We start from the raw sequence: 57,671 nt of genomic DNA, 5'->3' as shown, positions 1-57,671 counted from the left end.
AGATACAAACTTGTGTGCCCTGACCAAGATTTGATTCTATTTTAAGATCTCTACCAATCCTTTCGGCACGGTTACGCATATTACCTAAGCCATTTCCAATAACTTTTTGATCTATGCCTTTGCCATTATCTTCGATGCAAACACGGACGAGCTCATTTTGCTTAGAAAAAACAATTTTAATCTGACTAGCTCCGGAGTGCTTGATTGCATTATTCAGCGCTTCTTGAGCTACTCTATAGTAATTCATGCCTTCCATAGAATTGAGCAACCGGTCTTCTTCCAAGCCATCTTCGATTTCAAGCTCAAAATCAATCTGAGGACAAGCTGTTTTTGCTTTTGCTATCAATCCCGCCAAACGGGTCTTCAAATCGCCCAAACTGATATTATCCTTGTTCATCGCCCAAATAGTATCTCTCAGTTCATTCACGGTTTCCACCGTAAAGGCAGATATTTGGTCAATTTTCCCGGCCATTTTATCTTTATTCAAATCAAAAAATTTCAAGTTGTCCAAAGAAGAAACAATGAATGTTAATTGGGCGCCGATATTATCGTGGAGGTCAGAAGAAATCCTGTTTCTCTGCTCATTAAGCTGCTTTTGAGTTTCCTGCTCGGCATAGATTTGCTGCAATTTCGCCTCCTGCTCTAAGTGCCTATTTTTGGTTTTCTGTCTGTAATAAATGAAAAATGCTACGCCCAATAAAATGAGTAGAAAGACCACCAAAAGCAAAATCTGGTTGTTACGGCTTTTGACCAATAGCTCATTTTCTACCAAGGCTGCACGTGATTCAGCCAGCTCTCGCTCCTTCGTTTGTACCTGATACTTTGCTTCCAATTCACCTAGCATTTTCACTCGATCTTCCTTAAAGATGGAATCTTTCAACGTGGAGTATTGCTCTAGGTAATCCATTGCAGTTGCAAGCTCGCCTTTAGCTTTATGAAAGCGATACTGCTCTTCCAGATAATCCCTTTTTTTCTCTGTAGACTGGCTTTCCTGCACATATTTGTAGGCAGAATCCATCATTATTTCCGCTTTCGAAAAGTCACGTAGTTTATAGGCAATCGTTGCCAAGTTGGTGTAGTTGGCAGCCAAACTGTATTGGTCCTGATCTTTCTTGTTTAAACTCACCGCGGTCTGAATCCAAGTTGCTGCTTCAGCGTATTTTTCCTGCTTTAGAAGTGTATTGCCGATATTGTTAAAGGTGAATGTAATCCTAGCGCTGTCAAGTTTATCTATGTTTTCAAAGATTTTGTAGTGGTAAAAAAGTGCTGAGTCTGGCTTGTCCCAGTCATCAAAATTGATCCCAATCGCGTTAAGTGCAAATGCAATAAAAGTAGGATTTGATTTAGTGAAATGAGTAAGTAATTCATGTGCTTTCTTACCATATTCCACACCTTTGGCATAATCCTCCATGTCATGATAGACCACAGAAATATCCAGCAGTGCATAACCCATGTAGTTGCTGTCTAGTCCTGCGATGGCATTTTCCAACCCCTTTTGAGAGTAGAACAGCGCTTGATCCCAGTTGCCAGAATTCGCCTCCAGTCGATTTAGCCGAATGTAACATAAGCTGATTAAATCATTGCTTTTCTTCGGATCAAGCAGGGAGGCAGATTTCAAAAAAGTCTCGTGAGCAAGTGCGTTCTCAAAAGCTCTATTATACTTTTCTGCTACAAAAAAATAATATATGCCACTGTCGTTTGCAGTATGCAAATTCTTTTTTTCGAGTTCTAAAATGATATCTACGGAGTCGGGATTGCTATAAGTTCTCCCTAGTCTATTCCTCAGATCTTGAGAAAAAGAAATGGTACTAAAAAGCGAGAAAATTAGACTTAGGGTAAGGGTTTTACTCATTCACAAGAATTTACGGATAGTAAAATATAAAAAATGCCGTTGGTCGTCAATAGACCAACGGCATTTTTTAAGTTTTTCTTTTTTAACCGTAAATCTCCTCTAAAATCTGAGTTAAACGAACGCTTGCGGCAATTAATCTTTCCTCTATGGTACTTCTGGTATCATATCCATAATTGTACGACAACTTCTTATTTTCGGGAAGATTGTAAATCAATGGTCTTGCTGCCACTGCCTCTGCAAGCCAAGTATCTATTCCTCCGGCGCGATATCCTGCAATTAGGTCCTTATTTAATCTACGAGAAAGCTCATTACCAATTTCTGTATAGCTCATATTCCAACCTTCTATGACACTCGTATCCCAGACAGCATGGAGGTTGGTAGCTCTACCGAAATAGTCCACTTTAATGTCGTTTCCACCTCGATCTTCACCAGTTCCGACATGCAATGGCTGATGAATATCCTCTACCATGTGAATGAGCATTTTAAGCATTTCAGCTTCCTTATTCGGGTCAAGACCGCCAGCCTTCAGTTCGCTTTTGATCCGATTGATTTCAGCATAGACATTACCACCTTTCTCTTGGATCTCTTCGTTATATTCTCCGGCTACACTAGTCATGTAGTGCCAGGAATTAGCATAATCAAAGGATCTGTCAGACTTGATCTCATCCATCCATGTTCCACTTCTTCCAATAGACATGGGATAAAGTACTTTTTCTACTTTTCTTCTCACCGACTTTTTCATCTGCTTTTCAGCCATGTAGCCAATCAAATAGTGGCCTAATTGACCCCAAGCAAAGCTTTGGGTGGCAATAAGAAAAACAAATACTGTAGTTGTAAGGAGTTTTTTCATGTTAGAAATGGCTAAGAAGGTGGAAAGTTACATCAAAAAACCTGAGCAAAAGTTATCGAAAAATTAAGCTTTTTCGAGTTCAGATATAGCAAGGAAAGCCATCAAACCTGACCCGATTTCTAAGGCATCTTCATCAATATCAAATGTAGGGGTGTGCACTCCAGAGGTAATTCCTTTGGCTTCATTTCTAGTTCCCAATCTGTAGAAACAACCTTCTACTTCCTGTGAATAGAAAGCAAAATCTTCTGCTGCCATCCAAATATCCAGGTCAAGGACATTCTCTTCGCCCAGATATGCAATTGCTGCCTGATGTGATCTATGTGTCAGCTCAGGATCATTTTTCAAAAATGGGTATCCTTTTTTGATTTCAAAATCCACTTCTCCACCCATTCCTTCTACTATTCCTTTAGCAATAGATAGCATTTTCTCATGGGCTTTTGCTCTCCAATCCTCGTCTAACGTACGGAAAGTACCTTGAATCTTCACCTCATTTGGAATCACATTCGTAGCTCCCAATGCCTCCACTCTACCAAAAGAAAGGACGGAAGGAATCTTTGGGCTAGCGGCTCTACTTACTACTTGCTGCAATGCAACAATCATATGAGAAGCAATCAATACGGGATCGATCAAGGTCTCAGGCATGGCAGCATGACCGCCTTTTCCCTTCACTGTTACATAGATTTCATCAGCGCTTGCCATGTAGATGCCTGGTCGGAATCCAACTTTTCCCACCTCAATGAATGGCATGACGTGCTGACCGATGATACCATTTGGTCTTGGGTTCTCAAGCACTTTATCAGCAATCATCAAAGAAGCTCCGCCTGGAGCAACTTCTTCGCCGGGTTGAAAAATCAATTTGATAGTACCTTCAAAGTCATCTTTGACTTCATTAAGGATTTTGGCAGCACCGAGTAAAGATGCTGTGTGTGCATCATGTCCACAGGCATGCATTACACCTGGGTTTTGAGATTTGTAGGAAACTTCATTGGCTTCAATAATCGGCAAAGCATCCATATCAGCACGAAGAGCAACAACTTTCTTGCTCGGATTTTTACCTTCAATCAAAGCGGCCCAGCCTGTGTCAGCTTTGGATTCTATGGTGGTGATTCCTATTTCCTGAAGCTTTTCCTTTACAAATTTTGCAGTATTAAACTCTTGGTAGGATAGCTCAGGATTGGCATGAAGATGACGACGATTTGCAATTACTTCTTCTTTATAGGCCTTAGCCAGAAATTTAATTTTGTCCTTCAGCATCTTCTTGATTGAGTTCATTTAGCGTTTTGAATTCTTCACGCTGGAAGCGATCTTGAATAATTCTCGCTGTTGGGAATTCTGTTTTTACTTCAGCGAAACTCTTTTGAGCTTCTATTTTGTGTGCATATTTTCCAACTTTCACCAAATATCTAGGCTGCTCATATTGCATTTGGGGAGTAAGGTCTGGAAAATTCATGGCTAAATCATCCCGGGTTTTGAACGCTTTTTCACGATCGATTCCCGAATAAACCAAAACTGAATACCCATTAAAATAAGGCTCAGATTTATTCTTACTGACTAAACTTGCCTGAATCTGGTCTAATTGATCATCAATTGCCTCTGTAGATACCGAGGTCTCAATGGATGATTTTGCATTCATTTGGGCACGGTAATCCGGATATACAGGAAGGGAAGAATTCAGATTCTCCTGATAGTTTGCATAGCTAGAAGCTGTGCTAGACGTTTTGCTAGTGGTTTTGCAACTTGCTATAATCAATACCAATCCTAAAATCCAGAAAATTCTCATGCTGCAGTTAATTATCAATGATTACACACTTTCCATCCTGCACATCCTGTTCCACACTTTTATATTTCACGTCAGATTTTGTAGTTCCGTTTGTGTATTGCACAGAAACTTTGTCATTTCTGCCATAAACCTTGTCAGATTTTCTTGGAGCAACTACCTGTGGGGCTGGTCTTCCTGCATTGGAAGCAGCTACTGCAGCACGGTTTGCACCAGGGTTAAGTGTGCTACCAGCCTCAGCCTTTGATGCTTGGACCTGAGGTTCTGAAGTATGTTGAGGTGCGGCTGCATGTACATGATTTGGATCTTGCTTTGGCAAATCTGCTCTAGTCAAGAAAGTCGTCATGTCCTCATTCAGTTTACCGATAAAACGCTTAAACATTTCAAACGCCTCAAACTTATAGATCAATAACGGATCTTTTTGCTCATAAACGGCATTTTGGACCGACTGCTTTAGATCATCCATATCTCGTAGATGCTCTTTCCAGTTTTGATCAATGATAGCAAGGGATACATTTTTCTCTATCGCTCGTACTAGTTCTCGTCCTTCAGTGTCGATCGTAGCCTCAAGATTAGCAACTACGCCGATTTGTTTGATCCCATCCGAAATAGGAACCATGATATCCTTAACTGTAGCTCCTCTTTCCACCTGAACTTTCTTAAAGATAGGAAGAGCAGTGTTCATCATCATCTCACTTTTCTTCTGATACGCCTCAAATGATGCTGTATAAAGTTCTTGAGTCATTTGACTCGCTTCTTTTGTCTTTAGATCATTTTCAGAAACATTATAATCTAAGCCTAACGTAGTAAACACATTCATTCTGAAATCCTCCGGATCTGTGGTTGATTTACCCATATCCACTAACCCTTCACAAACATCGTAAAGGATGTTTAATATATCCAGTTCTAGTCTTTCGCCTTTAAGTGCATTTCTTCTCCTTTTATAAACTACCTCACGTTGGGAGTTCATCACATCATCATATTCAAGAAGTCTCTTTCTTGTGCCAAAGTTGTTTTCCTCCACCTTTCGCTGAGCACGCTCAATAGACTTCGAGATCATGCTGTGCTGAATCACTTCTCCTTCTTCTAGACCCATTCTATCCATGAGCTTGGCTATACGATCAGATCCAAAAAGACGCATCAAACTATCCTCTAGTGACACGAAGAACTGGGAAGAACCCACATCTCCCTGACGACCAGATCTACCTCTAAGCTGTCTATCAACACGACGAGATTCGTGACGTTCGGTACCAATAATTGCCAAACCTCCAGCTTTTTTGGCTTCTGGAGAAAGCTTAATATCTGTACCACGTCCAGCCATGTTGGTTGCGATAGTTACTGTGCCTGCTTGACCCGCAATGGCAACCACGTCTGCTTCTCTAGCATGCTGTTTTGCATTCAAAACTTGGTGTGGAATTTTCTTCAGTGTCAGCATTCTACTGAGTACTTCAGAGATCTCTACCGAAGTAGTACCCACCAAAACTGGTCTTCCTGCTGCTACTAGCTCATTTATTTCGTCTCCTACAGCATTGAATTTCTCACGAACTGTCTTGTAAACTTTATCCTCACGATCTGCTCGGATAATTGGTTTATTGGTTGGGATAACTACCACATCCAATTTGTAGATTTCCCAGAATTCCCCAGCTTCTGTCTCCGCTGTACCAGTCATACCAGCCAGCTTATGATACATTCTGAAGTAGTTTTGAAGAGTAATCGTAGCGTAAGTTTGCGTAGCATCTTCCACCTTCACATTTTCTTTCGCCTCTATCGCTTGGTGTAGTCCATCAGAATAACGACGACCTTCCATCACACGACCCGTCTGCTCATCAACGATTTTCACTTTGCCATCCACCAAGATGTATTCAGTGTCCCGCTCAAACATACAATATGCCTTAAGCAGTTGATTTACTGTATGAATACGTTGTGCTTTTACGCTATAATCCTTGATTGCTTCTTCTTTACGCACAAGCTTTTCAGTGTCTGAAATTCCTTCTTCCTTCTCCAAGTCAGCGATAACAATTCCGATATCAGGAAGGATAAAGAATTCAGTATTTTCATTCTTGGTAGTCATTGTCTCGATACCACGATCGGTCAAATCGACTACGTTTGTTTTTTCATCTATGGTAAACAAAAGCGGCTCATCTGCCTCTGGCATTTGTCGCTTGTTATCCTGCAAGTAAAAATTCTCAGTCTTCTGAAGAATCACTCGAATTCCTGGCTCAGAAAGGTATTTAATCAATGGCTTGTATTTCGGCATTCCACGAAAAGCGCGGAAAAGAGCAAGACCACCTTCTTTATCATTGCCATCGGCAAGCATTTTCTTGGCTGATGTCAAGAAGCCCTGAACCAACTTACGCTGCTCTTCAACCAATGTTGAAACTCTAGGCTTCATATCGTCAAACTCATGAACATCGCCTTTTGGAACTGGTCCAGAAATAATCAATGGTGTTCTAGCATCATCAATCAGGACTGAATCGACTTCATCAATCATTGCAAAATGATGCTTCCCCTGAACCAAGTCTCCAGCTTCACGAGCCATATTATCTCGAAGGTAATCGAAGCCAAACTCATTGTTGGTTCCGTATACGATATCAGATTTATAGGCTTTCTTTCGTCCGGCAGAGTTCGGAGTAAATTTATCGATACAATCCACCGTCAATCCGTGGAACTCAAAAAGTGGCGCATTCCATTCGGAGTCACGCTTTGCCAAGTAGTCGTTCACCGTAACGATATGGACACCTCGTCCAGCAAGTGCATTAAGGTAAGCCGGTAGGGTAGAAACCAGCGTTTTACCTTCACCAGTTGCCATCTCTGCAATTTTACCTTTGTGAAGTACCATACCACCGATAAGCTGCACATCGTAGTGAACCATGTCCCATACGACTTCAGTGCCTGCAGCCATCCAGCGGTTGTGCCAGATTGCTTCTTCGCCTTGGATTTCTACATTCTGTTTGGAAGCTGAGAGCTCGCGATCCCGGTCGGAAGCTTTTACAACTAGCTTTCCGTTTTCTTTGAATCGTCTTGCAGTTTCTTTCACCACTGCGAAAGCTTTGGGCAATACTTTCTCCAAAATGACTTCCAATGCTTCATTTCGATCCTTTTCGATTTGATCGATCTGATTGAAAAGCTGGTCTTTTTCATGAATTGCCTTTACTGGCAACTCGTCTACCTTTGACCTGATACTAACAATCTTATCGTCAAAATCCTTCAGGTGCGCATTGATCTCAGTCCTGATTTCTTCTGTTTTAGCTCGCAATTCATCATCACTGAGGTTCTTTAATCCAGAAAAAACATCGTTGATCTTACTGACGATTGGGAGAAGTTCTTTAATATCTCTATCGGACTTGGTTCCAAATACTTTTGCAAGTCCTTTTGCTATTATATCTAACATGCTAGCTTGTTGTAATTCTACTTTGGGGCTCAAAATTAAGCCCTTTTTGTTATAATTGATAATAAAACGAGTTCATCTGAAAAGAACTCAAACATTGGTCAAACGCTTATTTTCCCTGCAAAAACTTGCTTCGCAGGGCCAATCAACCAGACTTCTCTGAAAGCTCCATTTTCAGAAGCTTTAAATTTCACTGATAATTGACCGCCAAGGGTTTTTATTTTGATGGTAGCTGCTGGAAGATTTTTGCCAAATGCTATTGCGGCGGCAGTTACTCCAGTTCCACAGGAAAGCGTCTCGTCTTCAACGCCTCTTTCGTAGGTGCGAACAAATATTTCATTCTCACCTAGTTTCTGCACGAAATTAACATTAGTTCCGGATGGCGCATACATCTGATCGTAGCGTACTTTTTTTCCTTCTGCGAAAATGGGATAATTCTGAACATCCTCAACAAATCGAACATGATGCGGAGAGCCTGTATTTACAAAGGAATCACTCCCCTTTTCATCGACCCCAGCTACATCGCCCATAAGTAATTGCACCAATCCATCTTTCAAAATCGCTTCATGGGCACCATCGATAGCTAAGAAATTCGTCTTTTCATCCAAAATACCAAGAAAGGCAGAAAAGGCTACCGCGCATCTCGCACCATTTCCACACATACTCTGACTTCCATCAGCATTGAAATAGATCATCTCAAAATCATATTTCACATGATTTCGAATCAAAATCAATCCATCAGCTCCTACGCCAAACTTTCTGTCGCATAGTTTCGAGACTAGATTCAAATCAGATCCGTCAAACTTCTGGTCACGATCATCGATCATGACGAAGTCATTGCCAGTTCCTTGATATTTATAAAATGAAATTTCCATGGAAAATAATTGTGTACATGGGGACAAAAACCCATCCAAGCCAGAGTCTAACCACAAACTTAAACATCTTGTCACAAAATCAGACTTATTGTCTGATTCTCAATTGAAAATTGATCGGATAATTCTGTTTTATCAAAATCATCAACCAATCGTAACACAAATAGTTCGTAGACCTAAGCCTTAGAAAAAACTTGGATTCTGACTTTTCATATTCAAATACCGCTCAGTTTTGCCCTCAAATGCAACACCCTGTTAAAAACTTCTACAATAATTTCGCGGCATAATCTTATGTAGCTATACCTCCATGCCGTAGGAAATTCATTCATTTGATAGCTGTAAGAACCAAGAATTGTCCTTACATAAAAAAGGCCTAAAAAGTAAAATCTAACCGCACTATTTGATCTATTATTCTTTTTATCAACCACTTATTCTTGCAAAATAAAACTCACAGAGATTTATTTTTTCCCCAAATAGGGCTCCCTTCTCCTTTTCTACTTGTATAAAAATGTTTTTTCAATCCTACTGAAACTATTTGGCTAGGCAGAAAAGTGTTGAAATGGCATCTGTGTTGAACTAGCAACCGGAACCAAAATTTTAAAGCTTATGAAATTGAATATTGCAAAAATAGCCTTTGCTGCTCTAGTATTACCAGCAAGTTTAGGTCTACTTTCTTGTGAATCAGAAGATGAAAACCCAACTTCTGAATCTGAAACTCAGGCTTCCTTAAAAGCCACCGCTACAACGTCTTCTTCAGGCACTTCCGAAAACGGAAGGTTTACCATCAGCGGATTTACTGTCAATGAATTTACGGTTGGTACGCAAGATGTAGCTATGAAATACTATGCTTCTGCAGACTTAGTTGGAGGAATTGATTTAGGCGGTATACAGCTTAAGACGACTTTAAATGCAGAATTACAAACCTCATCATCAGAGAGAAAATCCCTTAATTTGGTATCAAATGGAGAAACAAAGGTTTCTTTAGTAGGTCAAGGGAGTACTCCGGAAGGAAATTACAAACAAGTTTCTTTTTCACTCTATTCAAATGAAACAAGTAGTGATCCTATGTACCAAAAATCTTTGTTCATCACTGGGGAAATTAATGGCAAATCAACTCAGTTTTGGACTGAAACGGAAAAGGTAATAGAGGCTACATCAGAATCAGCTTCTGGTATTGAAGTACAAAACAATACTGAATTATTACTTTCTTTTGAGATGGAGAAGCTTTTTGCTGGAGTTGATTTTAGTAATGCTATAGATGCTAACAATGATGGTAAAATTGAAATCCGTCCAAACAGTCCAGATGGTAACGCTGAGCTTTTAGCAAAGATAGAAGCAAACTTAGAAAGCTCAGTAGTGCTGAAAAAACGATAAATCAGACTTTATTATTCAACAAAAAGACCGGATTTACCGGTCTTTTTCATTTATTTCAGTCTTTCATTTATTCTAAAATCATGCAAGATCCTAAATCACTTACATCAGTCTCCCTATTTCACGAAACGTTCAAACACCCTGTTTTGCCATCTCCTGCTATTCCTGAGAAAGTACGATGTGATTTACGTGTTTCTCTTTTGGCTGAGGAACTAAGAGAACTGGAAGAAGCTATCGCAAATAATGATCTGGTCGAAGTGGCTGACGCGCTATGTGATCTACAATACGTGCTTTCAGGGGCGATTTTGGAGTTTGGCTTGGGAGAAAAATTCAAAACACTCTTCGACGAAGTGCAGCGCTCCAACATGAGTAAAGCCTGTAAAACTGAAGACGAAGCCATAGCAACCGTCGCACACTACAATGCAAAAGGAACGGAATGCTTCTACGAAAAAGAAGGGGATTTATTCCTAGTCTTTAGAGAAGGTGACAGAAAAACACTAAAATCGGTAGCCTATTCGCCTGCAGACCTAGCTGGAATTTTAGGAAAGTAAATCAAGAAGTCTTCAAACTATCGCCCTTGTGCGTTTTGAGCTCAATGATTTTGGCAGGCAGATTGAAGCCTGCCTTTTCTAATGAAGTCAAGACGCTGAGAATCGCTGTGCTCTTAATATCCAAGTCGCCAATGGAGTCGTCCAAGGTATCCACCCAGAAGTTGATTTCTATATTCAGCGTACTTTCTGCCAACTCATTTACCCTGACGGTCACTTTTTTCTGTTCTTCCAAAATACCTGGAATTCCCCTGAGAGCGAGGTCAATCACCTGCATAGCGCCTTTGTAATCGGATCCATAATCCAGTCCCACTATAAAATCATACCTCAAATACCCATCAATTGTATAATTGACAAGTGGGTTTTTGATCAGGATAGAGTTGGGAATAAAAACATCCTTTCCATCCAACGTCTTGATCTGAGTATCGCGGAGGTTCAGGCTAAGCACTTGTCCACGGACTCCACCTATATCTACAATATCCCCAACTTTAAAAGGCCTTTTGAAGGCAAGTAGAATTCCCGCCAGGAAATTTTCACCGATGTCTTTGAGTGCAAAGCCTATGATGAATGCAGATATTCCAGCTCCAGCTAGCATCCCAGATACCACCCCGGTAAGTCCTATAATCCTGAGAATGATCATGATCCCTACGATAATCACCAGCGTAGCAAAGATCCCAGCTAGGAAGTTTGCCAGAAGATCATCGTCCATTCTTCGAGTCAGCCTTCTCCTGAGGAACGTTCTGGACTTACGAGAAAGAAATAAAAACAAGAGAAAGGTACCCAGCGCTATACCAAACAGAATCAGCCAGTTCTGAACCTCAGCCCAGTCTATTGTAAAATTTTCAAAATCAATCATGATGGGCAAAATACAAAAAAATGCACCGAGAGAAGGATTTGTAAAATTTTGATTACTGTGCAGAAAACAAAAAGCCCCGTATTTCTACGAGGCTTATGTACCAGGAGCGGGAATCGAACCCGCACGGCCTTACGGCCACAAGATTTTAAGTCTTGCGTGTCTACCTATTCCACCATCCCGGCTTCACTCCAGCTTATCGGAGCTACTGTTTTCTTTAAACAAGAAAGCCCTTGAATCAAGGGCTTTTTGAGCGGGAGACGAGATTCGAACTCGCGACCCCGACCTTGGCAAGGTCGTGCTCTACCAGCTGAGCTACTCTCGCGTTGTTAACTGAAACGTGATCCAGTTGAATTGTGGATGCAAAGGTAAGCGTCATTAATAAAATCGCAAGCATTCATTCGTTATTTTTTTCATGCAGTCTTTAAAAACCAGAGTTTATCGTTGGTTTTCAGACAACTATCAAAATGGATACGAGGATAAAATTTTTACCATTTCACCCAAATTTCGAGCATTGAGCTTTTTAAGGATGTTTTTTCGATGAGTGCCTACTGTATTCACTGAAATATTTAAGTGCGCTGCAACTTCCTTAGACTCTTTCCCATCCAGAATCAACTTTACAATCTCCTTTTCCTTTTTGGTGAGGGAAACCACACGACTATTTGGAGAGTTTTTACTTACAAAAACTCGAGATTCATCTACTTTTTGATAGGAATAATTCCAATCGTACCCTACAGATTTGGGAGGAGTATGCAATTGCACTATGATGTGCAGGTCCATGGCAAAATTACCCGCTGAGTCAATTAAATAAGGTCTTACTTTTCCAAGCATCCAAGAGATTTCATTCGTTTTACGATGAACCCAGCGCGTGGTATATGAAAATTCAAAGGTATGCTTCTCAGCCAAAGTGAGTTGGTGGAAGCTATCGAATACAATTTTCTGAAATCGAAAAAGCTCTTCTCTATCCTCAGGATGTATCATCGCAAAGGATGTTTCCATTCCCTGTGAGCGAAACATATCTGCTGGATAGCCTGTCAGCTCCTCTACATTGCCTGTAAAAAATGCCAAATTCAATTTTCTATAGTCAAAGCAGGCAATCGTAAGTCCTTCTTGCATACCAATATTCTGGCTCAACTGTTCAAGTTGCTCCATCTTTCGGTCTTCTTCAGGATGGTCTTGAAATTCCTGCTCCTTCCACTCCTGAAAAAATTGAGTGTATTTATTTTGCTTGCGTAAATCTTTTAGCAATACTTTATTCATAAAAAAATCATTTTATTTAAAGATAAGACACGAAAATAAATTTCTCATGCTTCAATTTTCTTTTTGATCTCATGCAATTTCAAAAGTGCCTCAATTGGAGAAATCGCGTTGATATCAATCCCTTCAATTAGTTCTTTTGCCTCTTGAAACTTAGGATCCATCTCGAACATACTCAACTGAAAATTATTCTTAGGAATTGATTTGATATTTTTTTTCTGCTCAGCTACGGCTTTATCCTTTTCCAGATGTGACATAATCTCTGCCGCTCTCAGGACAATAGGGTTTGGCATACCCGCCATCTGAGCGACGTGAATACCAAAGCTGTGCTCACTGCCCCCTGCTTTCAGTTTTCTCATGAATATGACTTTATTTCCCACCTCTTTCACTGACACATTAAAGTTCTTGATTTTAGGAAAATCAGAAGCCAATTGGTTCAATTCGTGGTAATGTGTAGCAAAAAGTGTTTTTGCTCGGAAAGTAGGATGATTATGCAAATACTCAACAATTGACCAGGCGATAGAAATTCCATCATAAGTGGAAGTTCCTCTGCCTATTTCATCCATCAACACCAAGCTTCTATCAGACAGATTATTTAAAATACTGGCGGTCTCAGTCATTTCCACCATAAAGGTAGATTCCCCTTTGGAGAGATTATCCGAAGCTCCTACACGGGTGAAAACTTTATCTATAATGCCTATTCTTGCAAATGATGCTGGCACAAAACTACCCATCTGAGCCATAAGTACCGTTAAGGCTGTTTGTCGAAGCAGGGCAGACTTACCTGCCATATTAGGACCCGTGATGATCATGATCTGTTGAGAATCGTGATCCAGATAGATATCATTTGGCACATAGTCTTCGCCAGGAGGCAGCTGTTTTTCAATCACCGGATGACGACCATCTTTGATTTCAAGCGTTTCTGTTTCGGAAATCTTCGGTCTACAATACCCGTTGGAAAGTGCAATCTGGGCAAAAGAAAGAAGAACATCCAAAGTACCAAGCACTCTTGCATTTTGCTGGATTTGTGTCACATACTGAGCCGTTTCCTGTACCAGTGCTAGAAAGAACCGTTGCTCAATCGCAATCATCTTGTCTTCAGCATTCAGGATTTTATCCTCGTATTCTTTGAGTTCTGGCGTGATGTATCGCTCTGCATTCACGAGTGTCTGCTTACGAATCCACTCCGCAGGTACTTTGTCTTTGTGTGAATGGGTAACTTCAAGATAGTAGCCAAAAACCTTGTTGAAGGCGATTTTTAGCGAAGTGATCCCAGTCTTCTGTACTTCCCGCTGCTGGATTTGCACCAAAAAATCCTTTCCAGTATTCGCTAGGCCCCGGTATTCATCTAACTCGGGATCGACTCCATCCATGATTATTCCACCTTGATGAGTGAGCATGGGTGCATCTTCCTTAAGCTCTTTATCAATTTTCTCCAATAGAAACTCACAGGGATGAAGCTGATCAGAAAGACGTTTCAATGTCGGATTCTTCTGATTCTTGAGAAGCTCTTTGATTGGTTGAATATTTATCAGCGCACGTTTGATTTGATTGATCTCGCGGGGATTTGCCCGACCTACTACTACCTTGGAAATCAACCGCTCTAAATCGCCGATATGCTTCAATGGATCAACCATCTCCTCAATCAACTCTTGGTTTTGGAAGAAAAAGTCAACCACATTCAATCGCTCCTCAATTGTTTTTTTCTCTTTCAGTGGAAGCACCATCCACTTTTTCATCATCCTGGAGCCCATAGGGGTCACCGTCTGGTCCAAGATATTGATCAAAGGCACTCCCCCTTCATGCTGTGGAAATACCAATTCAAGATTTCGGATAGTGAATTTGTCAAGCCAGACGTATTTCTCCTCCGCAATTCTCGAAACTGAAGAGATATGCTGTATTTCCTTATGCTCCGTCTCTTCCAAATAATACAAAATCGCTCCTGCAGCCACGATTCCGTACTCCAGGTCTTCTATTCCAAAGCCTTTGAGGTTTGCAGTGCCAAAATGTGTCTTGAGTTTTTCATAAGTAAAGTCATATTGATATACCCAATCTTCACAGTGAAAAGTGATGAAATCATTTTTGAGTAACTCGGCTGCGGACTTCTTCGCAGCTTTGGAGAAAATAATCTCAGCTGGTGCAAAGCTCTGAATCAACTTTTCAAGATAAGAAGCATTCCCCTCCGCGCACATAAATTCGCCCGTGGATAGGTCTAGGAAAGCTATTCCGTGCTTTTCCTTCCCAAAGTATATAGAAGCGAGGTAATTGTTTTTCTTCGTGTCTAAAACCTGATCGTTAAACGAAAGTCCAGGCGTCACCAATTCTGTCACACCACGCTTTACGATTCCTTTGACAGATTTAGGATCTTCCAGCTGATCACAAATCGCAACCCGATTTCCTGCACGCACCAATTTCGGCAAATAAGTATCTAAAGAATGATGTGGAAATCCTGCTAATTCAATGTGAGAGGCTGACCCATTGGCTCTTTTTGTCAGAACTATATCAAGAATTTTGCTCGCACGAACGGCATCCTCACCGAATGTCTCATAGAAATCCCCAACCCGAAAAAGCAACAATGCACCAGGATGCTTGGCTTTGATGGCATTGTATTGCTTCATTAAAGGCGTTTCTTTGCCGTCTTTAGACTTACTCATGGGGTGTGCTTACTTTTAATACTATTTTTGGAAACTGAATCGGGTAAGAAAGTCGAAAATAAGCCATTCACAAAGCAGAACAAAAAAGGATGAAAAAATTAAGTATGGAAGAGCTCGAAAGAGTATCGGTAGAGGAGTTCAAGGAAATGGATAAATCGCCGATTGTGCTCGTTCTGGATAATGTTCGCAGTTTAAATAACGTGGGATCTTCTTTCCGAACTGGAGATGCTTTTGGAATAGAAAAAATTTACCTATGCGGAATTACGGGCACCCCTCCTCATCGTGATATTCAGAAAACGGCTTTGGGCGCAACAGAATCTGTAGAATGGGAATATTGCCTGAATACCATGCAGGCGATGGAAAAACTGAAAGCTGAAGGCTATCAAATCTGTGCGCTAGAACAGGTAGATCGCTCGGTGATGCTCAATGAATTCAGGCCCGAAAAAGGTAAAAAGTATGCCCTAGTATTCGGGAATGAGGTCTTTGGTGTGGAAGAAGAAGTGCTCAATGCCTGTGACGCAGTGTTGGAAATCCCACAGCTAGGGACTAAGCACTCCTTGAATATCTCCGTATCGCTAGGAATAGCGGTTTGGGATCTGATGGTGAAAATGGAACAGTTTTAGTTTTTGGCAAAACGGTAGCGAATACCAAAGGAGCCTCGGAATAAGGAATCATCACTGAAACCTAAAATTGGCGCTCCTTCTATATGAAACCCAAAATCCTTTTGATCGAAAGGATAAATATTTAACCCTACAGGAATTACGATTCCGTCAAAACTCCCAACTCTTAGCCCTGCTCCTCCATAAAATTCAAAACTATCTGCCTTTTTAAAAATGTAGTTTGCTACAAGTTCTGCTGAAAGGTCTTCAATGTATTGATCAGTACCCAATCTAAATTCAGGGATAAACTTCTCTCCAAACTGGTAATTAACTCCTATAAAGGGAAGGTTACTTTGGTGGAAAGTAATGGTAGTTTGTGAAAATGCGAATAAAGAAAATAGGCTAAAACAAGCAATGAGTACTATTTTTTTCATTTGTATAAAATTAAGTTGGCTAAAATTTAAAATCCAAGATCACTAAGCGTTACGTGCGTTTTGATCATGTTAGAGCTGGCTTTAGCGACAATTCTACCTGATTCTTTAGTGATTACGGCGTCCCAATGATTTAGGTTTGCCCCAGATCGAACTAATTTTGCAGAAACCTCTATTTTTTCTCCATTGTGAGCAGATGACAAAAAATCCACATTCAGATTGATACTAGTCATCAGGTATTCTGAACCTGTCGCAAAATTGCCCATTCCGATCACATCGTCCATCATCAGCGAAGCAACTCCTCCGTGCAAGATTTTGGCAGGATTGCACATTTCTGATGAGACGGTATAAGATACTTTGATCCTATCTTCTTCAATTTCAAGCAAGGTTCCAGCCAGCCAATTACCAGCTTTGGATGGCATTTTATCGAGCTTTTTCCCCTCTAATTGTTTAAATTGATCTAAGGCTTTATTCATCTTTTCCATGGTTATTCTCGTTCATTTATCAATCTAAAATAATCGCCCAAGATAGCTTGTAGCGCCTCCCGTTCCTTAGGATCTTCCCAAATACTCACCCAAGCTGAGCCCACTTTCACCTCAAAGTCAGCATCTGCCTTTATCCATGGCTCAAGTTGCCTCACTTGCGCTAGAAATTGAGTGTTATTCCCGTTTTCAAGCAAGATGTTTTGGGTCTCACCCTCATTTGTAACCCTCAGCTCGAGTGGCCAATCCACATTCACCGGCTCTAAATAAAGGTAAGCCTCATCCTTTCGGCTATTGAGAATTAGTACCAGATTCAGTAAAGGATCCGTCTTAGCAACTGTTCTGCTTCCATGCCTAAAGAGCAGCATTCCGGCATCAGACCTTGTTTCTCTATCGTACCTGATTGCCCGCACGTTCAAAAAGTACAAGCGGCTAGAAGACGACATGCGAAAAGTGAGATCATCTCCTGTATTATTTGCTCTTTTAGTATTAAAAAATGAAAGTATGAACACCAAACCTATGGACACTAAGCCAAAGATTTTTAGAATTCTTATAAGCTCTGGTGATAAAATATCGTCGGTCTTTTGCCTATGTGGCATAGGTATGCGTAGTTAACAGTGAAAGAAGTGTCAATGCACATACGATCCTGCGTTGATATCTATACTTGCCCCTGTGGCATGATCAGCTAGCCCAGAGCAGAGAAGCGTCACCATAGGAGCAATATCTTCAGGCTTAGTCAGTTCTGGCAACGCAATATCATTAAGTGCAAAGTCCTCCCCATAGGCTGACAGGATTTCTTCGGCCATATCAGTACGAGTAAAACCTGGAGCTATAAGAAACGCCTTGATCCCTTGCTTTCCATAGTGCCTAGCAATGGATCTAGTCAAACTGACTACGGCGCCTTTAGAAGCAGCGTAGGCAATATAATCGGTAGTATCACCCCGAAAAGCAGCTCTCGAAGAGATATTGACTATTCTCCCACTTTGCTGTTCCAAGGCATGCTCCACAAACTCCTTGCAAATAATGCCAAGAGCAGTGGTATTCACTTGAATCGTTTCATGCCAAATCTTAACCCATTCTCCTGTCGGAAGGTTATCAGCGGCTGACTTGGAAATTCCAGCATTGTTAACAATTGCAGTAATAACCCCATACTCTTGGACTAACCTGGGGATATAACCCATGACTTCTTCCAATTTAGCAAGATCACAAGGCTCCACAAAAGCAGGGTTGGCCAACTCCCCTTTAAGCTTTTCTGCCTCAGGCACATTGCTATTACAATGAATGATCACTTCAGCACCCGATTCGGAAAGCTGCTTTGCGATAGCTCTTCCTATACCTCTAGAAGCGCCAGTAACTAGAATTCGTTGATTTTTTAGGGAGATATTCATGAAAGAAATTACAAGCTAAAACCTATTACTTCATTTAAAATACTTAGTCAGAAGAGGATAGTTACCACTTTTCCCTAAGCACCAAATGCTGGATATGTGCCAAATGATGCTGGGAATGCCACTGATACATCAGAGTAACATCGGAAAGAGGCACTGCAGATTGAGATTCCGGATGAAAATAGGTCTTTTCAAAATCTGATGAATCCATGCTTTCAAGTAAAACAGCCCACTTAAAATGTATTCCATCAATCAAATTAAGAGATGCTCCAATCGGCAAGGAATAATCAGGCATCTTTGCCCAAGCAGCTTCATCATAAGGCTTAATTATTGGATTTTCCTCAGTAAGAGCCAATTTGAAGCGTGTCAGTGCATTCATATGAGAATCTGCGAGATGATGGACAACTTGCCTTACAGTCCAACCACCCGGTCGATATGGGGTGTTTAACTGCCCCTCAGAAAAACTCTGTACTGTTTCTTTCAAATACTGAGGAAATGAACCTAGATATGCGCTAGCTTCTTGTAAGTGTTGATCTGAAACATCATTTGGTTTCAAAAATTTACCGATTGGGTACTTTAATAATTCTATATCTATCATACTATTTATCCTCCTGCTGCGATGGTAACCAAATCTACATTTTTTGCCCCATTCCCCAAAAGGACATTTGCACAGGCACACAAAGTAGCACCCGTAGTCATGACATCATCTACAAGCAAAATTGATTTGCCTGATAATGTAGAGTAATTAGATACTTCAAATACATCATCCATATTAAACATTCGCTCTAGACGGGATTTTTGAGTTTGAGTTTCTGTAAATTTTCTTCGCTGTAAGCTATTTTCTAACTTTAACGAAAGCGCCTCGCTTAGCCCAAGTCCAAAGTACTCACTCTGATTATAACCTCTTCTACTTTGCTTCAATGGGTGCAATGGCACTGGTACTATGACATCCCAGCATTTTGAATAGCCATTTTCGTTGAGAATTTTTCCATACAAACTTCCCAATTCCTTCGCCAACTGAGGCTTATTTCTATACTTGAGCTGATGAAGGAGCTTCTGACTATTCCCTCCTTTGGTAAATTTAAGGTAGGCCATAACCATTCCAACAGTACTTAATCCCTTCACCTTATCACATAAATCATTGTCAGTTGGCCTTAGATGGTAGCTAGTCACCGGAAGTGTGCCTTTACAAATACTACATAGATTATTTTCATGATCGTATAAAGACCTACCACATAGCAAACAATTGCGTGGGAAAACTAAATCCAAAAAATCTTTGACAAAAAATAAACGCATTGTGAAAAAGGCTTGTTCCTATCTGCCAAGGGCAAATAGTGGTATATTTGCTACTTAATTCTTTCCTAAACAGTTAAGTTAATGAATCTCATAGAAGAATTCAACGAGTATCGCAGCCAAATGAACAATAAGATTTTGGCTGAAGACAATAAAGTAATCAAGCGTATATTTAATCTTGATACAAATGCATATGCAGATGGCTCTGTAGATATTAAGTCTAAAGAAATGATTGGCCTGGCTTGTTCTATGGTATTGAGATGCGATGACTGTATAAAATACCATTTAGGAAAGTGCCACGAAGTTGGATTAAGAAAAGAGCAAATATTTGAAGTATTCTCAATTGCAACTTTAATAGGAGGGACCATAGTAATCCCACACTTAAGAAGAGCAGCAGAATATTGGGAAACACTTGAAAATCAATAACTTACAATGTTCAAACGCGATCTAGAATTAGAAAAACGTTGGTCAAAACTATTAGAAGGCCTAAAAGAAACCATAGGAAAAAAACCTGCGGACTTAAATGGCGTACTCTTTCTTATTGGCGTTCAAGAACTTGGTCAAGGCAACAGGATATTTAGTAAAGAGCAAAAGCAAGATTTAATGCACATAGCTGTCTGCAAGGTGTTGAGCTATGATGGGTTTTATGAACTTGATTATGTAGATCAAGAAGGTTGGCCTCATTGGAAATTAACAAAAGAACTTCCTCATTTTGATTTATTAGATCAGGAGAAGCTTTTAAAGATTCAAGTATTGGAATATTTTGAAAAAGAATACGAAATAATAATTGAATAAATCGTGAAGATAGTATCGTATAACGTAAATGGCATTCGTGCCGCAATGAACAAAGGTTTTATTGACTGGCTGAAAGAGGTAAACCCAGATATAATTGGTTTACAGGAGGTTAAGGCAAATTTAGACCAGATAGACGCTACTATTTTCGAAGATTTAGGTTACGAAATATTTTGGTATCCAGCTGTAAAAAAAGGATATAGTGGTGTTGCAATTTTGACGAAAATTAAGCCAAAATCAGTAAAACATGGAATGCAATACTCCAAATATGACGATGAGGGAAGGTTGCTCCAAGTTGATTTTGAAAACTTCTCTTTTTTGACTGCCTATTTCCCATCGGGAACAACTGGAGATATCCGACAAGCATTCAAATATGAATTTCTAGATGATATATATGGCTACACCCAAGATTTAAGAAAAAGCAATCCAAATTTTATCTTGAGTGGGGATTATAACATCTGTCACAAAGCAATTGATATACATAACCCAAAGTCCAATAAGAACACTTCAGGGTTTTTACCAGAGGAGAGAGCTTGGATGGATAAATTTACAGAATCTGGTTTTATTGATAGTTTCAGAAAATTTAATGAGCAACCAGACAATTATACCTGGTGGAGCTACAGAGCAAACTCCAGAGCAAAGAATTTAGGGTGGAGAATTGATTACCATATGGCAACAGCGCCGATGAATGATCGACTTAAAAGCTCAATCATTTTAGCCGATGCAAAGCATTCAGATCATTGTCCAATACTAATTGAAATAGAATAAAACAGTAGATACTACTCATTGAAAACAATTATGATGAAAAGCATAAAAATTTCTATTCCTTCTCTAATTGAGAACATAAAAATAATTGAAAGTTTCATCGACAATGCGCGAGAAAATTTTGAAATCAATGATGATATCTACGGTAATATTATGATATCAGTGACTGAATGCATCAGTAATGCAATAATCCATGGGAATCAAGGTGATAAAAACAAGCTTGTTCATTTGGAGCTAACGCTAGAAGACGAATTGCTTTTATTCACTATTCAGGATGAAGGAAATGGTTTTGACTATAATGAGTTAAAAGATCCCACGGAACCGGAAAACATCGAGAAAATCGGGGGAAGAGGTATTTTTCTTATAAAACACCTTTCAGATGATGTTAAGTTTGAAGAAAATGGCACTAAAACGGTTTTATCATTTTACATGAATTAAACTATGCCTATTAATTTCTTTACTGAAGAAGTCCCTTTTTCACTGAAAGAAAAGAGAAAAAGAAAAGCTTGGCTAAAAAAAATTGCAGAATCAGAAAACCATAAAATTGAAGATCTCAATTATGTTTTTTGCTCTGACGAGTATTTACACAGCATGAATGTAGAATATCTAGATCATGATACCTACACAGATATTATCACTTTTGACAATTCAGAAGATGAAGGAATCATAGAGGGAGATATTTTCATAAGCATAGAAAGAGTAAAAGAAAACTCAGAAACGCTTAATGTAACAGAAGAAAAAGAGTTGAGCAGAGTGATAAGCCATGGGCTATTTCATCTCCTAGGTTACAAGGATAAAACAAAAGCAGAAGCTAGCTTGATGAGAAGTAAAGAGGAATTTGCAATAAATTTATTCGAAGAGATTTAAACGTTCCACGTGAAACAGCATTTTCTTAAAGAAGGATAATACAACAGTTCCACGTGAAACAGTACACAAAAAAGGATACAATGTTTCCAATATACGATGTGATAGTAGTAGGGGCAGGGCACGCTGGATGCGAAGCGGCACATGCAGCAGCTAGCATGGGCTCCAAAGTTTTACTATGTACAATGAACATGAATACAATTGCTCAAATGTCATGTAACCCAGCAATGGGTGGAGTGGCTAAAGGGCAGATAGTACGTGAAATTGATGCACTGGGTGGAAAGTCAGGTATTATATCTGATAAATCCATGATCCAGTTTAGGATGCTAAATAGATCAAAAGGTCCAGCAATGTGGTCGCCAAGATCTCAGAACGATCGAATGAAATTCGCTGAAGAATGGAGATTGGCATTGGAAAACACTCCCAATGTGGATTTCTGGCAAGAAATGATCACAGGCCTTCTAGTGAAGAACGGAGAGCTAAAAGGAGTAAGAACTAGTATAGGATTGGAAATCCAAGGAAAAAGTGTCGTTTTAACTAACGGAACATTCCTAAACGGTTTAATTCATATTGGCGAAAAACAATTTGGCGGCGGAAGAACTGGGGAAGCCGCAGCTCGAGGTATAACCGAGCAACTAGTAGAATTAGGATTCGAGTCTGGGAGAATGAAAACCGGAACTCCACCAAGAGTCGACGGAAGAAGTCTAGACTATTCAAAAATGGAGGTGCAACATGGCGACGAAAACCCTGAGAAATTCAGCTATTCTGATACAACAACAACTCTAAAAGATCAAAAAACTTGTTGGATTACCTATACTAACAAAGAAGTACACTCAAGTCTAGAAGAAGGCTTTGATAGATCTCCTATGTTTAATGGTAGAATTCAAGGCTTGGGGCCAAGATATTGCCCATCTATTGAGGATAAGATAAATCGATTTGCAGAAAGAGATAGGCATCAAATATTCGTAGAACCTGAAGGATGGAACACGGTGGAAATGTATATAAACGGCTTTTCTACTTCACTTCCTGAAGACGTACAATTCAAAGCACTTAGAAAAATAGCTGGTTTTGAAAATGCCAAAATGTTCCGACCTGGGTATGCCATTGAATACGATTATTTTCCGCCTACTCAATTGAAATTAACCTTAGAAACGCAGTTAATAGAAAATCTGTATTTCGCAGGTCAAATAAATGGCACTACGGGATATGAAGAAGCCGCTTCTCAAGGATTAGTAGCAGGTATAAATGCTAGCTTGAAAGTTCAGGAAAGAGACCCTTTCTTGCTAAAAAGATCAGATGCATACATAGGAGTATTAATTGATGATCTTATAAATAAAGGTACTGAAGAGCCATATAGAATGTTTACTTCAAGAGCTGAGTTCAGACTCTTATTACGTCAGGATAATGCAGATCTAAGGTTAACTCAAAAAGGACATAATATTGGGTTGGCATCAGATGAGCGTCTAGCAAAAATGAACCATAAGCGGGAGGAAACTGCTAAGCTCATTAACGATCTCAAGCAAAAGAAATTCTCTCCAGAAAGTATAAATGATGGTCTCGAAGAAATTGGTTCTGCTGTGATCAAGGAAAAAATATCTGCTGAAAAACTATTAAAACGTCCTCAAATAGGTCTTCAAAATCTAAAAACATTTAATTCTGAAATCGAAGCTTACCTTTCTAAATATCCTACGGAAGTATTAGAACAAGCAGAGATCCAGATCAAATATGACAGCTATATTGAAAAGGAACAGCAGATGGTAGAGAAGCTAAGCAATATGGAAAACTTCAAAATTCCATTGAAATTTGACTATATAGGAATTCCAGCACTCTCTGCAGAAGGAAAACAGAAACTGAATAAAATAAGACCTGAAACTATGGGTCAAGCTTCTAGGATAAGCGGAGTCACACCAGCAGATTTATCTATAATCACTGTTTACCTTGGAAGATAGAATGTTAGAAAGACTTACTAAATGTCCACTTTGCAAAAGTGGACATTTTCTTAATTCTGAACTGATCAAAGATTTCGCAGTTAGCCAAGAGTCTTTTATTATTTGTAATTGCATCAAATGTGGTCTAAAATTCACTAACCCTAGACCAAAAGTTGAAGCTATAGCTCCATATTACGATTTCCCGGAATATTTCTCACATGAGGATAAAGCAAAAAATCTAACCCAATTTGTTTACCAAAAAGTAAGGAAATACGCTGTCTCAAAAAAAGTAAAACATTTGAATAGTCTAAAACCCTCGAAAGGAAAATACTTAGACTATGGCTGTGGTACGGCAGAACTTCTTTCCAAAGCCAAAGAAACCGGATGGAAGGTAAAAGGTATTGAACCAAATGAAAAAGCTAGAAATCAAGCAAAGTCTAAAGTAAACGGAAAAGTATATGAATCCATTGATGAACTACCTGAAGGAAGTTCATTTGACATCATTACACTTTACCATGTACTGGAGCATATTCATTCACTTAGAAAAACAGTAAAAAAACTCTTAAACATCTTAAAATCAGATGGTTATATAGTAATAGCTGTCCCAAATCCAGAAAGCTATGATGCTATAAAGTATAAAGATCGCTGGGCTGGATGGGACGTTCCGAGACACCTTTACCACTTTAATCATAAGTCTATTGAAAGCTTCTCAGAGCTCTTTGATTTACAACTAGTGAATGAAATGCCAATGAGTTTTGATAGCTATTACGTTTCATTATTGTCTGAAGGCTATACAAATCCTAATCAATCCATAGTACAAAGATATTGGAAGGCTATCATGACAGGCAAAAAGTCTAACAGTGAAGCGCGGAAGACCGCAGGAAATTATTCTAGTAACTTATTTGTGTTCAAAAAGAAGTGAAACAATCAAATTTAATCATACTATTAGTTATAAGCATATTCGCTTTTTCCTGTGCCAAGCAAAGCACGCCTATGGGAGGACCTCCAGACGAAGATCCACCGATCGTCCTAGAAATGATTCCGCAGGACCAAAGCCTAAATACAAAACCAAAAGAAATCATCTTAACATTTAATGAATACATTAAACTGGATAATGCCAACAAAAACATCCTGATCACTCCAAGAATAAATAAGGATGAGGTGATCATTACGGCATTAAAAAACACGCTTATAATAGAACTTAATCAGGAACTGGAAGACAGTACCACCTACGTATTCAACTTCCAAAAATCAATTCAAGATTTATCAGAGGGGAATCCAGCTGAGAACCTAAAATTGGTTTTTTCAACTGGCGCAAGTATAGATAGCCTTAAAGTATCAGGATCAGTGAATAGATATTTTCCAGGCAGAAATGACAAAATAGAAGATGCCATAGTGGGTTTATATCCAATTGATGACACAACTAATGTATTTATCGCTCCTCCATATTACTTAAGTCAAGTAGATACAGCCGGTAATTTTAACATTTCAAATATTAAAGCTGGAAAATACTTAGCCTATGCGTGGCAGGATGACAATAATAGCCTAAAAGCAGAATATAAATCCGAAGCATTTGATTTCATAAAGGATACAATTACCATTGATCAAAACATAGCAGGCTTACATTTCAATCTTTCAAAAGGAGATCAAAACCCCATAAACTTACTGAGGTCTTCAACACTTGGATCGAATTATACTATTGTATTGAACAAGACTCCAAATGAAGTAGTCCTAGAAAATGAAAAAATGGGAAGTGAAATATTTTACACATTAGGAGACAAAAGAGTAAATCTTTATTCACAATCAGTATTTGCTGATAGCATACCGATCAATGTTAACCTTAAGGATTCAGTTGGACATGAAATTGATTCCTTAATATGGGCAAAATTTGAAGAATCGGATCGAAAACCAGAAAAACTAACCATTTCCGCTAATTCAGGTAAAAGTTTTTACCAAGATCTACCCATAGAACTAACCTTTAATAAACCAATCTCAAACATCAATTTTGATTCTCTATACCTATCGTACGACACAGCTTCTATTATTAATATTTCTCCAGAAATGTTAAGCTTCAAGGATTCACTACGAAGGGATGTTTTAGAAATTAATCTTCTTGTGCCTGACTCTATACCGTTTGAGATATTTTCCGTAAAAGCCGCAGATTCTACCTTCAGAGATATAGAAGGCCAATACAATGAAGTGGCCTTATCAGCGAATTATAAAAAGTTGAAAAAAGAAACCCTAACTGATGAAATTTCAGGGAGAATAGAAGGCTCTGAAGGGCCATTTATAGTACAGCTGTTAGATAGTAAAGGAGAACTGAAAAGGGAGTCTTATTTAGAAAATAGCAACCAATTTTCATTCAGGCTAATCGAAGCCGCAAGCTATCAAATCAGGGTAATAGAAGATACAAATATGAATCACCGTTGGGATCCAGCAAACTTCGAAGAAAGAAGATATGCAGAGCGCACTTTCAATTTCATAGATCCTGAAACAGGAAATGGTAACATTCTGGTTAGAGGAGGCTGGATAGTTGAAGACCTTGTGATAACTACAACACCAAAAACAGGTATAAAAAGTAGCGAAAATTAACAGTGGATAAGTGTCAATTTAACTGTGGATAAAAAAGGATAACCGATAGATAACTCAACGCTTATCAACTTAACATTTACTACCTTTTCTACCAACCACCTATATTGGGGAAAAGCCGACACTTATCCACCAACCAAAATCATTCTATCCACAAGCTTTTTCCCAACAGTGAATAAGTAAAGCCTAATCCACAAAAATTGGAATATTCAATTAGTCCAATAAGTTTCAAAGACTTACATGTGGACAAAAAGAGGATAACCCGTGGGAAACTCAAATCTTCACTGTCCTAGAAAGTGGAGAAGAATAAAACAGATTCTTTTCAACAAATCCACAGTCCTAATAACCTTAGTAAAGAATTTTTTTAAAAATCTATTTTACAACTATTATAAAAAGAGAGCGTGGATAACTCTTTGTAATGGCCGCACATTTTGGTAATATTATACAAACCCAAAATGAGATACTATGGAGCCTTCGAGACTTTTTGATTTGATTCCCTATCAGATCGCTACTTATGATAAAGAGATTGCACTTTCCAAAAAAGAAGCTGGTCAATGGAAATCATTTTCATCCAGAGATATAAAAGAAATAGTTGATAATTTGAGCTTGGCTTTTTTAAAAGCTGGACTAAAGCAAGGAGAGAAAGTCGCTATCATTTCCGAAAACTGTCCAGAATGGAATTTCATTGATTTAGCACTGCAGCAGATCGGTGGAATATCCGTACCCATTTATCCTACTATAACCTCCTCAGATTTCGAGTATATTTTTGACCATGCCGAAGTCAAAATGATTTTCGTTGGTGATCAGGTGATTTTTGATAAAGCCAAAGAGGTATGTGGAGATCGATTTATTTACAGTTTTTCAACAATTGAAGGTGCGATTTTCTGGGAGGATTTCTTGGCGATTGGAGTAAATGAAAGTATAGAGCCACTTGAACTGTTAAAAGAGACTGTAAAGCCTGATGACATGTTTACCATTATTTATACTTCCGGAACTACTGGTCGGCCAAAGGGGGTGATGCTTTCACATACAAATGTTCTTTCGAATGTTCTTTCTATTGCCGCTATTATGACTCCAGAAAGAGGGACTTCACGGGTACTTAGTTTTCTTCCACTTTGTCATATTTATGAGCGAACCGGTTCTTTTTGCTTTATGTACTTGGGTTTTTCCATTTACTATGCAGAGAGCTTGGAAACTTTGGGGGAAAATATGAAAGAAGTCAAACCGCATGCTTTTAACACAGTTCCTCGACTTCTTGAGAAAATTTATGATAAAATTGTAGCCAAAGGATATGAGCTTACAGGAATAAAAAAAGGGCTTTTCTTTTGGGCTTTAAATCTTGGTTTGGATTATGATCCAGGTGGCCATATGGGATTTTGGTATGATTTTCAGTTGAAATTGGCCAATAAACTTATTTTCAGTAAATGGAGAGAAGCTTTAGGAGGTGAAGTACTTCAAATTAATTCGGGTGCATCTGCTTTACAACCAAGGCTAGCTCGGGTTTTTTGGGCTGCAGGGATCAAAGTATGTGAAGGCTATGGATTGACCGAGACTTCCCCGGTAATCTCAGCATCTATCTGTACAAATGAAGAAATGAGGATAGGTTGGGTTGGAAAATTAGTGAAAGATGTAAAAGTAAAAATCGCCGAAGATGGTGAAATCCTCGTTCAAGGACCCAATGTGATGCTAGGTTACTACAAGCAACCTGATATGACTGATGAGGTACTTCAAAACGGCTGGTTTCATACTGGAGATATAGGAGAGCTAGATGGAGAATTCCTGAAAATTACCGATCGCAAGAAGGAGATGTTCAAAACCTCTGGAGGCAAATACATAGCTCCTCAGCTAATGGAAAATAAATTCAAGGAATCCACGCTGATAGACCAGTTGATGGTGGTCGGTGAAAATAAAAATTATCCAAGTGCCTTGATCGTGCCTGGTTTTGAAGGATTGAAGGATTATTGCAAGCATAAAGGCATTCCATACACCACAGATGAGGAAATGATCCAAAAACCTGAAATCATTGAAAAGTATGATAGAGAGATCGAGCAAATCAATAAATACTTTGGTAAATGGGAGCAAATCAAGCGTTTCAAGCTTTTGGCAGAACCTTGGGGAATAGAATCAGGAGAATTGACCCCAACAATGAAATTAAAGAGAAAAGTGATTTTTCAGAAATTCGGAAAAGAGATTGAGGCTATCTACCAAGATTGAAGCCAATGATTTTTTTATTTCTGATTATTCGAGATTGCCTTTTCAGTGATTGAAATTGGTTTGTTGTGTGCAAAACACTTGTAAAGTGACTATTTCGATCACCAATTACAGGTCTGTCTACTTCTATTAACATTAGTAGATCGTTTTACAAAAAAAGGCTTTTTATCTCAATAATTCGGAATATCTGGAAATAGCGCACTTTTTCATTTATAATATTCTGTGATACTTGAATATTTGCTTAAATAATTTGTGATGCATGCATAACTTTTTTCCAATATAGTATGCATGCATACAATATTTTTTGTAGATTAGTATTCCTCATTAATTGAAGAATTCTGTAGAGATGAAAAGAGAAGAAACAGTTGATTACCATATTAAAAGTGCCTGGCATGCGATCTCAAGAATGTACAATCAGCAAGCTGCAGAGGAGGGATTTACCACAGCCATTGGCTTTGTACTCATCAATATCAATTCTACAGAGGGTACGCCTGCCACCAAAATTGCCCCAAAACTAGGTCTTGAGACTAGAAGTTTGACTAGAATGCTTAAAACAATGGAGGAAAAAGGTATGATTTATAAAATGCCTGATCCAGTTGATAAGCGTTCTGTGCGGATTTTTCTTACAGACGAAGGGAAAAGGAAGAAGCAAATTTCAGTTAATACTATTCGGGAATTTAACGAACAGGTCAGAGAAATCGTAAGCGAAGAAGAGCTTCAGGATTTCTTCAAAGTATTTGAGAAAATTCAGCTGGTGATCGATCAAGTTCAGACCGCCAAAGGAATAGATGTCAACAAACCAATATTTGAACTATAAACCATATAAGACCACAAGGTAGCCACTACCAAAAGCCCAAAATTATGAAGAGAACCATTAAGAAAATTGCCATTTTAGGTTCGGGTGTTATGGGATCCAGAATTGCTTGTCACTTTGCCAATATAGGCGTGCAGGTGCTTTTATTGGACATAGTACCCTTTGAACTTACCGAGCAAGAACAGAAAAAAGGACTGACCAAAGAAGATCCTATGGTCAGGAATAGAATTGTTACGGAGGCCTTAGCTTCCACATTGAAATCTAATCCTTCTGCGATTTACGATAAGTCATTTGCTTCCAGAATTACTACTGGAAATTTTGATGATGACCTGCCGAAAATCAAAGATTACGATTGGGTGATGGAAGTCATCGTCGAGAGACTGGATATCAAGCAGTCACTTTTTGAGAAAGTAGAGAAACATAGAAAGCCAGGCACACTAATTACTTCAAATACCTCAGGAATTCCAATGCACATGATGTGCGAAGGCAGATCAGAAGACTTTCAGGAGAATTTTGCCGGGACACACTTTTTCAATCCTCCGCGCTATTTACGCTTATTAGAAATCATTCCTGGTCCAAAATCCAAGCAGGAAAACATTGATTTCCTCATGGAATATGGAGACAAGTTCCTTGGGAAAGAAACAGTGCTATGTAAGGATACACCCGCCTTTATTGCCAATAGAATAGGCGTATACGCGATTATTTCCGGTATGCATACCATTGAAAAAATGGGCCTAGGTGTATCAGAAGTCGATAAATTGACTGGTACGCTAATAGGTAGAGCGAAATCTGCCACATTCCGAACCATGGACGTCGTTGGTTTGGATACGACGGTAAATGTGGCTAATAACTTATACAAAGCCTTACCTAATGATGAGTCTCGGGAGAAGTTCAAGCTTCCGAAAATCATGCAGGTTCTTTATGAGAAAAAATGGCTGGGTGACAAGACTGGATCTGGATACTTCAATATGATCCGTCACAAAGATGGATCGAAGGAACTGAAGGAAATCGATTTTGAAACCTTTGAGTACAAGGATTTAGAAAAACCAAAATTCAAAGCATTAGAAGCAGCGAAGGAGTTTGAAGACTTGAAAAAGCGTATCAAATTCTTGGTGAATTTTGAGGATAAAGCTGGTGAGTTCTATAGAGCTACTTTTTATGATTTGTTCAGATACTGCTCAAATCGAATTCCAGAAATAGCAGATGAATTATTCAGAATTGACCAAGCCGTTTGTGCTGGTTTCGGATGGGAGCTTGGACCTTTCGAAAACTGGGATTTACTCGGTGTCAAGGAAACTGTAGAGAAAATGGAAGCTGCTGGGGAAAAGCCGGCTGCTTGGGTTTATGAAATGCTTGAAGCTGGAAATGAAACCTTCTACAAAGTAGAAAACGGCAAGAAGCACTACTACGACATTCCGAGCAAGTCCTATAAGGAAGTGCCAGGCATGGACGATTTCATTATCCTTGACACACTCAAATCTGCTGGAAAAGTAATTTGGAATAATGCAGGAGCTTCTGTTTATGACTTGGGTGATGATGTAATTGGCTTGGAATTCCATACCAAAATGAATTCCATGGGACAAGAGGTCATTGAAGGAATTAACACAGCAATAGGAATGGCTGAGAAATCTCACAAAGGTCTCGTCGTAGGAAATGAAGGCGCAAATTTCTCTGCAGGAGCAAACCTAGCTATGCTATTTATGTTCGCTGGAGATCAGGATTTCGATGAGATCAATTTGATGATTGCGCAATTCCAAAACACGATGATGCGGGCGAGGTATTCCTCAGTTCCTGTTGTAGTTGCGCCACACAATATGGCTTTGGGAGGTGGTTGTGAACTTTCACTCCACTCAGATCACATTCAGGCGCATGCAGAATTGTACATGGGATTGGTGGAAGTAGGAGTAGGATTGATTCCTGCTGGTGGCGGTACCAAAGAGATGACATTGAGATTTTCCAATGCCGTGAAATCCGGAGATGTTGAGTTGAATCGCTTGCAGGATGCATTTATGAATATCGCGATGGCGAAAGTCTCTACCTCAGCTGAGGAAGCTAGGAGTTTGGGTTATTTGAGAAAAGACGACGGGATTACTTTGAATCGTATGCGTCAATTAGCAGAAGCAAAAACTAAGGTTCTTTCCTTGCACGAAGCGGGCTACACTCAGCCAATTGAGCAGACAGATATTCGAGTTCTCGGAAAAGAGTCGCTGGCACTTTTCGAAGCAGGTATCACAGGAATGAGGTATGGTGCATATATCTCGGAGCATGATGCCTTAATTGCTAAAAAACTAGCATACGTAATGTCTGGAGGAGATTTATCCTCACCAACTGAGGTATCAGAGCGATACTTATTGGATTTGGAGCGTGAAGCATTCTTGAGTCTTACCGGTGAAAAGAAAACACTAGAGAGAATCCATAGCATATTGTTCAAAGGCAAACCGCTTAGGAATTAAGTAGCAAGAGTTAAGTATCAAGTAGCAAGACATAAGTAGCAAGATTGTAGAATCAAGACTTTAGATATAAACAAAGAAACTATGCACAATTTCAAAGAGCTCAAAGTATGGCAGAAGTCAGTTGATTTTGCTGTAAAAATCTACTCGGTCACAAAGGCATATCCGACTGAAGAAAAGTTTGGCTTGGTTTCTCAAATGAGGAGGGCTGGTGTATCCATACCTTCAAATATTGCCGAAGGCTGCGCAAAGACTTCAGGGAAATCGTTCGTCAACTCTTTGGAAATCAGTCTTGGTGAAAGTTTTGAATTGGAAACTCAAATGATCATTTCACAGCGTGTCGGAATTCTTGATGCAGAGACTGCAAAGGAAATGGAAAATGATCTTACAGAAGTTCAAAGAATGATTATGGGTCTTAAAACTTCAATCGAAGCAAAATCTTGATACTAACTACTTGATACTTGATACTCTTTATTCCCAAATAACTAATTAATACAAAAAAACATGGAAGCATATATAGTAAATGGATATAGATCAGCGGTTGGAAAAGCCAAAAAAGGTGGCTTTAGATTCTACCGACCGGATGATCTCGCTGCAGATGTAATCAAGCATTTGGTAGCTAACACGCCAGGTCTGGAAACCAAAATGGTGGATGACCTCATTGTCGGAAACGCTGTTCCCGAGGCAGAACAAGGAATGCAAATGGGCAGAATGATTTCTCTTCTTGCTTTGGGAGTACAAAACCCAGGTTTTATCGTCAACCGTTATTGCGGGTCGGGGATCGAAGCTATAGCCTTGGCAGTAGGAAAAGTGAAAGCTGGAATGGCAGATTGCATCATTGCCGGTGGGACAGAATCTATGTCCATGGTGCCGATGATGGGATATAAGACCGTATTGAATTACAAAATAGCGACTGAGCATCCTTCGTATTACATCAGCATGGGATTAACAGCTGAAGAACTTGCAGCTGAGTATAGCATTACCCGTGAGGATTCGGATGCCTTTTCTGTAAAGTCTCATGAGAAAGCTATTGAAGCTATCAAATCAGGCAAATTCAAGGATGAAATCGTGCCTGTGGAAGTCGAGGAAACTTACCTGGATGAAAAAGGCAAAAAGAAAACCAGAAAGCAAGTAATCGATACGGATGAAGGCCCAAGACCTGGGACGACTATGGATGTGCTTTCGGGATTGAAACCAGCATTTAAAAATAAAGGACAAGTGACCGCGGGAAATTCTTCCCAGACTTCGGATGGAGCAGCTTTCGTGGTTGTGATGTCTGAGCGATTAATGAAGTCTTTGAATCTTGACCCAATTGCACGGTTGATGTCATACAGTGCGGCTGGAGTTGATCCGAGAATCATGGGAATAGGCCCAAAACTAGCCGTTCCAAAAGCATTGGATCAAGCGGGACTAAGTCTGAATGATATTGATTTGATCGAGCTGAACGAGGCTTTTGCTGCGCAAAGCTTGGCAGTGATCAAAGCGTTGGATCTCAATCCAGACATCGTGAATGTGAACGGTGGAGCTGTAGCATTAGGTCACCCACTGGGATGTACCGGAGCAAAGCTTTCCGTGCAAATGTTCAACGAACTCAGACGCCAGAATAAAAAGTATGGCTTGGTCACAGCTTGTGTTGGCGGCGGCCAGGGTGTCGCTGGGGTGTACGAACTGCTTAAATAGAAAGTCCTACCCACTTCATCATTCAAAATTCAGCATTCGACATTCTGAATTTTTGAACTTTTCAATATCGAATGATGAATGAGAAATGATGAATAATGAAATCCGATGCTAAGTCTCATGTCTTACGTCTAAAATCTTAAGTCTTAAAAATAATGGCCACAAAATCAACCCAAGGAGGAGAATTCCTCATCAAGGAAACGGATGCACAAGACATCTTTATTCCTGCAGAATTTACCGAAGAACAACGAATGATGGCTCAAGCCTGTCAGGATTTCATTGACACAGAGATCACCCCGTTTGCGCAGGAGATCGATAGTATGAAAGATCCTAATTTGGTTCCTACTATTTTCAAAAAAGCAGGAGATCTTGGTCTTCTGGGAATTACTGTTCCAGAAGAATACGGAGGAATGGGTATGAGTTTCAATACCTCTATGCTGATCGCCGATATCATCGGTGCTGCAGGATCATTCTCTACGACTTATGGTGCACACACCGGAATCGGTACACTACCGATTTTGTACTATGGCACAGAAGAGCAAAAGAAAAAGTACCTTCCAAAGCTTGCTACTGGCGAATGGGCGGCTTGTTATTGCCTCACAGAGCCAGACGCCGGTTCAGATGCCAATAGCGGCAAGACTAAAGCTACACTTTCAGAAGATGGTAAAACCTATCTTTTGAATGGTCAGAAAATGTGGATCTCAAATGCAGGTTTTGCGGAATTGTTCATTGTTTTTGCAAAAATAGGAGACGATAAAAACTTGACTTGTTTTATCGTAGAGAAGTCTTTTGGTGGAATCACGATGAATGAGGAGGAGAAAAAACTGGGAATCAAAGGTTCATCTACTCGCCAGGTTTTCTTCAACGATTGTCCAGTTCCGGTTGAGAATATGCTTTCTGACCGTCAGAACGGTTTCAAAATCGCCGTGAATATCCTGAACATCGGTAGAGTAAAACTTGGAGCAGGAGTTCTTGGAGGAGTTCGAACCGTGACTACTAACGCGGTGAAGTACTCAACTGAGCGAAAACAATTTGGAGTAAGCATCAATTCATTCGGTGCCATCAAATCCAAACTTGCCGAGATGGCGACCAAATCCTATGTTTCCGAAGCACTTTGCTATAGAGCTGGTCAGGACATTGAAAACAAGATAGATGCGCTAATCGAAGAGGGCATTGATGTAAACGAAGCCAAACTGAAAGGCGTGGAAGCCTTTGCGATTGAATGTGCTATCGCAAAGGTGCAGTGCTCTGAAGTGTTGGATTACGTGGTTGATCAGGGGGTACAGATATACGGAGGTATGGGCTATTCTGCAGATGCGCCTATGGAGCGTGCATATCGGGATGCCAGAATTTCTAGGATTTATGAGGGTACCAACGAAATCAATCGCATGCTAATGGTTGGAATGCTGTTGAAGCGTGCGATGAAGGGGGAGATCAACATTTTCGATCCTGCGATGGCCGTTTCCAAAGAACTGACGTCTGTTCCATCCTTTGAGACTATTGATACTTCAGAGCTTTTCGCAGCGGAGAAAGAAGTGCTGAAAAAGCTGAAGAAAGTATTCCTGATGGTAGGAGGAAAAGCAGCAATGGCTTTACAGGATAAAATCGAAGATGAGCAGGAAATCATGATGAACCTTGCTGATGTGATGATCGAAATCTATGCGAGTGAATCAGCGATTCTTCGTACCGAGAAATTGGTTTCTATAAAAGGCGAAGAGGCTTGCAAGAATCAAATTGCGATGGCTCAGATCTATCTTTCAGAAGCCGTTGACAAAATAAATACTGCCGCGAAAGAGGCTATAGGTAGCTTCACCAAAGGCGATGAGCAAAAAGTGATGCTGATGGGATTGAAGCGATTTACAAAATCAGAACTGTATAATACCAAAGAGCTGAGAAGACAAATTGCTGATTATATGATCGATCAGGGGAAATATCCATTCTAAGTTGTGATAAGTTGAGTACCTAAGCCTCCGAATTGAAAGAGTTCGGAGGCTTTTTTTATACAAAAAAGTGTAACTTATAAATCTTCTAAACTATTGAAATTCAATAAATAAGACTTTAAACCCTAAAGAAATGAAAAGAGTCTATTTGGTGATTATCCTAGGATTTGTTGGACTGGTGGTTGCAATGCAGCTATTGAAACCTGATCCGGTAAAAGATTTATTAAATTCTTTAAGCCCTGAGCAAAAAGGGAAAGTGATCTATGACTTGGATGATCCCAAGAAACAAGAATGGCATTTTTTCCCAAGTACCATGTTCAATCGTGAGGGTTTGCCACTTAAAGAGATGAATGCTGCACAGAAAAAACTTGCTCATTCTGTATTGAAATCTATGCTTTCAAAATCTGGATATGAGAAAACGTTGGAAATAATGGAGTTGGAAAATGTCCTTAGAAGTATGGGTCAGGATACCGTTATGCGTGATCCAGGCAAATATTTTATGAGTTTTTACGGAGATCCTATTAATGAAGACCTTTGGTCAATGTCATTTGAAGGGCATCATCTTTCGTTGAATTTTACCGTCAGTGGCGATGAAGTGATTGCTTCACCTAGATTTTTTGGTGCCAATCCTGCGATGATTCCTGAAGGACCTAGAAAAGGCGACAGAACATTAGCAACTGAAGAAGATCTTGGGTTTGAATTGATCAACGCTCTTGATGCTTCTCAGCAACAAAAAGCGATTTTTCAAACTGAATCTTTCAAAGACATCGTGTCTGGAAATTTGCCGGAAATAGATCCAATGAAGCCTGTGGGAATCAACTATTCTGAGTTAAAACCAGACCAGCAAAAACAGTTGATTGGAATCATAGATCTGTATTTGTCGAATATGCCGAGTAAAATAGCTAGTGAAAGAAGGCAAAAAGTAATGGATGAGGACTTGTCAGATTTGTATTTTGGATGGGTTGGTGCTAAGGCTTTAGGATCAGCTCATTACTATAGAATCCAGGCGAAGACCTTTTTGATCGAATTTGATAATTCTCAGAACAATGCCAATCATATCCATACGGTTTGGCGGGATTTCGAAAGCGATTTTGGTAGAGACCTGATTCGGGAGCATATGGCTAAAGCACATTCACATTAATCTAAACCTTACAAAAGCCTCCGAATATACCATTTCGGAGGCTTTTTTCTATAATTTCAATCTTTAAGAACTAAGAACAGAATAGTGAATAAGGCAGAAAAGGATTTTATAGAGCCATTCAAAATTGTTGGAATTTGAGTAAGGAGATAGTTTTTGTATTGATATTTTTATCGCAATGAAATAGTTCTCCAAGCTGATTGAGAGATAAAAAATTCATCCTAACTTAACAGGAATCAGTTACAACATTTCTCCCATGAACTATGGCTAAGCAACCAGAAGGTAAACCAAAGAACGACAAGACTGCGGCTACCAAAACGTTAAAAGAAAAGCGTGCTGCAAAGGCCGCTAAAAAGGAAAGTAAGAAAAATAATTAATTACCAAACGGAGGCAACTAGCCTCCGTTTTTTTTTGATTTCGGGTAGTGGAACCAAACCATATATTTTTCTTGGCCATAGAATTAGCCTATATTTGAACCAATTGCACGGGGTGCCTTCCTTATGGTGAGGCTGAGAAAATACCCGAATTACCTGATTTGGATCATGCCAACGTAGGGATGCTAAAGCCAGAAAACGCCTTTGTTTTCTCTTGGTTGTCTGACCGCAGGAAATGCAGTTAACATTTTTGCAACCAAAACTTCCTATGGAATTAGAGAAAAAGAACTTCGAATTACTGCCTGATGCGCAGAAAAACTGGCAAAATCGACCTGAATGGTTTTTTAATCGTGCGCACACCGATACTTATGAGCTTTGGTATGAAGGGCGTTATAAGCGGGCCGAAGTCTGGCAAAAGAAAGTCATGGAGCAGCTGGTGTCCAAAGACAAGCGGGTAAAAACACTTTTGGAATTCGGCTGTGGAACTACTCGCTTTACGCGCTGGTGGAAGGAAATTGGCATCAAGGCAACTGGAGGAGATATTTCTCCACTGATGCTTTCGCAGGCTATTCATTTGTTTGACGGTGATTTGGTGATGGCAGATTCCCATCACATGCCATTTAAAGACCACACGTTCGATTCACTTGCCTTCATCACTACGTTCGAATATTACAAAGATCCTGTGAAAGTGATTCGGGAATCTGCCCGTGTTGCCAAGTATGGTATTGCGATGGGAATGATGAATCGTAATTCTCCGAAAGTTCTTAGAAGAAGAGTTCAGCAGGTTTTTGGCAAAAACCCGTTCTACGTCACCGCTACTTTTTACACCCCAGCGATGCTTATTAAGATTATTGAAGAAGCTTTGGTTGGAAGAGATTACACGATTGAATGGTCATGCACTGGTCTTCCAAAGTGGTTTCCAGTCCAGCAATGGAGTGTTCCCTATGGTGACTTTTTCGGATTATATGTCAAACTCAATGATGTAGAATAATGGCAGATCAACTTGGTAAAATCAACTTCCAGGGATATGAGGATTTGCTCTCGGGTAGGTTTGGCGCTGCGCGCAAAGAGGTAATACAAGGACCCGCATTTGGTGTGGACGTTGCTATTACTTCACTTCCTGGAGGCTTGGCTTTGGCGGCGACTAGTGACCCGCTATCGTTGATTCCTTCATTGGGTTTGCAGGAATCAGCTTGGTTAAGTGTACACCTGATGGCAAACGATATGGCTACAACCGGCTTTGCGCCGCAATATGGACAGTTTGTTTTGAACCTTCCAGATACACTTTCTAAGGATGATTTCAATACTTATTGGAGTTTTATAGATCAATACTGTAAGGAAATAGGCGTCGCAATCACAGGGGGACATACAGGTTTTGTGAAAGGTCAAAATTCCACCTTTGCAGGTGGAGGTACCTTGCTGACAATTGCTCCGGAGGAAGAAATCGTTTGTGCTACCGGTGCCCAAGTTGGCGATTCCATTCTTATAACCAAGTCATGTGGATTGACAGCAACTGCAATTTTGGGGATGAGTTTTCCTGAAACTATCAAGCAAAAACTTGGGGTTGAAATTTACCATTCAGCATTCGAACAGTTTTACCAAACATCCTCGCTTCAAGATGCACTTTGCGCAGCTGGAACGGATAAGAAATACCCGGAAATCCACGCCATGCATGATGTCACTGAAGGTGGCGTGCTAGGAGCTATCTATGAAATGCTAGTTGCTTCTGAAAAAGGCGGTGAAATTGACATTGATCAGATACCTATCGGAAATGTTGCGGCTGCCATTTCAGGATTGTTTGGGCTGGATCCAAGATACTGCGTCGGTGCTGGATCCATGATCATTGCTTGCGATCCCGAAAAAGCAACTGATGTAATTTGCAGGCTAGCTTCTACAGGGATTCTCTGCACCGAAGTGGGTAAAATCACTGATGCTAAAGCTGGTATTCAAATTCAAAAATCCGGAGTCACCTCTCCCTTAGTCTATTTGGAAACTGACCCCTATTGGGCTGCTTATTTTAATGCTCTAAAAGAGGGATGGAAATGATACATGGAGCTAAAATAAATTCCGGAATTTACTTGGTGATAGATCCTTCTATGGAAGAGGGCCAACTGATAGAATCATTAGAAAAAGCTGTATCAGCGAAGCCTTGTGCACTTCAGATTTGGGATAATTTCAGCTCGCCTGAGCAGGTCCTTCCACTTATTTGTAAAATTAAGGCGAGCTCAAAAGGATCAGAAATTCCTATTCTCATCAATAACCATCCGGAATGGGCAGAACTGCTTGATCTCGATGGAGTGCATTTTGATGAATTGCCTCCCGATTATAATAAATTATTTCCAAAGCTAAAGCAGCAGCGAAAACTCATTGGAATGACGATCAATAATGACTTAGAGCTGATCCAAGAGGCTATTCAGGCCAAAGTAGATTACCTCTCCTTTTGCTCCATGTTCCCATCATCCACTGCAAATAGCTGTGATTTGGTGGAGTTCGAAACGGTTCAAAAAACAAGGAAACTCACCTCCATCCCAATTTTCCTAGCAGGAGGTATCTCTACTCAAAGTATCGCGCACCTAAAGCCCTTAGAATTTGATGGCATTGCTGTGATCTCTGGGGTCATGAAAGCTGCAGATCCGGGGAAAGCCATTTCTCAATACCAACATTTACTTAATGACTTAAAAAAATGAAACTAGAAACGATAGAAAAGCTCTGCTGTCCATTTGATAAGCATGATTTAACCTTAAAAATAATTCTGAAAGATACCCACGAAAATATCTTGGAAGGTTGGCTAAACTGCCCTAGTTGCGAGAGAATTTATCCCATCATCAAAGGTATTCCTATCATGAATCCAGATGAATATCGAGAGGCTCATTTGGAGCAGCCAGTATTGGATAGATGGCAAAATCAATTGGAAGGTAGAGAAATAAAGAATTTTAGGCTGAAAGAAAGCCTGACGAATACTTGAAGTCATTGAAAAACAGTATGGATGGTTCTATTATTTATAAGGAAAAAAGTAGCTTAGGAATACTTTTAAAACTTATCCATATATGATAAAGAGATGGTTTAAAAATGCCAAAAACTGGATATTAGCTAAGTTATTACTTATCTCCCCGGGTTCTTACGCATTTAAAGGCGCAGCCTTTGGGTTAATAGCATTCACAGTTCTATTGATTATCCTTAATGCTGTTATCTTCTCTTTTCAGATAGGCGATCCGTACTATTTACTTTTTGGTCTTGTGACAATCATTGTTTTGGCACTTCTTGGCGCGCTGGGAGTTTGGATTATTAAGCTCTTGTACCAAATCCCAAAGTGGTTCAAATTTGCGCTTCTCATGTGTTTGCCTATTCTGGCGATGATAGTTTATTTCCAAGTGGTACTTGTAGTAGGCTTGGCAATCCTCTTTTCTATTCTAGGAGCGAGTTATTTTATTTTTGTGCGATCGAGTTTCAAGAGGCTGACTACACCAAAAAAAGTGGTTGCCGCATTGGCTTTATGTATTGCTCTTTTTGGAATTGGAGCTTTAGCCTATTACTATTCTCTTACGGGCTTGGACGTAGATCCCATTGAAAATGCAGCTTTACTTTCCACTGATAAAATACCGGCGATTTTGGGAAAATCACCAGGAGAGACTGGAGAGTATTTGGTCAAAACAATCACTTATGGCAGTGGAAAAGACAGACATAGGCCTGAGTTTGCCGAGAAAGTAACCTATAATTTCTTAACAGATTCAGTGAATGGAGTGGCTTTTCTAGATAACTGGAGTGGCTTTTCTGGCTGGTGGCGGGAAAAATACTGGGGCTTTGATGATAAATCACTTCCAATCAATGGTCGCGTGTGGTACCCGGAAGGAAAAGGCCCATTCCCATTAGTTTTAGTGGTACATGGAAACCACAGCATGCAGGATTATTCTGATCCAGGATATGATTATCTAGGCGAATTATTGGCCTCCAGAGGGATGATTTTGGTTTCTGTCGATGAGAATTTCATCAATGGCTCTTGGACAGACATTAGGGAGGGCTTAAGCGAAGAAAATGATGCCCGTGGTTGGTTGCTCTTGGAGCACCTCAAGGTTTGGCATGATTGGAATGCTAGTTCGGACCATCCTTTTTTCAATAAAATAGACACAACAAAAATAGCTTTGATAGGACATTCCAGAGGCGGAGAAGCTGTAGCACATGCTGCTATGCTCAATGAATTGGATTTTTATCCAGACGATGCTTCTGTCAAGTTGGATTATCATTTTAACATACAATCAATTGTAGCCATCGCTCCTGTAGACGGTCAATATGAGCCAGGAAGTTCCAGAACTAAACTGAATGACATTAGCTATTTCGTAATTCATGGAGCTCAAGATGCGGATGTTTCATCCTTCATGGGATCTATGCAATATGAGCGAATCAGCTTTCAGGATTCAAGCTATCATTTCAAATCTGGCCTTTACGTCTATGGCGCCAATCATGGGCAGTTCAATACCTCCTGGGGGAAAAACGATACCGGAAATCCCTTTGTTGGCCTCCTGAATCTCAAGCAGCAACTGGACGATTCTACTCAGCAGGTGATTGCTAAAGTTTATATTTCAGCATTTCTTGAAGCTACTTTGCGCGGTAAAAAGGAGTATCTACCACTTTTTCTTGATGCCAGAAAAGGGAAAAATTGGTTGCCTGAAACGATTTATCTGAACCAGTTTGAAGATTCAAATCTGAAAACCTTGGCAAATTTTGATGAGGACTTTGATGTGAAAACGACATCTCTGGACTCCGGAAGCATCCAATCTGAAAATTTGAGTGTTTGGAGAGAAGCCGAAATTCAATTGAAATGGGCAAAGAAAGGCTCTAGAGCAGCATTTTTGGGGTGGAATTATGATGTGGAGGATAGTTTGAAAGATGAAAGAGCGAAGGATTTTGTGAATGATTCATTGATCGCTAGCTATAGCTTGAACTTTGACCCATTGGATTTTCAGCTGGACTCTACTAGTGTTTTGCAGTTCTCCATGGCTGAATCCACAGAGAGCTCAAATCCTAAAACTTCTGGAAAATGGATTAATGATAATAAAGAGAATAACGAGGAAGAGGAAGAAGAAAACGAGGAGGAAACTAATGCTGAAGCCCCTGAAGAAGAAGAGGAAAGTGAAGATGAGCCTGAAGAAAAGAATGCTGAAAAACCCCTCGACTTCACAATTCAATTAGTTGATTCTACAGGCCAATCGATTCAATTTTTACTGAGTGAGTTTTCTCCACTTCAGCGAGAGATAGCCGTTACGATCTGGAAATCTGATTTTATCAAAGGCGATAGTCAATCTGAAAAAGTCTTCCAGACGTTTTCATTTAACTTGGAGAAGCTAGCTAAACAAAACCCGAGCTTTACTCCTACTCAGCTTCGGACCATCAAGTTTGTCTTCGATCAAAGTACTTCAGGTGTGGTGGTCGTCGATAATATTGGGTTTAGCAGGGAATTTTAGGACAAAAAATCTCACTTCTGGCAAGTGAATAGTGTCAGGTCGAGCGAAGTCGAGAGCTCTTGTAACAAAGGCTTCAACTTAGCTCTGTCCGACATTTCAATTGCTTATCCTATTTAGATTAATCCTTCTTAACGGTAGTCGTATCAGGCTTCGCAGGCGGAGTACTTTTCGGAAAAAAGCCTTTCAGCAATTTCTTGGCTTCATCTACCGCTTTGTCTTTTGCTACGTCTACTTGCTTCTCCAGTTCCTTTTTCGCACTATCTTGAGCTACTTCTGATTTGGCTTTCAGGGCTTGCTTCATGCTATCCTGGGCTGCCTTGAATTGATCCGTTGCTTGGGTTTGGAGCGTTTGTGCTTCCCCACTGACTCTTGCTTTCAGGGCATTAGCCAGCAATGTTTCCATACTATTTCCACCGGCAAGTGAAATTTTTGGGGAATTGTATGTTCCGGATAGATTCAGTGCCAAAGGAATGGTGGAGTTTTCATCCGTCTGTGTCCCAGATATGGAGGCGAGAAGAGCATTGGCTTGAGAACCAAATTTTCCTGCTGGCACCTGCATATTTATCAGGTAATTTAATGAGCCATCAAATCCCGCAGTTCCTTGAACCTTTGCTTGGTAATCCCATAATTTCACATCAAAAGGCTTCACATCCATCACTCCATTTTCAATAGAAATAGGAATTGAGATGTTTTTCAATTGTAGCGTATTGATATCCTTCAGTTTGGTAAGGCTGGTGATTCCTTCCAGGATTTTACTGTCTTTCAGTGCTGTTTCTACCACTTTTAGTATGCCTTCCCCATCCAAGCTAGAGAGCAGTGGCATCATATTCTGCCCTAGTTTTCCTGAAAAACTCAAGTTGGAATTGAATTTACCGGTAAGATTTTGAGCAATTGGTGCAAAGGCCTTGATGGTGTTGAATGACTTGAATGCTTCTGCAATACTAAGCTCAGCAATATTCAAGTTGAAATTAAAAGCAGGAGCAGTCAAATCACGAGGGTCATATTTCCCTGTTAATCCAATAGTACCTCCCATGGTCTTCATCGATGCATCTGAAAAACTCAATACGCCATCGCTTAGTGCCATAGTTCCTTTTACTTCCTTCAGATTCATATCATCGTAGAGCACTTCATTAGCCGCAACGACCATGGAAAAATTAATGTTTTTAGGAAGCTCAATTACGGAAAGTTCAGCACTTGCTGTGTCGGTGGAGGCATTTTCAGTCATCCATTCATTCACGTTAAATCTGCTACTATTCAGTGATAGCTGGCCTTTTAGGGTTCCATTTTCTCCAAGCAAATAATCCATGTAATTGGAAAGTGATCCTGTTGCCTGAAGTGGACTTTCTCCGATTTTAGAGTCGAATTCTGTTAGATTAATCCGCTCCGGGTTGAACTCGGCTTTAGCTTTCGTAATCTGAATTCCTTGTGGAACATCTGTCGATGAATAGGTGAAATTACTGACATCCATGCTGCCACGAGTTTCTAATTGGTTGTAATTTTTAGCTTCTAAGGCTGCATATGATCCTTTCGTATTTATATTCGCATTGATGTGACCTTCCATAGTCATATCTACCACAGGGAAAATGGCTAGAATCTTTTTCAAATCCACTCCTCCCACGATTTCACCGTCCCAGATCAGCTTATCAAAATCACGGATTTTCATATTTCCGTTGATGGCTTCTCCTTCTAGCTCAAATCCAAAACGGCTCAAATCAACGAGAAAGTCTGTCATGCTTCCACTTGAATTTTGGACTTTGGCATTTATATTCAATTTTTCAATCGGCGCTGGATAATCCACGCTTTTCACATAGCCATTTGCCAAAAGTAACCTAGCGTTGATCGCAGGAATTACCCCTGCTACAGAATCATATCTGCCTTTAGCTGTGGCATCCAGATCCAGATTGCCCTTCATAGCTAGCCCTTCAATTGGGAAAATGGAGGTCAATTCCTCCAAGTCTAGCTTGCCTTTCAGAGCAGCATCAATCGTGTAGCTAACCAGATCGGATAAAAACAACTTTCCGGAAATCGGATTGCTTCCGAAGTCCAAATTGAATGTGGGAATGGAGACGGAAGTATTATCGATGTTGTCTGTCTCATTTTTGACCTGAAGATCAATATTTACGTTTTTTACAGGTCGCGGTAGGTCTGGATATTGGAACATTCCATCGGCTACTTTCAGCGAAATGTCGAAAGAAGGAATCTTTACATCATTATAAACCCCCTTAATAGTTCCATTGAAATCCATTGTTCCTGAAGTATTTAGGCTCGAAAAACTCTCAGAGTAAATACCTGGAACTAATGACAAAATGCTCTTAAACTCATTGTCTTTTCCATCAATGGAGACATCTACTTCTATGTCATCGTTCGGCATGGCTAAAAATCCATTCAGGCCAAAAAGAAAGTCATTCAGTTGAAAATCACCCTCGCCTAGCGTGAACTTCATGTTATTCATGTCAATATTCAGTAGCGTTTCTCCCTTGAAAGACTTGTTGGTTAAATAACTTACGTCTTCATAGGTAATATCAGCGATCAAGGCTTCCATTTCGATCGGGAGATCATAGACATCCGCTGTGAATTCACCCGAACCTTTAGCGTTGATTGCTCCCAAAGCCATGAAATAATCAAGCTGTCTATCATCATATACCAAATTTAGATCGCGGACCTCCATAGCGTCTATTCCTATCTGGAAATTGCTTTCCTTGTCTTCTGATGCTACTTCCTCTGAGGGAAAGGTGATGTCATAATTTGCAGTTCCATCTTCCAAAACTTTGATGTAGACGTTTCCACCATTTAGGTGAACACCCGTCAGGGTTGGATAGTCATCAAAAAGCACAGATTTCAAGTTGAAATCAACGGCAAATTCACGTAAGGACGCTAAGGTGTCATTTTCAAATGGAGCGTTTCCGACAATATCTAAATTAGTGATGCTTGCTGATACACTAGGGAAACTTCTAAACAGGCTTAAGCTCACATTATCAATGTCATAAATAACTTTTGCATTCACAGATTGGGCAATTTCCCGGTCAATTCGGGCAGCGATTTTGTCCTTGAATAGAAAGGGCACAGCAACTGCTGCAGCGATTAAAAATGTAAATACACCTAAAATGATGATCAGTGTCTTTTTCATAAATGGTTTTATTAAGCGAATAGGTGGGTTTGCTGGAATAAGTAGATTCCAAACAGGCATTAGATACGTAATTATCAGCCTTCACAGCCTAAATAGTTGCAAAATTTAAGCCGGGTGGCTTTCCAATTACCTTTTGGACTTCCCTTTCTGGAAAGAAACTAGCTTCAGGAATTCTTTTTAGGAACCTGGGAAAGAAATTCCTTTCACCCTGCGATAGAGGTTCAGGGCATATTTGTCTGTCATTCCAGAAATGAAATCTACCAGAGCACGAAGTAAAGGGTAAGGATTAACCTCAGCCCCCCAGCCTTTCATTGGGAAATCTGCTGGCAAAAGACGAAGGATACTTTTGTCTTGACCGGAAAAGTTCTCCGGGGCGTAAAACTGGTGATAAAGCGCTTTGGAAAATACCTCTAACAATCCTTCTAGGACTTGAAATCCTGCTGCTTCTTTTTCTAAAACTACTTGAGATCTATAGATTTTCTGAATAGAAACTTCGGTGATTTTATGCAAAGCTTTCGCAGAAGGAATAATATCGGTTAATGCCTTATCAAAATTCCCTTTGCACATACTTTCCTCATAGTTGGCAAAGACCTCTACACATTCGTTGATTAACTCCCCAATTGCTAAGGCGCGAAGTGCTCCCAGGTTTTGGGCTTCAGTTCGAGGTTCTTTGAGTTTTTTAGGGTCAAACTTGTCCTTGAGAATCGGAGCCAGAAGTTTTACAGTTTCCTCAAAGCTGACCAAACCTAGCGTACAGCCATCTTCAAGGTCGATAATACTGTAGCAAATATCATCGGCGGCTTCTACTAAGAAAGCTAAAGGGTGACGATACCAGCATTCCGGACTGGATTTTTCCATTCCCAAAACAGCCCCCATTTGCTCAAAATCAGCTGATTGGTTAATAAAAAACCCATATTTTTTCTGGCTTCTTCTTGCTATATCCCGCTGAGCGATCATGCTAGGTCGGGGATATTTGGTGAAAGCGGCTAAGGTTGCATATGTCAATTTCAATCCAAATTGCTTTGAAACCAGCATTCTAAACCCTTGTGCATTTCCTTCAAAGTTGCAGAGATCTGCTAATTGTTCTGTTCGCACGTGCGATTGCCAGCATTTTCCCGCAGGGTGAAACTTAAAGAAATCAGAAATAGCTTCCTCCCCAGCATGCCCAAATGGAGGATTTCCTATATCATGAGTTAAAGCGGCGGCTGCTACAATAGCACCTATTTCGAATGGGGTAATGCCTGTTTTATTCAACTGAGGGTACTTTTGCAGGAGCATCTCACCCGCAGCTTTACCCAGTGATCTTCCCACGCTTGATACTTCTAAACTATGGGTAAGTCTAGTATGAACGAATGCCTGCTCAGGTAGTGGGAAGACTTGAGTTTTATCTTGAAGGTTTCTAAAAGGCGACGAAAAAATTATTCGATCGTAATCAACCTCAAACTCACTTCTTACTACTTGTGTGGGTATAAATCCCGGATTATCACCAAATCTGCCTCTGGATAATAGGCGCTCCCATTTCATCATCCTCAAAAGTAATAAGCTCTGTAGACTTTACTTTTATTATTTGTTATTTTTGATATGGCACAGTCATTGGATTTATGCTACGGAAACTAAACTAAAACTAGTATGAAAAATTTATTTTCTTATCTCTCGATCATAGGAATGGCGTTGATCGCAATGGCATGTTCATCAAATGATGATAATCCGGCCAGTGGTTCTGCACGAGTGAATTTTTATTTGGTAGATGCTCCGGCATCTTATGATGAAGTTTGGGTAGAAGTTCTTGCGGTACGCGTCAAAGTTGATGATGATGGAATCGACGATGATGATATGGATGATGACGATGAGTCTTCATGGGTTGAGATCGTTTATGACGAAAGCCAGCCTATCAACCTTTTAGAATTGACTGGCGGAAACAGCGAATTACTAGGTTCTGAAGATTTTCCTGAAGGTGAAATCGATCAAATCAGATTGATACTCGGAGAAGATAATTATGTAATCAAAGATGGCGAGCGTTTTGAAATGAAAACTCCAAGTGCACAGCAAAGTGGCTTGAAAATAAAAGTAGATGAGGACATCGAAGGCGGAATGACTTATGATTTGATCATCGATTTTGATGCTGCCAAATCAATAGTAGAAGCGGGAAATTCAGGACAAATCATCCTCAAGCCAGTTTTGAGAGCGTATATAGACGAGGTATCAACCGGCCTTATGGGACAAGTCCTTCCTCTCGAAGCACAGCCTGTACAAGTAACTGCTTCAATTGGAGATGATTCGATGAATACTTTTGTAGATGCTGAAGGAAATTATAAAATCTCAGGATTGGACGATGGAACATACACGTTAACATTTACTCCAAATGAACTTTATGCTCCATTTGTGTTGGAAGGAGTTGTAGTGGAAGAAGGAAAGATGACTAATGTCAACCCAGTTACTTTAGTATTAAATTAAGACTACTAATAAAATTAAAGGTCAGCTTTGGCTGGCCTTTTTTTGTATCTAGGTATTCATGATTCCATGTATTGCAAACTTTTGGACTAAATTTACCCTGTGAAAAAACCATACTTTTATCTATTTCCAATTGCCTGTGTGTTTTTCTTCGCTTCATGTGAAGACCCTGATTCCAGTCCACGTTCCTTGCTCAATCTCATATTGGTGGATAGTCCGGCAAAATGGGATTCTGTGTTTGTGGAGATCGAAGGAGTAGATATAGAGGTTCTGGCCGATGGAAGAGAGACTCAGAGTCAGACATTTTTCTTTGAATATAAATCCGGAGACAAAAGGATTAAGGTTAGTGATTTGGTGGGGGGCAACGCTCTTCTCCTGGGAAGAAACGAACTGCCTGTAGGTCAAATTATCAATGCGAAAATCATTCTTGGTGATAATCACTCCATGTTTTTCAAGGAGAAAAGATATGTTTTGGCTCTTTCTGATCCTTCAAAAAATGAAATTTCTCTAGAAACGTCACTAGATATAGAACAAGGCATTTCCTATGATGTTTTGCTGGATTTGGATCTTGAAATGTCGATTATTCAAGCAACGGAATCTCCTTTAACCTACGAGTTTGACCCAAACTTTACTTTGGTAAATGGAATTGGTACTGTGGAAATCAGTGGATCGTTGAAGCCAACTGCGCTTTATCCAGCAGTTTATCTAAGTAATGACGAGGGTACAATTTCTACGCATCCAGATGCTTCTGGCAAATATTATTTCAGAGTTCAAGCGGGGTCTTATAAGATTTTCTTTGACCCTAAGGATGAGCTGTATCAAGACACTACTTTCGCTTCAAACTTAATAGTAAGTGAAGACACTGTGCTTATACCAATCACTTTTAAGAAAAAGCCTTGATGATTTCTGATGAACTTTACATTCGTCGAGCTCTCGAACTAGCTGAATTTGGCAGGGGAAAAGTTAGCCCAAACCCACTAGTAGGTTGTGTAATTGTCCATCAGGATAGAATTATTGGTGAGGGATATCATCAACGCTATGGTCAAGCTCATGCAGAGGTCAATGCAGTGAATTCTGTTGAAAATCAAGAATTATTAGCTGAAGCAACTGCTTATGTGACCTTAGAGCCCTGTGCGCACGTTGGCAAAACGCCTCCTTGTGCGAATCTTTTGGTAGAAAAAAAGGTGAAAAGAGTCGTGATTGCAGCTTTTGATACGAATCCATTGGTTGGAGGAAAAGGGATTCAGATTCTGAAGGACGCTGGAATCGAAGTCCAGACTGGGGTTTTAGAAAATGAAGCTAGAACGCAAAACAAGCGCTTTTTTACCCAGATCGAAAAGAAACGTCCCTATGTAATATTGAAGTGGGCTCAAACAGCCGATGGATTTGTGGCAAGGGAAGATTTCTCGTCCAAGTGGATCACAAATGCCTCCAGTCGCCAACTTGTACACAAATGGAGGGCTGAAGAAGATGCTATTATGGTTGGGAAAAACACTGCGAAATACGATGATCCAGCCTTGAATGTCCGAGATTGGGTAGGTAAAAACCCGCTGAGAATAGTCATAGACAGTAAGTTGGAGCTACCAAGTACGCTCAAATTATTTGATGAGGCTGTTCCTACCATTTGTTTTAATACACTGAAATCAGAAGTTCTAGGCACGTTAGAATTTGTTATGCTGAGAACAGGTTTTCAGGTATCGGATGTCCTGGAAGACCTGCACAAGCGTAATATTCAAAGCATAATCATCGAAGGTGGTAGCTATTTATTGAATAAATTTTTGGCTTCCGAACTATGGGACGAAGCTCGCGTGTTTACAAGTAGTAATAAATTTGGTAGTGGAATAGCAGCACCTATACCTCCTACCCCAGTTTCCGAGACTATTGAGATCTTGGACGATACCTTAAGAATTTACTATCATGTCTGAAAGTCTTTATATTCCTGAATCAGCGACTAAAGCTGAAAAGTACGAAGCGATTTTGCCACAGATCGAAGCATTGATCACTGGTGAGCCAGATCTTTATGCAAACCTTGCCAATATTTCTGCAGCGCTTAAAGAGGCATTTGGCTTCTTTTGGGTTGGGTTTTACCTGGTGAAAGAGAATCAATTGGTCTTAGGTCCATTTCAGGGGCCGATTGCCTGCACAAGAATTTCCTTGGGAAAAGGCGTTTGTGGGACAGCTTGGCAGGAAGCTAAAACTATCCTTGTTCCTGATGTAGATGCTTTTCCAGGACATATCGCCTGCAGCTCGGCATCTAAGTCCGAGATAGTTGTTCCGGTTTTCAGAGGAGGGTTGGTAGCAATGGTTTTAGATGTGGATTCCGATCAGCTGAATGATTTTGATTCGGTGGATCAGGAGTATTTGGAAAAGTTGATGGGGGTTCTCGAGGAGAGATTTTGATTGTTAGAGGCCGGAAACCCTCTCACAAAACCCCCTCACAATCTCCAAACTTTCTTCCTTTCGCTCTATCATCCCCAGATGACCGACATCTTCAAGTTCGAAATAGTAAGTAACAGCACTTTTATGTTTGCGACTAGCCACGATTTTTACAGCGCCGTCTTCTGTGCCAGCAATTAAAAGTTTCTGCCCTGAGAAGTTATTCAATACCTCAAATCCATCTTTACGATCACGCATGGCTTTGGTGTAGGCAATCAATCCATCCAAAGTGGATTGCTTTGCTTGAGCTATTGCTAAGTCAATTTCTGCTTGAAATTCATCTCTTTTATACTCAGGGATAAGTGGTGGCACAAAAGACGTGACAAATTTGTCCACACCATGTTTCTTCAAAAAAATGATCGTGCGATCTCTCATTCCCTTTTTCTCTTCATCATCTGCAAAGGCAGTGGAATGAAAAAGGCCAATAGCTTTGAGCTTTGAGCCCATCAATACGAGCAAAGCTAGCGTCACATATCCGCCTAGAGAATGTCCGATGACTATGGGGTTTTGGATATTATTTTCTTCCATCCACTCTTCCAATTGTACGGCTACTTCCTCTAAGGTATTTTGAGAAAGTGACATTGGGGATTTTCCGCAACCTGGCAGGTCAGGACAGATTACTCTGAATTCATTGGATAGGGCTTCGGCAAAGTCTTTCCACATTTCTCCGATTTCGCAGAAACCATGAATAAGGACAACAGGTTGCCCTTCGCCTTTTTCATAAAAACTTATTGAAGACATGTTAAGAAATGATTTTTGAAACCTCTGAAAGGTTTCTAACTGCTGCGGCTATTCCTTCTGGGTCAAATCCACATTCTTTGTGTAGTTGTAATTGCTCACCATGCTCAATAATATCGTCAGGAATACCCAAACGCTTAACTTGAGCCTGATAACCATGATCTATCATCCACTCGATTACAGCGGAACCGAATCCGCCCATTAGACAGCCATCTTCTACTGTAATCACCTTCTTGAATTTGCCAAAAATCTCATGAAGTAGCTCTCCGTCTAGAGGCTTCACAAATCTCATATCGTATTGAGCGGGGTTTAACCCTTCTTTTTCAAGTTTTTCGCAAGCTTCTACTGCATAGTTACCGATATGGCCAATGGTTAAGATTGCGATCTCCTCGCCTTCTTTCACTATTCTTCCTTGACCGAGTGGGATTTGCTCAAATGGCGTTTTCCACTCAGGCATCACACCTTTACCTCTTGGATATCGGATAGAGTAAGGACCATTGTGAAGTGATGCAGAGTACATCATATTTCGGAGCTCCTCCTCATTCATTGGCGCTGAAACCACCAAATTTGGGATACAGCGGAAATATGCAATATCATAAGCTCCATGGTGAGTTGGTCCGTCAGCCCCTGCAAAACCAGCTCTATCCAAGCAAAGGACTACCGGCAGATTTTGCAAACATACATCATGCACAACCTGATCGTATGCGCGCTGCATGAAGGTGGAATAGATATTACAGAAAGGGACAAGTCCCTGAGTAGCTAGGCCAGCGGAGAAAGTTACTGCATGTTGCTCGGCGATTCCCACATCGAAAGCTCGATCTGGCATTGCTTTCATCATGATGTTCATAGAAGATCCAGATGGCATTGCGGGGGTTACACCCATGATACGGTCATCTTGCTCGGCTAATTCCACTAAAGTATGTCCGAAAACATCTTGGTATTTCGGTGCTTGTGGACTGCTTGGGGTGGTTTTATAGATCTCACCCGTTACCTTGTCAAATGCACCTGGTGCATGCCAAGTGGTTTGATTTCCTTTTTCTGCAGGCCCGTACCCTTTACCTTTCATCGTTACACAATGAAGGATTTTTGGACCTGGAATATCTTTCAAATCCTTCAGAACTTCTGCCAAATGATTGACATCATGGCCGTCTACTGGACCGAAGTATCGAAGGTTTAAAGATTCGAAAAGATTACTTTGATTTAGTAGTGCAGATTTTATCCCTCCTTCTACTTTGGAGATTACATCTTGAGCACTTGTACCGAACTTACTCAGTTTGCCCAAAATTTTCCAAACCTCATCTTTTGCTTTATTGTAGGTTTTGGAAGTAGTGATGTCTGTGAGATAATCTTTCAGCGCACCTACATTCGGGTCGATGGCCATACAATTATCATTCAGGATAATTAGCAAGTTGGTATCAGCTACGCCTGCGTGATTCATCGCTTCGAAGGCCATTCCACCAGTCATCGAGCCATCTCCGATCACAGCAACGTGCTGTTTTTTTGTTTGTCCTTTGTATTGTGAAGCGACAGCCATTCCCAATGCAGCTGAAATTGAGGTACTGGAATGACCTACTCCAAACGTATCATATTCACTTTCTTTTCTTTTAGGAAAACCGGATAGACCACCATACAAACGGTTTGTATGAAAGCGATCTCTTCTTTCTGTAAGAATTTTATGTCCGTAAGCTTGATGACCCACATCCCAAACTAGCTGATCTTCTGGTGTATTAAGCACATAATGAAGAGCTACTGTAAGTTCGACTACACCAAGACTAGCGCTGAAATGACCTCCGTAAACGGAAACATTATCAATAATAAATTGTCGGAGTTCATCGCAGATTTGAACCAGTTTTTCCGATGGAAATTTTTTAAGGTCTGCGGGACTTTTTATTTGAGCTAATAATTCTCCTGGTTCAATCTGCATTGTACAGCTGTAATGTGTTCGAATTAAAATAACAACAATTGTGCTTTATTGTTTTTCCAATCAATAATTATTGACATTAGGCGATTGCCTCTTTCTCCTGTCGTTTCCAATTAATTTAGCTTAATTGAATATCTTTGACAACAAGGTGGCAAAATTAACCAAAAATTTAGATATCCTTTGAGTTTCGAAATCAAATTACCACTCTTCGAAGGTCCCTTCGACCTCATGCTCTTCTTTATCGAGCGGGATGAGCTGGACATTTATGATATTCCTATATCCAAGATTACCAATGACTTCTTGGATTATGTTCATCAGATGGAGCAAATGGAAATGGAAGTTGCCAGTGATTTTATCCTCTTTGCGGCTACGTTGATGAAGATTAAGTCTAGAATGCTTTTGCCTAGACCTGAGCTCAACGAGCAAGGAGAGGAAGTAGATCCTCGTGAGGAATTGATTAGGAATCTGTTGGAGTACAAAAAGTATAAATCTGTGATTGAGGAGCTTTCTTCTATGGAGGGAGAGGAAATGTCAAAGCAAAAGCGAGGGAATATTGCCGCTGAACTAAAGACACTCAGTAAAGTAGATGACGTGGATGCAGAAATGCAGGACATGGATTTGTATAAAATGCTCAAGGTGTTTCAGCGGACTATGGCTAAAATGGCAGCTCGTGTGGATGAAACAAAGCACACCGTGATTCAGTATCCATATACTATTGCCCAGCAAAAGGATTTTGTCCTAGAGAAAATCAGTTTTAAGAAAAAAGTGCCCTTTGATGAATTCATCAGCTACAAACCCGAGAAGATTTTTGTGATTTATACCTTCCTTGCAATTCTAGAATTACTTCAACTTTCCCTCGTTACCATCATCATAGGAGATGGTTTCAATAACTTTTGGGTGGAAAAGACTGAGCCAATAGCTGTAGCCTAGCCTATGAAATCGAGCATATCGCAGCAGGTAAACGCCCGTATATTTCTTCTCGCTTCGAGATTCCATAGCATGTCCCTACTTTACGAGGTGGCCACTGAAAAACACTTGTAATCACATGAAACTGGATAACAAAAAAATCTTCCAAACACTTAATCCGAATAAAATTTGGGTTCCGGTTATCATTGGTTTAGCCATTGTTTTTGCAATGTTTTACTTTGATCCCTCGGTAAACAAAGACTCTTTAAGTGGAATTTTTGATGCATCCATACCTTGGATTCTTGTTGCAGTTTTGGTCATTTTGTTTCGTGATGCTGGGTATGTTTATAGAATTCGCGAGATCACCGATAGGCATCTGACTTGGAAGCGGTCGATTTATGTAATCATTCTTTGGGAATTTGCCTCAGCGGTGACGCCTTCGGTAGTTGGAGGTACAGCGGTTGCTATTTTCATTTTGAACAAAGAAGGCATCAAACTGGGAAGAGCTATTGCATATGTGATGGTGACTGCGATTTTGGATAATCTCTTCTTTGTAATTGGAGCTCCAATCATTCTGTTTTTTGCAAAGGGAAATATTTTCCCAACGAGTAAAGTGCTGGAAATGCAACTTGAAAACAGTTTGGAAGCCATTTTCTGGATTTCCTATTCCCTTTACGCTGCATACAGTATCATCATGGCTGCAGCTTTATTTTATCGACCAAGAGTTTTCAAATGGGTATTAATCAAAATATTTTCGATCAAATGGCTCCGCAAATGGAAGCATGATGCTCAAGAATATGGTGACCAAATCATCGTCGCATCAAGAGAGCTTTCTGGAAAAAAGTGGAATTACTGGGTGCCAATTGTTGTAGCCACTATACTCATTTGGAGCTCAAGGTATCTGATGCTTAATGCCTTGATTTCTGCCTTTGTTCCGTTGGCTGCCTTTGAACATGTTATTGTTTTTGCCAGACAAGTGATCATGTGGATCGTGATGATGATTTCTCCGACTCCCGGAAGTAGTGGGACGGCAGAGTTCTTTTTTGGCCAATTCTTTACCGAGTTTTTGGCCAGCTATACATTTGTCACTAGCATTTTGTGGAGGCTTTTATCCTATTATCCATATTTGATTTTGGGAGCATTTTTCCTTCCTCGCTGGGTTAAGCAGGTTTTTTTCAATAAAAAGAGAAAGAAAGTAAATCCGGAGCAAGATGTTTCAGGAAGTTAATCAACGACAAATAGCAAGAATCACAACAGGAAATCTCTTCAGCGGAAACGATGAAGTTCTGATTTCTCAAATTGCTATAGATTCCAGACAAATACTTCACCCTCAAAAAACAGTCTTTGTAGCTCTTCGAGGAGCAAAAGCTGATGGGGCTGATTTTATAGCACAACTAGCAGAGGCAGGTGTAAAGACATTTTTGGTTCATCAAGATTTTGAGGAAAGAGCTTTTCCTCAGGCTTGCTTTATCAAAGTTTCAGACACCAGAAGAGCTTTGCAGTTATTGGCCAAATACGAGCGGTCTATGTTTACAAATCCAGTGGTCAGCATCACTGGCAGCAATGGTAAAACCATCGTAAAAGAATGGTTAGGGCAGATTTTAGGACAAAAGTATGCTGTAGCCAAAAGCCCAAAAAGTTACAATTCACAAGTTGGTGTTCCGCTTTCTATCTTCGGAATGGAGTCTTATCATCAAGTGGCGATTTTAGAAGCTGGAATCTCTAGGGCTGGAGAAATGGCTGCTTTAGAAGAAATGATCAAGCCTAACTTGGGCATTTTTACCAATCTTGGAACTGCACATCAAGAGGGTTTTGACAGCTTAGATTCCAAGCTTCAGGAGAAGCTTTCACTTTTTGAAAACTCAGATCTTGTAATTTACTGCGCTGATCATGAACAGGTTTCGAGTCAAATAGAGGTATTGTTTCCAGCGGAAAAGCGTATTGGTTGGTCAGTCAGAGCAGGCTATGAATTTACTAGATCGGTGAAATTGAAAGCGAACGGTGCCAGGCTACTATTGATGAAATCGGATCTGAGTACGCACACCTTTCAAGTGCCATTTACCGATGTGGCTTCCTTGGAAAACATAACCCATGTGATCGTAGCTGCGATGACTTTGGGACAAGGTGCAGAATCTATCCAAGAGGGTATTGCTCATCTGAAGTCGGTAGATATGCGGCTAACCCTGAAGCCTGGAATCAATGATTCTTTGCTGATTGATGATACTTATAATAATGATTTGGCCGGGCTGAAGGTTGCATTGGATTTTATGCAGCAGCAGCGCCCAAAGCGGCGTAAAATCTTGATTTTATCAGATTTGCTACAGCAAGGTTCGCCTGAGAAAATTTACGAAGAAGTAACAGAGCTGATCAAGAAGTATCAATTTGATCTGCTTTTTGGAGTGGGCAAGGAGATTATTGTTTTGGAAAAAGAATTCCCGGAGTCGTTCAGAGCCTTTAGTTCTACAGAGGAGTTATTGACTAATCTCGATCCAGAGAGCTTCGCAAATGATATGATTTTGATCACCGGAGCCCGAGTATTTGGCTTTGAAGAAGTGGTTAATCGACTTCAGCAGAGAATTCATGGGACGACGCTTGAGATCAACCTTAATGCCCTTACCCACAATTATAATTTCTACAAAAAGCTACTTTTCCCAAAAACCAAAGTGATGGTGATGGTAAAGGCTTTTGCCTATGGAGGAGGTGCTTTGGAGATAGCCAATCAGATCCAGACCATGGGAGCCGATTACTTGGGAGTTGCATTTTCTGATGAAGGGGTGGCCCTTCGAAAGCAAGGGATCAAGCTTCCAATAATGGTGTTGAATGCCATGCAGGAATCCTTCGGGCTATGTAGCAAATTTGATTTGGAGCCGGTAGTATTCAGTTCTGAGTTTTTCGAGAGTCTGGCTGCTTGGTGTACTATTCATCAGCAAAAGATGAAAATCCATCTCGATATGGATACCGGCATGCACCGGTTGGGTTTTGAGGAAAAGCATTTGTCAGAGCTGAAGAACTTAATCCAAGCAAATCCTCAATTGGAGATAGCTTCAATCTATACTCACTTGGTCGGTGCAGATGAGGAAGTTCATCAGGAGTTTTCGATCTCCCAATTGAAATCATTTGAAGAAATTAAAAATCAAATCCTTCAGGTGCTTTCTTACAAACCACTTATTCACGCGCTCAATTCTGCCGGGATAGTTGCCTTTCCAGAGTTTCAATTTGATATGGTGAGATTAGGAATTGGCTTATATGGTGTGGAAGTGACGGGTAAGCATGAGATGGCACTTCGAGCTATTAGTACCTTGAAAACCACCATTTCCCAGATAAAAGAGCTAAATCCAGGTGAGACGATCGGATATTCAAGAAAGGGAGTATTGTCGTCTGGGGGAAAAATTGCTACGCTGGCAATTGGCTATGCGGATGGGTACGATAGACGATTTAGCAATGGAAAGGGCTATGTGCTGATCAATGGACACAAGGCT

At 40.2% G+C, this 57,671-nt stretch carries 49 protein-coding genes, 2 tRNA genes and 1 riboswitch (2 of these 52 only partly in view); of the genes, 30 read left to right on the top strand and 21 right to left on the bottom strand.

The window, feature by feature from the left end; translation table 11 throughout:
* The 6 genes from LV83_RS01195 to dapF form a co-directional block, all read right to left on the bottom strand.
* On the bottom strand, positions 1 to 1,852 hold the 5' portion of the coding sequence (locus LV83_RS01195) for a tetratricopeptide repeat-containing sensor histidine kinase (protein ID WP_111609692.1). Its footprint begins 5 nt before the window's first position; the window shows 1,852 of its 1,857 coding nt (coding positions 1-1,852); its start codon is at positions 1,850 to 1,852; its stop codon lies off the left edge, out of view.
* An 82-nt stretch (positions 1,853 to 1,934) separates the two neighbouring features.
* On the bottom strand, positions 1,935 to 2,702 hold the full coding sequence (locus LV83_RS01190) for a S1/P1 nuclease (protein ID WP_111609691.1): 768 nt from the start codon (positions 2,700 to 2,702) through the stop codon (positions 1,935 to 1,937).
* A 63-nt stretch (positions 2,703 to 2,765) separates the two neighbouring features.
* A complete protein-coding gene (locus tag LV83_RS01185; RefSeq protein ID WP_111609690.1) occupies positions 2,766 to 3,956 on the bottom strand; it encodes a M20 metallopeptidase family protein in 1,191 nt (396 codons plus the stop codon).
* A complete protein-coding gene (locus tag LV83_RS01180) occupies positions 3,937 to 4,482 on the bottom strand; it encodes a hypothetical protein (protein WP_111609689.1) in 546 nt (181 codons plus the stop codon). The genes LV83_RS01185 and LV83_RS01180 overlap by 20 nt, the downstream gene beginning before the upstream one ends.
* A 7-nt stretch (positions 4,483 to 4,489) precedes the next feature.
* Positions 4,490 to 7,870 carry a preprotein translocase subunit SecA gene (gene secA / locus LV83_RS01175; protein WP_111609688.1) on the bottom strand — a complete coding sequence of 1,127 codons (3,381 nt, stop codon included), beginning with the start codon at positions 7,868 to 7,870 and terminating at the stop codon, positions 4,490 to 4,492.
* Positions 7,871 to 7,968: 98 nt separating this feature from the next.
* Positions 7,969 to 8,742, bottom strand: a complete 774-nt coding sequence (dapF, locus tag LV83_RS01170; RefSeq protein WP_111609687.1) for a diaminopimelate epimerase — start codon at positions 8,740 to 8,742, stop codon at positions 7,969 to 7,971.
* A gap of 603 nt (positions 8,743 to 9,345) precedes the next feature.
* On the opposite strand from dapF, the gene LV83_RS01165 reads away from it, so the two are divergent.
* The gene (locus LV83_RS01165; RefSeq protein WP_111609686.1) at positions 9,346 to 10,113 is read left to right on the top strand and encodes a hypothetical protein; all 768 of its coding nucleotides are present in this window, start codon (positions 9,346 to 9,348) and stop codon (positions 10,111 to 10,113) included.
* Between the two features lie 80 nt (positions 10,114 to 10,193).
* Positions 10,194 to 10,661 (top strand): pyrophosphohydrolase domain-containing protein, encoded by a 468-nt coding sequence (locus tag LV83_RS01160; RefSeq protein WP_111609685.1) that lies wholly within the window; start codon positions 10,194 to 10,196, stop codon positions 10,659 to 10,661.
* A gap of 1 nt (position 10,662) precedes the next feature.
* On the opposite strand, the gene LV83_RS01155 is transcribed toward LV83_RS01160, so the two are convergent.
* The 5 genes from LV83_RS01155 to mutS all read right to left on the bottom strand — a co-directional run bounded on the left by LV83_RS01155 (position 10,663) and on the right by mutS (position 15,422).
* The gene (locus tag LV83_RS01155; protein WP_111609684.1) at positions 10,663 to 11,514 is read right to left on the bottom strand and encodes a mechanosensitive ion channel family protein; all 852 of its coding nucleotides are present in this window, start codon (positions 11,512 to 11,514) and stop codon (positions 10,663 to 10,665) included.
* Between the two features lie 98 nt (positions 11,515 to 11,612).
* Positions 11,613 to 11,696: transfer RNA gene (locus LV83_RS01150), tRNA-Leu, on the bottom strand.
* A gap of 67 nt (positions 11,697 to 11,763) precedes the next feature.
* Positions 11,764 to 11,836, bottom strand: a tRNA-Gly gene (locus tag LV83_RS01145).
* A gap of 137 nt (positions 11,837 to 11,973) precedes the next feature.
* The gene (locus LV83_RS01140; protein WP_111609683.1) at positions 11,974 to 12,771 is read right to left on the bottom strand and encodes a LuxR C-terminal-related transcriptional regulator; all 798 of its coding nucleotides are present in this window, start codon (positions 12,769 to 12,771) and stop codon (positions 11,974 to 11,976) included.
* Positions 12,772 to 12,815: 44 nt separating this feature from the next.
* Positions 12,816 to 15,422 (bottom strand): DNA mismatch repair protein MutS, encoded by a 2,607-nt coding sequence (mutS, locus tag LV83_RS01135; protein WP_111609682.1) that lies wholly within the window; start codon positions 15,420 to 15,422, stop codon positions 12,816 to 12,818.
* 89 nt (positions 15,423 to 15,511) lie between these two features.
* Between mutS and LV83_RS01130 the strand changes: the two genes are divergently transcribed.
* Positions 15,512 to 16,045 carry an RNA methyltransferase gene (locus tag LV83_RS01130; RefSeq protein ID WP_111609681.1) on the top strand — a complete coding sequence of 178 codons (534 nt, stop codon included), beginning with the start codon at positions 15,512 to 15,514 and terminating at the stop codon, positions 16,043 to 16,045.
* On the opposite strand, the gene LV83_RS01125 is transcribed toward LV83_RS01130, so the two are convergent.
* The 6 genes from LV83_RS01125 to LV83_RS01100 all read right to left on the bottom strand — a co-directional run bounded on the left by LV83_RS01125 (position 16,042) and on the right by LV83_RS01100 (position 19,615).
* Entirely contained in the window at positions 16,042 to 16,455 is a 414-nt protein-coding gene (locus LV83_RS01125; protein WP_111609680.1) for a hypothetical protein, read from the bottom strand. The genes LV83_RS01130 and LV83_RS01125 overlap by 4 nt on opposite strands.
* Positions 16,456 to 16,481: 26 nt before the next feature.
* Positions 16,482 to 16,928, bottom strand: a complete 447-nt coding sequence (locus LV83_RS01120; protein WP_158530479.1) for a PaaI family thioesterase — start codon at positions 16,926 to 16,928, stop codon at positions 16,482 to 16,484.
* An 11-nt stretch (positions 16,929 to 16,939) separates the two neighbouring features.
* Positions 16,940 to 17,533, bottom strand: a complete 594-nt coding sequence (locus tag LV83_RS01115) for a hypothetical protein (RefSeq protein ID WP_111609678.1) — start codon at positions 17,531 to 17,533, stop codon at positions 16,940 to 16,942.
* 30 nt (positions 17,534 to 17,563) lie between these two features.
* The gene (locus LV83_RS01110) at positions 17,564 to 18,322 is read right to left on the bottom strand and encodes an SDR family NAD(P)-dependent oxidoreductase (protein WP_111609677.1); all 759 of its coding nucleotides are present in this window, start codon (positions 18,320 to 18,322) and stop codon (positions 17,564 to 17,566) included.
* Positions 18,323 to 18,383: 61 nt separating this feature from the next.
* On the bottom strand, positions 18,384 to 18,917 hold the full coding sequence (locus LV83_RS01105; RefSeq protein ID WP_111609676.1) for a YfiT family bacillithiol transferase: 534 nt from the start codon (positions 18,915 to 18,917) through the stop codon (positions 18,384 to 18,386).
* A gap of 5 nt (positions 18,918 to 18,922) precedes the next feature.
* Positions 18,923 to 19,615: a ComF family protein gene (locus LV83_RS01100; protein ID WP_111609675.1), complete on the bottom strand. Its 693-nt coding sequence runs from the start codon at positions 19,613 to 19,615 to the stop codon at positions 18,923 to 18,925.
* Between the two features lie 81 nt (positions 19,616 to 19,696).
* Here LV83_RS01100 and LV83_RS01095 point away from each other — a divergent pair, with 81 nt between their 5' ends.
* The 20 genes from LV83_RS01095 (at position 19,697) to LV83_RS01000 (ending at position 42,613) form a co-directional block, all read left to right on the top strand.
* On the top strand, positions 19,697 to 20,038 hold the full coding sequence (locus tag LV83_RS01095) for a carboxymuconolactone decarboxylase family protein (protein ID WP_111609674.1): 342 nt from the start codon (positions 19,697 to 19,699) through the stop codon (positions 20,036 to 20,038).
* 6 nt (positions 20,039 to 20,044) lie between these two features.
* Positions 20,045 to 20,407, top strand: coding sequence for a hypothetical protein (locus tag LV83_RS01090; RefSeq protein ID WP_111609673.1), 363 nt, complete (start codon positions 20,045 to 20,047; stop codon positions 20,405 to 20,407).
* A 3-nt stretch (positions 20,408 to 20,410) separates the two neighbouring features.
* Positions 20,411 to 21,172, top strand: a complete 762-nt coding sequence (locus tag LV83_RS01085; RefSeq protein WP_111609672.1) for an exodeoxyribonuclease III — start codon at positions 20,411 to 20,413, stop codon at positions 21,170 to 21,172.
* A gap of 33 nt (positions 21,173 to 21,205) precedes the next feature.
* Positions 21,206 to 21,607 carry an ATP-binding protein gene (locus tag LV83_RS01080; RefSeq protein ID WP_111609671.1) on the top strand — a complete coding sequence of 134 codons (402 nt, stop codon included), beginning with the start codon at positions 21,206 to 21,208 and terminating at the stop codon, positions 21,605 to 21,607.
* 3 nt (positions 21,608 to 21,610) lie between these two features.
* A complete protein-coding gene (ybeY, locus tag LV83_RS01075; protein WP_111609670.1) occupies positions 21,611 to 22,036 on the top strand; it encodes an rRNA maturation RNase YbeY in 426 nt (141 codons plus the stop codon).
* A gap of 80 nt (positions 22,037 to 22,116) precedes the next feature.
* Positions 22,117 to 23,982 (top strand): tRNA uridine-5-carboxymethylaminomethyl(34) synthesis enzyme MnmG, encoded by a 1,866-nt coding sequence (gene mnmG, locus LV83_RS01070; protein WP_111610092.1) that lies wholly within the window; start codon positions 22,117 to 22,119, stop codon positions 23,980 to 23,982.
* A 1-nt stretch (position 23,983) separates the two neighbouring features.
* On the top strand, positions 23,984 to 24,883 hold the full coding sequence (locus LV83_RS01065; protein ID WP_111609669.1) for a class I SAM-dependent methyltransferase: 900 nt from the start codon (positions 23,984 to 23,986) through the stop codon (positions 24,881 to 24,883).
* On the top strand, positions 24,880 to 26,553 hold the full coding sequence (locus LV83_RS01060) for an Ig-like domain-containing domain (protein ID WP_111609668.1): 1,674 nt from the start codon (positions 24,880 to 24,882) through the stop codon (positions 26,551 to 26,553). The genes LV83_RS01065 and LV83_RS01060 overlap by 4 nt, the downstream gene beginning before the upstream one ends.
* 462 nt (positions 26,554 to 27,015) lie before the next feature.
* On the top strand, positions 27,016 to 28,764 hold the full coding sequence (locus LV83_RS01055; protein WP_111609667.1) for an AMP-dependent synthetase/ligase: 1,749 nt from the start codon (positions 27,016 to 27,018) through the stop codon (positions 28,762 to 28,764).
* A gap of 343 nt (positions 28,765 to 29,107) precedes the next feature.
* Complete coding sequence (locus LV83_RS01050) at positions 29,108 to 29,578, top strand: MarR family winged helix-turn-helix transcriptional regulator (protein ID WP_111610091.1); 471 nt, start codon at positions 29,108 to 29,110, stop codon at positions 29,576 to 29,578.
* A gap of 44 nt (positions 29,579 to 29,622) precedes the next feature.
* Positions 29,623 to 32,028 carry a 3-hydroxyacyl-CoA dehydrogenase/enoyl-CoA hydratase family protein gene (locus LV83_RS01045; protein ID WP_111609666.1) on the top strand — a complete coding sequence of 802 codons (2,406 nt, stop codon included), beginning with the start codon at positions 29,623 to 29,625 and terminating at the stop codon, positions 32,026 to 32,028.
* An 81-nt stretch (positions 32,029 to 32,109) separates the two neighbouring features.
* The gene (locus LV83_RS01040; protein WP_111609665.1) at positions 32,110 to 32,469 is read left to right on the top strand and encodes a four helix bundle protein; all 360 of its coding nucleotides are present in this window, start codon (positions 32,110 to 32,112) and stop codon (positions 32,467 to 32,469) included.
* Between the two features lie 60 nt (positions 32,470 to 32,529).
* Complete coding sequence (locus LV83_RS01035) at positions 32,530 to 33,705, top strand: thiolase family protein (RefSeq protein ID WP_111609664.1); 1,176 nt, start codon at positions 32,530 to 32,532, stop codon at positions 33,703 to 33,705.
* Between the two features lie 152 nt (positions 33,706 to 33,857).
* A complete protein-coding gene (locus LV83_RS01030) occupies positions 33,858 to 35,645 on the top strand; it encodes an acyl-CoA dehydrogenase family protein (protein WP_111609663.1) in 1,788 nt (595 codons plus the stop codon).
* 130 nt (positions 35,646 to 35,775) lie between these two features.
* Positions 35,776 to 36,783, top strand: coding sequence for a DUF3500 domain-containing protein (locus tag LV83_RS01025; protein WP_111609662.1), 1,008 nt, complete (start codon positions 35,776 to 35,778; stop codon positions 36,781 to 36,783).
* Positions 36,784 to 37,255: 472 nt separating this feature from the next.
* Positions 37,256 to 37,354: riboswitch (TPP riboswitch) on the top strand.
* Between the two features lie 68 nt (positions 37,355 to 37,422).
* On the top strand, positions 37,423 to 38,145 hold the full coding sequence (locus tag LV83_RS01020; RefSeq protein WP_111610090.1) for a class I SAM-dependent methyltransferase: 723 nt from the start codon (positions 37,423 to 37,425) through the stop codon (positions 38,143 to 38,145).
* Complete coding sequence (locus LV83_RS01015) at positions 38,145 to 39,200, top strand: AIR synthase family protein (protein WP_111609661.1); 1,056 nt, start codon at positions 38,145 to 38,147, stop codon at positions 39,198 to 39,200. The genes LV83_RS01020 and LV83_RS01015 overlap by 1 nt, the downstream gene beginning before the upstream one ends.
* Entirely contained in the window at positions 39,191 to 39,841 is a 651-nt protein-coding gene (locus tag LV83_RS01010; protein WP_111609660.1) for a thiamine phosphate synthase, read from the top strand. The genes LV83_RS01015 and LV83_RS01010 overlap by 10 nt, the downstream gene beginning before the upstream one ends.
* Entirely contained in the window at positions 39,838 to 40,119 is a 282-nt protein-coding gene (locus LV83_RS01005) for a Trm112 family protein (protein ID WP_111609659.1), read from the top strand. Before LV83_RS01010 ends, LV83_RS01005 begins: the two co-directional genes overlap by 4 nt.
* An 82-nt stretch (positions 40,120 to 40,201) precedes the next feature.
* Positions 40,202 to 42,613: a poly(ethylene terephthalate) hydrolase family protein gene (locus LV83_RS01000; RefSeq protein ID WP_111609658.1), complete on the top strand. Its 2,412-nt coding sequence runs from the start codon at positions 40,202 to 40,204 to the stop codon at positions 42,611 to 42,613.
* 118 nt (positions 42,614 to 42,731) lie between these two features.
* On the opposite strand, the gene LV83_RS00995 is transcribed toward LV83_RS01000, so the two are convergent.
* On the bottom strand, positions 42,732 to 45,740 hold the full coding sequence (locus LV83_RS00995) for an AsmA-like C-terminal region-containing protein (protein ID WP_111610089.1): 3,009 nt from the start codon (positions 45,738 to 45,740) through the stop codon (positions 42,732 to 42,734).
* A 177-nt stretch (positions 45,741 to 45,917) separates the two neighbouring features.
* Positions 45,918 to 47,264, bottom strand: a complete 1,347-nt coding sequence (dgt, locus tag LV83_RS00990) for a dGTP triphosphohydrolase (protein ID WP_111610088.1) — start codon at positions 47,262 to 47,264, stop codon at positions 45,918 to 45,920.
* A gap of 105 nt (positions 47,265 to 47,369) precedes the next feature.
* Between dgt and LV83_RS00985 the strand changes: the two genes are divergently transcribed.
* From LV83_RS00985 to LV83_RS00970, 4 genes are all read left to right on the top strand, one after another.
* On the top strand, positions 47,370 to 48,194 hold the full coding sequence (locus tag LV83_RS00985; protein WP_111609657.1) for a DUF4382 domain-containing protein: 825 nt from the start codon (positions 47,370 to 47,372) through the stop codon (positions 48,192 to 48,194).
* 99 nt (positions 48,195 to 48,293) lie between these two features.
* Entirely contained in the window at positions 48,294 to 49,091 is a 798-nt protein-coding gene (locus LV83_RS00980; RefSeq protein WP_158530477.1) for a DUF4382 domain-containing protein, read from the top strand.
* Positions 49,091 to 50,116: a bifunctional diaminohydroxyphosphoribosylaminopyrimidine deaminase/5-amino-6-(5-phosphoribosylamino)uracil reductase RibD gene (gene ribD, locus LV83_RS00975; RefSeq protein WP_111609655.1), complete on the top strand. Its 1,026-nt coding sequence runs from the start codon at positions 49,091 to 49,093 to the stop codon at positions 50,114 to 50,116. The genes LV83_RS00980 and ribD overlap by 1 nt, the downstream gene beginning before the upstream one ends.
* The gene (locus LV83_RS00970; RefSeq protein WP_111609654.1) at positions 50,109 to 50,591 is read left to right on the top strand and encodes a GAF domain-containing protein; all 483 of its coding nucleotides are present in this window, start codon (positions 50,109 to 50,111) and stop codon (positions 50,589 to 50,591) included. Before ribD ends, LV83_RS00970 begins: the two co-directional genes overlap by 8 nt.
* A 3-nt stretch (positions 50,592 to 50,594) precedes the next feature.
* On the opposite strand, the gene LV83_RS00965 is transcribed toward LV83_RS00970, so the two are convergent.
* Positions 50,595 to 51,368, bottom strand: coding sequence for an alpha/beta fold hydrolase (locus LV83_RS00965; RefSeq protein WP_111609653.1), 774 nt, complete (start codon positions 51,366 to 51,368; stop codon positions 50,595 to 50,597).
* A 1-nt stretch (position 51,369) separates the two neighbouring features.
* Positions 51,370 to 53,289: a 1-deoxy-D-xylulose-5-phosphate synthase gene (dxs, locus tag LV83_RS00960; protein WP_111609652.1), complete on the bottom strand. Its 1,920-nt coding sequence runs from the start codon at positions 53,287 to 53,289 to the stop codon at positions 51,370 to 51,372.
* A gap of 177 nt (positions 53,290 to 53,466) precedes the next feature.
* Here dxs and LV83_RS00955 point away from each other — a divergent pair, with 177 nt between their 5' ends.
* From LV83_RS00955 to LV83_RS00945, 3 genes are all read left to right on the top strand, one after another.
* Positions 53,467 to 54,216 carry a segregation and condensation protein A gene (locus tag LV83_RS00955; protein ID WP_111609651.1) on the top strand — a complete coding sequence of 250 codons (750 nt, stop codon included), beginning with the start codon at positions 53,467 to 53,469 and terminating at the stop codon, positions 54,214 to 54,216.
* A 115-nt stretch (positions 54,217 to 54,331) separates the two neighbouring features.
* On the top strand, positions 54,332 to 55,420 hold the full coding sequence (locus LV83_RS00950) for a lysylphosphatidylglycerol synthase transmembrane domain-containing protein (RefSeq protein WP_111609650.1): 1,089 nt from the start codon (positions 54,332 to 54,334) through the stop codon (positions 55,418 to 55,420).
* Positions 55,404 to 57,671 carry the 5' portion of a bifunctional UDP-N-acetylmuramoyl-tripeptide:D-alanyl-D-alanine ligase/alanine racemase gene (locus tag LV83_RS00945; protein WP_111609649.1) on the top strand. Its footprint extends 195 nt past the window's final position, so the window shows 2,268 of its 2,463 coding nt (coding positions 1-2,268); it begins with the start codon at positions 55,404 to 55,406; its stop codon lies off the right edge, out of view. Before LV83_RS00950 ends, LV83_RS00945 begins: the two co-directional genes overlap by 17 nt.

The organism is Algoriphagus yeomjeoni, assembly GCF_003259505.1.
Classification (GTDB): domain Bacteria; phylum Bacteroidota; class Bacteroidia; order Cytophagales; family Cyclobacteriaceae; genus Algoriphagus; species Algoriphagus yeomjeoni.
This window is presented reverse-complemented; position numbering and strand designations above follow the sequence as displayed.

Coding starts and splice junctions, on each gene's coding strand:
- LV83_RS01190 (WP_111609691.1), bottom strand. CDS start 2,702: ATGAAAAAACTCCTTACAACTACAGTATTTGTTTTTCTTATTGCCACC.
- LV83_RS01185 (WP_111609690.1), bottom strand. CDS start 3,956: ATGCTGAAGGACAAAATTAAATTTCTGGCTAAGGCCTATAAAGAAGAA.
- LV83_RS01180 (WP_111609689.1), bottom strand. CDS start 4,482: ATGAGAATTTTCTGGATTTTAGGATTGGTATTGATTATAGCAAGTTGC.
- secA (WP_111609688.1), bottom strand. CDS start 7,870: ATGTTAGATATAATAGCAAAAGGACTTGCAAAAGTATTTGGAACCAAG.
- dapF (WP_111609687.1), bottom strand. CDS start 8,742: ATGGAAATTTCATTTTATAAATATCAAGGAACTGGCAATGACTTCGTC.
- LV83_RS01165 (WP_111609686.1), top strand. CDS start 9,346: ATGAAATTGAATATTGCAAAAATAGCCTTTGCTGCTCTAGTATTACCA.
- LV83_RS01160 (WP_111609685.1), top strand. CDS start 10,194: ATGCAAGATCCTAAATCACTTACATCAGTCTCCCTATTTCACGAAACG.
- LV83_RS01155 (WP_111609684.1), bottom strand. CDS start 11,514: ATGATTGATTTTGAAAATTTTACAATAGACTGGGCTGAGGTTCAGAAC.
- LV83_RS01140 (WP_111609683.1), bottom strand. CDS start 12,771: ATGAATAAAGTATTGCTAAAAGATTTACGCAAGCAAAATAAATACACT.
- mutS (WP_111609682.1), bottom strand. CDS start 15,422: ATGAGTAAGTCTAAAGACGGCAAAGAAACGCCTTTAATGAAGCAATAC.
- LV83_RS01130 (WP_111609681.1), top strand. CDS start 15,512: ATGAAAAAATTAAGTATGGAAGAGCTCGAAAGAGTATCGGTAGAGGAG.
- LV83_RS01125 (WP_111609680.1), bottom strand. CDS start 16,455: ATGAAAAAAATAGTACTCATTGCTTGTTTTAGCCTATTTTCTTTATTC.
- LV83_RS01120 (WP_158530479.1), bottom strand. CDS start 16,928: ATGAATAAAGCCTTAGATCAATTTAAACAATTAGAGGGGAAAAAGCTC.
- LV83_RS01115 (WP_111609678.1), bottom strand. CDS start 17,533: ATGCCACATAGGCAAAAGACCGACGATATTTTATCACCAGAGCTTATA.
- LV83_RS01110 (WP_111609677.1), bottom strand. CDS start 18,322: ATGAATATCTCCCTAAAAAATCAACGAATTCTAGTTACTGGCGCTTCT.
- LV83_RS01105 (WP_111609676.1), bottom strand. CDS start 18,917: ATGATAGATATAGAATTATTAAAGTACCCAATCGGTAAATTTTTGAAA.
- LV83_RS01100 (WP_111609675.1), bottom strand. CDS start 19,615: ATGCGTTTATTTTTTGTCAAAGATTTTTTGGATTTAGTTTTCCCACGC.
- LV83_RS01095 (WP_111609674.1), top strand. CDS start 19,697: ATGAATCTCATAGAAGAATTCAACGAGTATCGCAGCCAAATGAACAAT.
- LV83_RS01090 (WP_111609673.1), top strand. CDS start 20,045: ATGTTCAAACGCGATCTAGAATTAGAAAAACGTTGGTCAAAACTATTA.
- LV83_RS01080 (WP_111609671.1), top strand. CDS start 21,206: ATGAAAAGCATAAAAATTTCTATTCCTTCTCTAATTGAGAACATAAAA.
- ybeY (WP_111609670.1), top strand. CDS start 21,611: ATGCCTATTAATTTCTTTACTGAAGAAGTCCCTTTTTCACTGAAAGAA.
- mnmG (WP_111610092.1), top strand. CDS start 22,117: ATGTTTCCAATATACGATGTGATAGTAGTAGGGGCAGGGCACGCTGGA.
- LV83_RS01065 (WP_111609669.1), top strand. CDS start 23,984: ATGTTAGAAAGACTTACTAAATGTCCACTTTGCAAAAGTGGACATTTT.
- LV83_RS01055 (WP_111609667.1), top strand. CDS start 27,016: ATGGAGCCTTCGAGACTTTTTGATTTGATTCCCTATCAGATCGCTACT.
- LV83_RS01050 (WP_111610091.1), top strand. CDS start 29,108: ATGAAAAGAGAAGAAACAGTTGATTACCATATTAAAAGTGCCTGGCAT.
- LV83_RS01045 (WP_111609666.1), top strand. CDS start 29,623: ATGAAGAGAACCATTAAGAAAATTGCCATTTTAGGTTCGGGTGTTATG.
- LV83_RS01040 (WP_111609665.1), top strand. CDS start 32,110: ATGCACAATTTCAAAGAGCTCAAAGTATGGCAGAAGTCAGTTGATTTT.
- LV83_RS01035 (WP_111609664.1), top strand. CDS start 32,530: ATGGAAGCATATATAGTAAATGGATATAGATCAGCGGTTGGAAAAGCC.
- LV83_RS01030 (WP_111609663.1), top strand. CDS start 33,858: ATGGCCACAAAATCAACCCAAGGAGGAGAATTCCTCATCAAGGAAACG.
- LV83_RS01025 (WP_111609662.1), top strand. CDS start 35,776: ATGAAAAGAGTCTATTTGGTGATTATCCTAGGATTTGTTGGACTGGTG.
- LV83_RS01020 (WP_111610090.1), top strand. CDS start 37,423: ATGGAATTAGAGAAAAAGAACTTCGAATTACTGCCTGATGCGCAGAAA.
- LV83_RS01015 (WP_111609661.1), top strand. CDS start 38,145: ATGGCAGATCAACTTGGTAAAATCAACTTCCAGGGATATGAGGATTTG.
- LV83_RS01010 (WP_111609660.1), top strand. CDS start 39,191: ATGGAAATGATACATGGAGCTAAAATAAATTCCGGAATTTACTTGGTG.
- LV83_RS01005 (WP_111609659.1), top strand. CDS start 39,838: ATGAAACTAGAAACGATAGAAAAGCTCTGCTGTCCATTTGATAAGCAT.
- LV83_RS01000 (WP_111609658.1), top strand. CDS start 40,202: ATGATAAAGAGATGGTTTAAAAATGCCAAAAACTGGATATTAGCTAAG.
- LV83_RS00995 (WP_111610089.1), bottom strand. CDS start 45,740: ATGAAAAAGACACTGATCATCATTTTAGGTGTATTTACATTTTTAATC.
- dgt (WP_111610088.1), bottom strand. CDS start 47,264: ATGAAATGGGAGCGCCTATTATCCAGAGGCAGATTTGGTGATAATCCG.
- LV83_RS00985 (WP_111609657.1), top strand. CDS start 47,370: ATGAAAAATTTATTTTCTTATCTCTCGATCATAGGAATGGCGTTGATC.
- ribD (WP_111609655.1), top strand. CDS start 49,091: ATGATTTCTGATGAACTTTACATTCGTCGAGCTCTCGAACTAGCTGAA.
- LV83_RS00970 (WP_111609654.1), top strand. CDS start 50,109: ATGTCTGAAAGTCTTTATATTCCTGAATCAGCGACTAAAGCTGAAAAG.
- LV83_RS00965 (WP_111609653.1), bottom strand. CDS start 51,368: ATGTCTTCAATAAGTTTTTATGAAAAAGGCGAAGGGCAACCTGTTGTC.
- dxs (WP_111609652.1), bottom strand. CDS start 53,289: ATGCAGATTGAACCAGGAGAATTATTAGCTCAAATAAAAAGTCCCGCA.
- LV83_RS00950 (WP_111609650.1), top strand. CDS start 54,332: ATGAAACTGGATAACAAAAAAATCTTCCAAACACTTAATCCGAATAAA.